Source organism: Azohydromonas australica DSM 1124 (assembly GCF_000430725.1).
In the GTDB taxonomy this organism is placed as follows: domain Bacteria; phylum Pseudomonadota; class Gammaproteobacteria; order Burkholderiales; family Burkholderiaceae_C; genus Azohydromonas; species Azohydromonas australica.
The window spans coordinates 1-57,671 of the sequence record NZ_AUMO01000067.1 but is presented as its reverse complement, the minus strand read 5'-3'; the positions used below and the strand labels follow the sequence as shown (position 1 = coordinate 57,671).

42 protein-coding genes and 2 pseudogenes (1 of these 44 running past the window's edge) are annotated in these 57,671 nt (G+C 60.3%); 30 read left to right on the top strand and 14 right to left on the bottom strand.

Translation table 11 applies throughout. The features are described from left to right. The 7 genes from H537_RS50325 to H537_RS42465 form a co-directional block, all read left to right on the top strand. A protein-coding gene (locus tag H537_RS50325) for a single-stranded DNA-binding protein (RefSeq protein ID WP_064735953.1) crosses the window boundary here: on the top strand, positions 1 to 138 show its 3' end. It extends 318 nt beyond the left edge of the window; only the last 138 of its 456 coding nucleotides appear in the window; its start codon lies beyond the left edge, outside the window; its stop codon occupies positions 136 to 138. After that, positions 135 to 971, top strand: a complete 837-nt coding sequence (locus tag H537_RS50920; protein ID WP_084150605.1) for an ACT domain-containing protein — start codon at positions 135 to 137, stop codon at positions 969 to 971. The genes H537_RS50325 and H537_RS50920 overlap by 4 nt, the downstream gene beginning before the upstream one ends. 110 nt (positions 972 to 1,081) lie before the next feature. Next, positions 1,082 to 2,347: a hypothetical protein gene (locus tag H537_RS52610; protein ID WP_156901624.1), complete on the top strand. Its 1,266-nt coding sequence runs from the start codon at positions 1,082 to 1,084 to the stop codon at positions 2,345 to 2,347. Next, positions 2,304 to 2,858: a hypothetical protein gene (locus tag H537_RS52605; protein ID WP_156901623.1), complete on the top strand. Its 555-nt coding sequence runs from the start codon at positions 2,304 to 2,306 to the stop codon at positions 2,856 to 2,858. Before H537_RS52610 ends, H537_RS52605 begins: the two co-directional genes overlap by 44 nt. Then, a complete protein-coding gene (locus H537_RS50915) occupies positions 2,846 to 4,789 on the top strand; it encodes an AAA family ATPase (RefSeq protein WP_084150604.1) in 1,944 nt (647 codons plus the stop codon). Before H537_RS52605 ends, H537_RS50915 begins: the two co-directional genes overlap by 13 nt. A 663-nt stretch (positions 4,790 to 5,452) precedes the next feature. Next, the gene (locus H537_RS0111730; RefSeq protein ID WP_028998082.1) at positions 5,453 to 5,929 is read left to right on the top strand and encodes a hypothetical protein; all 477 of its coding nucleotides are present in this window, start codon (positions 5,453 to 5,455) and stop codon (positions 5,927 to 5,929) included. 72 nt (positions 5,930 to 6,001) lie between these two features. After that, complete coding sequence (locus tag H537_RS42465; protein ID WP_156901622.1) at positions 6,002 to 6,541, top strand: hypothetical protein; 540 nt, start codon at positions 6,002 to 6,004, stop codon at positions 6,539 to 6,541. A 24-nt stretch (positions 6,542 to 6,565) separates the two neighbouring features. On the opposite strand, the gene H537_RS42460 is transcribed toward H537_RS42465, so the two are convergent. The 3 genes from H537_RS42460 to H537_RS42455 all read right to left on the bottom strand — a co-directional run bounded on the left by H537_RS42460 (position 6,566) and on the right by H537_RS42455 (position 7,404). Further along, positions 6,566 to 6,769, bottom strand: a complete 204-nt coding sequence (locus tag H537_RS42460; RefSeq protein ID WP_043458602.1) for a hypothetical protein — start codon at positions 6,767 to 6,769, stop codon at positions 6,566 to 6,568. A 6-nt stretch (positions 6,770 to 6,775) separates the two neighbouring features. Further along, complete coding sequence (locus H537_RS0111715; protein ID WP_028998081.1) at positions 6,776 to 6,994, bottom strand: hypothetical protein; 219 nt, start codon at positions 6,992 to 6,994, stop codon at positions 6,776 to 6,778. Between the two features lie 143 nt (positions 6,995 to 7,137). Beyond that, positions 7,138 to 7,404, bottom strand: coding sequence for a hypothetical protein (locus H537_RS42455; protein ID WP_156901621.1), 267 nt, complete (start codon positions 7,402 to 7,404; stop codon positions 7,138 to 7,140). A 73-nt stretch (positions 7,405 to 7,477) separates the two neighbouring features. Between H537_RS42455 and H537_RS0111705 the strand changes: the two genes are divergently transcribed. The 16 genes from H537_RS0111705 (at position 7,478) to H537_RS52595 (ending at position 32,189) form a co-directional block, all read left to right on the top strand. Then, positions 7,478 to 7,672 (top strand): helix-turn-helix domain-containing protein, encoded by a 195-nt coding sequence (locus H537_RS0111705; protein WP_211234997.1) that lies wholly within the window; start codon positions 7,478 to 7,480, stop codon positions 7,670 to 7,672. Then, positions 7,669 to 11,856, top strand: coding sequence for a BREX system serine/threonine kinase PglW (gene pglW / locus H537_RS0111700; protein ID WP_028998079.1), 4,188 nt, complete (start codon positions 7,669 to 7,671; stop codon positions 11,854 to 11,856). The genes H537_RS0111705 and pglW overlap by 4 nt, the downstream gene beginning before the upstream one ends. Before the next feature lie 48 nt (positions 11,857 to 11,904). After that, positions 11,905 to 15,675, top strand: coding sequence for a BREX-2 system adenine-specific DNA-methyltransferase PglX (gene pglX, locus H537_RS42450; protein WP_043458601.1), 3,771 nt, complete (start codon positions 11,905 to 11,907; stop codon positions 15,673 to 15,675). Between the two features lie 216 nt (positions 15,676 to 15,891). Next, on the top strand, positions 15,892 to 16,602 hold the full coding sequence (locus H537_RS52600; protein WP_156901620.1) for a hypothetical protein: 711 nt from the start codon (positions 15,892 to 15,894) through the stop codon (positions 16,600 to 16,602). A 49-nt stretch (positions 16,603 to 16,651) separates the two neighbouring features. Next, the gene (locus H537_RS50910; protein ID WP_084150603.1) at positions 16,652 to 17,137 is read left to right on the top strand and encodes a CFI-box-CTERM domain-containing protein; all 486 of its coding nucleotides are present in this window, start codon (positions 16,652 to 16,654) and stop codon (positions 17,135 to 17,137) included. After that, positions 17,134 to 17,862: an HNH endonuclease gene (locus H537_RS55530; RefSeq protein WP_238446667.1), complete on the top strand. Its 729-nt coding sequence runs from the start codon at positions 17,134 to 17,136 to the stop codon at positions 17,860 to 17,862. The genes H537_RS50910 and H537_RS55530 overlap by 4 nt, the downstream gene beginning before the upstream one ends. An 88-nt stretch (positions 17,863 to 17,950) precedes the next feature. After that, the gene (locus H537_RS0111685) at positions 17,951 to 18,967 is read left to right on the top strand and encodes a Fic family protein (protein WP_238446666.1); all 1,017 of its coding nucleotides are present in this window, start codon (positions 17,951 to 17,953) and stop codon (positions 18,965 to 18,967) included. Between the two features lie 230 nt (positions 18,968 to 19,197). Further along, positions 19,198 to 19,560 (top strand): hypothetical protein, encoded by a 363-nt coding sequence (locus H537_RS0111680; protein WP_028998076.1) that lies wholly within the window; start codon positions 19,198 to 19,200, stop codon positions 19,558 to 19,560. A gap of 20 nt (positions 19,561 to 19,580) precedes the next feature. After that, complete coding sequence (locus tag H537_RS49085; protein WP_084150601.1) at positions 19,581 to 20,165, top strand: type II TA system antitoxin MqsA family protein; 585 nt, start codon at positions 19,581 to 19,583, stop codon at positions 20,163 to 20,165. A gap of 41 nt (positions 20,166 to 20,206) precedes the next feature. Continuing rightward, positions 20,207 to 20,710 (top strand): protein-export chaperone SecB, encoded by a 504-nt coding sequence (locus H537_RS0111670; protein ID WP_156901618.1) that lies wholly within the window; start codon positions 20,207 to 20,209, stop codon positions 20,708 to 20,710. A gap of 86 nt (positions 20,711 to 20,796) precedes the next feature. After that, complete coding sequence (locus H537_RS0111665; protein ID WP_028998074.1) at positions 20,797 to 24,492, top strand: DUF6079 family protein; 3,696 nt, start codon at positions 20,797 to 20,799, stop codon at positions 24,490 to 24,492. Continuing rightward, a complete protein-coding gene (pglZ, locus tag H537_RS0111660; protein ID WP_028998073.1) occupies positions 24,489 to 27,212 on the top strand; it encodes a BREX-2 system phosphatase PglZ in 2,724 nt (907 codons plus the stop codon). The genes H537_RS0111665 and pglZ overlap by 4 nt, the downstream gene beginning before the upstream one ends. Further along, positions 27,209 to 28,519, top strand: coding sequence for a BREX system ATP-binding protein BrxD (brxD, locus tag H537_RS0111655; protein ID WP_028998072.1), 1,311 nt, complete (start codon positions 27,209 to 27,211; stop codon positions 28,517 to 28,519). Before pglZ ends, brxD begins: the two co-directional genes overlap by 4 nt. Continuing rightward, the gene (locus tag H537_RS0111650) at positions 28,516 to 30,534 is read left to right on the top strand and encodes a DEAD/DEAH box helicase (protein ID WP_028998071.1); all 2,019 of its coding nucleotides are present in this window, start codon (positions 28,516 to 28,518) and stop codon (positions 30,532 to 30,534) included. Before brxD ends, H537_RS0111650 begins: the two co-directional genes overlap by 4 nt. Before the next feature lie 33 nt (positions 30,535 to 30,567). Beyond that, the gene (locus H537_RS42435) at positions 30,568 to 31,365 is read left to right on the top strand and encodes a hypothetical protein (protein WP_156901617.1); all 798 of its coding nucleotides are present in this window, start codon (positions 30,568 to 30,570) and stop codon (positions 31,363 to 31,365) included. A 257-nt stretch (positions 31,366 to 31,622) separates the two neighbouring features. Next, on the top strand, positions 31,623 to 32,189 hold the full coding sequence (locus H537_RS52595; protein WP_156901616.1) for a hypothetical protein: 567 nt from the start codon (positions 31,623 to 31,625) through the stop codon (positions 32,187 to 32,189). 37 nt (positions 32,190 to 32,226) lie between these two features. Here the strand turns inward: H537_RS52595 and H537_RS52590 are convergent, their stop codons facing one another. The 5 genes from H537_RS52590 to H537_RS0111625 all read right to left on the bottom strand — a co-directional run bounded on the left by H537_RS52590 (position 32,227) and on the right by H537_RS0111625 (position 37,653). Next, positions 32,227 to 33,558 carry a hypothetical protein gene (locus H537_RS52590; protein WP_156901615.1) on the bottom strand — a complete coding sequence of 444 codons (1,332 nt, stop codon included), beginning with the start codon at positions 33,556 to 33,558 and terminating at the stop codon, positions 32,227 to 32,229. Positions 33,559 to 33,613: 55 nt separating this feature from the next. Continuing rightward, the gene (locus H537_RS54365; RefSeq protein WP_169516989.1) at positions 33,614 to 33,766 is read right to left on the bottom strand and encodes a hypothetical protein; all 153 of its coding nucleotides are present in this window, start codon (positions 33,764 to 33,766) and stop codon (positions 33,614 to 33,616) included. A 431-nt stretch (positions 33,767 to 34,197) separates the two neighbouring features. Beyond that, positions 34,198 to 35,880: a ParB/RepB/Spo0J family partition protein gene (locus tag H537_RS42430; RefSeq protein ID WP_156901614.1), complete on the bottom strand. Its 1,683-nt coding sequence runs from the start codon at positions 35,878 to 35,880 to the stop codon at positions 34,198 to 34,200. A gap of 340 nt (positions 35,881 to 36,220) precedes the next feature. Next, on the bottom strand, positions 36,221 to 37,270 hold the full coding sequence (locus H537_RS50900) for an IS110 family RNA-guided transposase (protein WP_084150600.1): 1,050 nt from the start codon (positions 37,268 to 37,270) through the stop codon (positions 36,221 to 36,223). A gap of 125 nt (positions 37,271 to 37,395) precedes the next feature. Then, positions 37,396 to 37,653 (bottom strand): ParB/RepB/Spo0J family partition protein, encoded by a 258-nt coding sequence (locus H537_RS0111625; protein WP_156901613.1) that lies wholly within the window; start codon positions 37,651 to 37,653, stop codon positions 37,396 to 37,398. Positions 37,654 to 37,942: 289 nt separating this feature from the next. Here H537_RS0111625 and H537_RS0111620 point away from each other — a divergent pair, with 289 nt between their 5' ends. The 4 genes from H537_RS0111620 to H537_RS42425 all read left to right on the top strand — a co-directional run bounded on the left by H537_RS0111620 (position 37,943) and on the right by H537_RS42425 (position 42,637). Further along, positions 37,943 to 38,995 (top strand): DUF932 domain-containing protein, encoded by a 1,053-nt coding sequence (locus tag H537_RS0111620; RefSeq protein ID WP_084150599.1) that lies wholly within the window; start codon positions 37,943 to 37,945, stop codon positions 38,993 to 38,995. 77 nt (positions 38,996 to 39,072) lie between these two features. After that, positions 39,073 to 39,390, top strand: a complete 318-nt coding sequence (locus H537_RS0111615; RefSeq protein WP_028998065.1) for a hypothetical protein — start codon at positions 39,073 to 39,075, stop codon at positions 39,388 to 39,390. 257 nt (positions 39,391 to 39,647) lie between these two features. Beyond that, the gene (locus H537_RS0111605; protein WP_156901612.1) at positions 39,648 to 42,296 is read left to right on the top strand and encodes an AcrVA2 family anti-CRISPR protein; all 2,649 of its coding nucleotides are present in this window, start codon (positions 39,648 to 39,650) and stop codon (positions 42,294 to 42,296) included. 23 nt (positions 42,297 to 42,319) lie between these two features. Continuing rightward, positions 42,320 to 42,637 carry a TrfB-related DNA-binding protein gene (locus H537_RS42425; protein ID WP_043458597.1) on the top strand — a complete coding sequence of 106 codons (318 nt, stop codon included), beginning with the start codon at positions 42,320 to 42,322 and terminating at the stop codon, positions 42,635 to 42,637. A 242-nt stretch (positions 42,638 to 42,879) separates the two neighbouring features. Here H537_RS42425 and H537_RS50895 read toward each other — a convergent pair whose 3' ends face one another. Continuing rightward, the gene (locus H537_RS50895) at positions 42,880 to 43,740 is read right to left on the bottom strand and encodes a PEP-CTERM sorting domain-containing protein (protein ID WP_084150598.1); all 861 of its coding nucleotides are present in this window, start codon (positions 43,738 to 43,740) and stop codon (positions 42,880 to 42,882) included. 29 nt (positions 43,741 to 43,769) lie between these two features. Between H537_RS50895 and H537_RS50890 the strand changes: the two are divergent. Next, positions 43,770 to 44,257: pseudogene (locus H537_RS50890) on the top strand (transposase); the annotation flags it as partial. A gap of 348 nt (positions 44,258 to 44,605) precedes the next feature. Here the strand turns inward: H537_RS50890 and H537_RS50875 are convergent. Genes H537_RS50875 through H537_RS52580 form a run of 4 tightly spaced genes read right to left on the bottom strand, consistent with a single transcriptional unit; the run spans position 44,606 to position 55,487 of the window. Next, the gene (locus H537_RS50875; protein ID WP_156901611.1) at positions 44,606 to 51,193 is read right to left on the bottom strand and encodes an SAV_2336 N-terminal domain-related protein; all 6,588 of its coding nucleotides are present in this window, start codon (positions 51,191 to 51,193) and stop codon (positions 44,606 to 44,608) included. 18 nt (positions 51,194 to 51,211) lie between these two features. Continuing rightward, positions 51,212 to 52,237, bottom strand: a complete 1,026-nt coding sequence (locus H537_RS42410; protein WP_043458595.1) for an AAA family ATPase — start codon at positions 52,235 to 52,237, stop codon at positions 51,212 to 51,214. After that, positions 52,234 to 54,285 (bottom strand): VMAP-C domain-containing protein, encoded by a 2,052-nt coding sequence (locus tag H537_RS52585; RefSeq protein ID WP_156901610.1) that lies wholly within the window; start codon positions 54,283 to 54,285, stop codon positions 52,234 to 52,236. Before H537_RS52585 ends, H537_RS42410 begins: the two co-directional genes overlap by 4 nt. Then, positions 54,282 to 55,487: an alpha/beta fold hydrolase domain-containing protein gene (locus tag H537_RS52580; protein WP_043458594.1), complete on the bottom strand. Its 1,206-nt coding sequence runs from the start codon at positions 55,485 to 55,487 to the stop codon at positions 54,282 to 54,284. The genes H537_RS52585 and H537_RS52580 overlap by 4 nt, the downstream gene beginning before the upstream one ends. Positions 55,488 to 55,963: 476 nt before the next feature. On the opposite strand from H537_RS52580, the pseudogene H537_RS50870 reads away from it, so the two are divergent. Further along, positions 55,964 to 56,177, top strand: a pseudogene (locus H537_RS50870) (transposase); the annotation flags it as partial. 178 nt (positions 56,178 to 56,355) lie between these two features. Here the strand turns inward: H537_RS50870 and H537_RS49065 are convergent. Next, a complete protein-coding gene (locus H537_RS49065) occupies positions 56,356 to 56,898 on the bottom strand; it encodes a hypothetical protein (protein WP_156901609.1) in 543 nt (180 codons plus the stop codon). A 345-nt stretch (positions 56,899 to 57,243) separates the two neighbouring features. On the opposite strand from H537_RS49065, the gene H537_RS0111560 reads away from it, so the two are divergent. Continuing rightward, on the top strand, positions 57,244 to 57,671 hold a 428-nt coding region (locus H537_RS0111560), incomplete at its 3' end, for a helix-turn-helix domain-containing protein (protein WP_028998084.1).

Genomic DNA, 57,671 nt, shown 5'->3' with positions numbered 1-57,671 from the left:
CAGGCTAGGGTAGCGACGCAGCAAGAGGACTATCGCTCGCCGGCATCAGCACCGGCAGCGCCGCCTGCAGCCACGGCGGCAACCGATGCCGATGGCTGGCCGGCCTCGGACGCACCCTGGAACGATGAGACGCTATGACCGGCGAACGCGACCTGAGAAAGCTGCTGCGGCACATGACGCCGCAGCTGCAGCCCGGCACCTTCGTGTTCTCCACCTTTCCGGACAACGACTTGCCTGCCGACTTGGCGCCCATCGCCACGTTCCGTGAGGCCGAGGGACTCAGCGCGATCCTTGCGCTGGATGAGGCCCGGCGCGCAGGCGTGCCCTACCAGTTCGAGTCGGGCCTGATCACGCTCACGATTCACTCCTCGCTGGACGCCGCGGAATTCCTAGCGGCCGTCTCGGCGGTACTGGCCGATGCCGGCATCCTATGCAAAGCTGTATCGGCTTGCCACCACGTCCACTTCTTCATGCCGCGGGAAAGGGCGCAACGGCCATTGATCTCTGCTCGCGGTGGCTGCAGTGCTGGCGTAGATTCATGGTCGGGAAAAGGCACTGTCAAACTGAAAGCGCCTCGCGTACATCGGCGGGGCGAACAACAGCACCAGCCAGAGAAGAGGCTCCCCCAGAAATCCGTTCCGTGCCCGTTGCAGGTATTTGACCCGCCATCGCGAATACCCGCTTCGCAGCGAAAGCGGCCGTCCAACCAAGGCTTACAAACGCGGCAGCCGGCCGCCAACGGCTTCTCGCTAAAACAGCGCGACAGAAGATCGGTCAAGAGTGCGAGTGGCCCTTCAATGGATTTGCCCTGGGATCCAGCATCGTGCCCACCGCTCTCCATAGATGAGCCACCCTCGCCGCCGCTTCGTGTCAGAGCGGCCAATAAATGTTCTCTAGCAAAAATCAGTAACGGGCGGAATGCGCCACTTGCAGTTACCCTCAGATCACGGAGTTCAGGCTCGACGAAATAGTATCCAAGCACTCAGACGCGTTTCTAGGTAGCATGATCATGAATACTGAGGTAGAATCAATTCTTATATGAACGCCAAACAGGCGCCAAAAGCGATCGGAAGGCAATTTTGTGGAAGTTGCGAGCAGCAGTGTAGAGCACATTAGTAGAGAGGCGGGAGACACGCAAAAAGGAATACGCTTTCAAAAGCTAAGAGCGGCAATTCGTTTTCTTGAGCGCGTCGAGAAAAACATATCAGGACGCGTATTCTGCGCGGTTGAGTTTCTAGAAGATTCCATGATTATCGATAGTGCAGGTGAAGCTATGCTTGCCGGCGAAGAAAATAAACAGTACACCAAGCCGTTAAGCTTTAATTCTCCTGCAATCAAGAATACCGTTGTCGCTTTTTTGGATCTTGTTGTTGCATTCCAAGAGTCAGATGAATTAAAGCTGGGTGTTTATGCTTCAGCCAGCCTTGCTGGGGAAAGAGTATCAGCAGAAGCAAGAGTTAAGGCTGGACTTTCGGATGAAATTAAGTCCTACCAGATACTAAAAAAATTGTCATCGAAATCTTCGCTCGATAACGAAGAAATTCTTGTTGCGAGACAACTTGTGCTTGACGAGTATCAAAAACAGTATGCCGAGCGTAGCGGCTTAGGTTTTTATGGGGTAGTTTCGCAGTGGGATGCCGAAAAATTCTTCAAATTCTTAGAAAGCATCGAGTGGTCTGTCCATGTTGAAGACAATTTCACCCTGGAACAAAAAGCTCTCGAACTGGTAAAAACATGCAGATTCTTCAATCATCGACACGAAGGATTGGAAAAGTTCATCCTTACTCGACTGCTTGATGAACTAGAGAAAAGATCCCACTCAACCAGTCCTGCGAATCGTCTTGTTTCGACGGCCGACTTGCAACTTATGTTTATGGAAATTCTTACTGAAGAGCGCCTTGTGACAATGGTGGACGATAAGCAACCAGACCCTGCCGCAGATAACTGGGAAGGTATAACAGTTAGTGATTTTCGAAATCTAACAGAGAAAATACTCTCGATCTCACCCAATTATCCTCAAAAATCTCTGCAAAGGTTGGCACGCCGATGCTCCCTCGCAAGAACAGAAGCAGGAGTCTTTGATCGACAATATGTCTCCTTAAGGCGCCGTATCTATGACGTCTGCGAACAATATTTAGAAGATCGCGCGAAACCAGGTCAGACCATGAACGGCGAGGAGGTTGACGCGATCATAAATGATTTGGCGAAAGAATCGCATGAATGCATTCAAACGCTGTCGCAATCTTACAAATATAATATAAAGGATCGCGAAACAATTAAGGGTGCTGTTTTGACACTTTTCGATGAGTGCTTTATTGCATTTGATGATTATGATGCGAAAAAGTAATAATAGGCGTCTCAACTTCATATCTGGCGAAGATTTTTACTTTCTTGCCTACTCAATATTGTTGGCTCTCCATCTTTTGGGCGGCACCGCACGAAGGATAAGGGATCACAGGAAGATATCTTTTCTTGTCCAATTTTTGGCAGACGATCGACTGATTGGTATAATCGAGCGCACAGCAGAGAAAGGGGTTGGCAATCCTGTTGACAGAGAACTGCTATTCTCTAGCTACACCAAAGCGGAACTGCAGAAGAGAGAAGTGTTTAAAATATTATTTGCACTTGAAAAACGGGGCTTCGTAGGTCTTGAACGGACGGACATGGCTGAAGTTGTCGACGTCACCTTGATTCGTGACAATCTGCCGAAGGGTTTTCTGGAGAGCGAGTCGTTCGCCAAGGAAAAGAGCAATGCAGCCAAGCTTAAAAAGCTGTTACCAAGGCTTGCCAGTTCAAGTTTCGAAGCGCTGATTAATCGCTTGTATCGTGAGCGAGGTGTAAAAGCATGGGTTTCCTGAAAATAATGAAGATGGAGTACTTGGGAGACAAGTACTATTTTGAATCCCCATCTTTAAACCAGAATATCTGCATTATTGAGGGCCCTAATGGCTCTGGAAAATCAACGTTTTTCAATTTAATATATTTTTGCTTAGGAGGCAAAGTTGCCGAGTTTGATCCTGAATCCAATGAGGTTCATGATGAGGTGATGAGTGACACCAACAATATGGCGAGACTCATTATCCAAATAGATGGGCGTCTGTACACCTTAACGCGAAAGATTCGCGAGAATTTGATAACAGTTTTCGAGGGACGAACCTCTGCCGATGGGATTGAGACAGAAGTCAGTGCTTTTACTCTGCCTGTTTATCGAAAAGAATCAGGGCAGCGCGCTTTCTCGGATTGGATGCTCGAAGAATTAGGCATTCCAGTTGTAGAGATATTCCAGGGCGGCAGGAGCTTTAAGCTTAACTTCACAGACCTTTCTCGTCTGTTCTATCATAATCAAAGTCCGGATCCGCATGGGATCTATAAACCGGCAGATAACGTAAATTTTATCACCGACTCTCTTGAGATTCGACGTGCCATCTTTCAGATACTGGTAGGTAAGACGCTGCTTGCTCTCTATGACGCAATCAGCCAAATGAAGATTGCTGACAAAGAGCAACAGGCGGCGCGCTCAGTGCACCAAGAATATCAGGATATTGTTTCCGAACTTCTTAAAGCAAGCGGGGTCCAAGGAGTTCAGAATGTAAAATCGCTACGTGCACAAATCGAACTATTAGAGGCACAACTCAGCAAGTTGCTTGATACAAGAAGCGGCTTTACGAAGGGGCGCGTTGGGGAATCCGCGGCCAGAAAAATGCTGGATATACAGCTCCGTGACCTGCACGAATTGGAGATCGCTGGACGGAGTATTGAAAAACAAATTGCGGAAGTCAGCGAGGAAGCCGGCCGCATGATTGATTTGGAGCGCATGCTCAAAGATGACATAGAAAGAATTAATAAGGTCATATATACGCATGGACAATTGGCGCTTTTTTCTAGCGATACATGCCCTTTCTGTCTCAACACCGTCAATCGAGCAAAGTATAAGTGCGTATGTGGACATGACGTGGATGAACATGATTATCAGCGCTTTTTCTATAGTTCTGCGGAATATCTAGATATACTGAGATCCAAGTCCAAGGCGCTGGAAACGCTAGCTTTGGCCGTAATAGATATCAGGGATGAGAAAAAGAGCTTAACTGCTGAACGCGAAAGATTGGAGCAGTTGGTGGCAGATCGGCGCAAGCAATTGGAGGGCAGCATTGGTAACGGCGAAGTGGTTAGTGCAGCAGTGGATCAAGTTGACGAGAAAATACTCGAGTCCAGAACTACAATTAGTCGACTGCAAGAAGCCCTTCGTCTAGAGGAGAAGCTTGCAACTCTACAAGAGAGGCTAGATTCAAAAAAGCGACAATATGAGATTGCGAAAGCAGAAGTTAATCGCTTGGATGCTGCATCAAAAGTTGAACTGCAAGGTCAACTTACTGCCTTCAATGCCGTCTACAATGACATGATGACGTCGGTTCTTGCTGACTGCCGCACTGCGCAAATAGACTCTGAAACGTACCTGCCTGTCATAAATAATGGGGTGTATCGAGAGGCAAGCGCCACCGTTCCAAAGCGGTTTCTTTATTATTTAACGCTCCTGCAGTTATCCTTGCAGAGTGACATACCGTTTCCAAGGCTACTTTTGGTAGATACGCCTGAGACGGCGGGCATAGATCTACCAAATTTAGTGAAAATGCTTCGCTTAGTAGAGGCGCTAGAAAACCCGAAGAATAAAGAATATCAGTTTATTATGTCTACTGGTGTTGGAAAGTTTCCGGCGGAGTTTGAATCCTTCGTTGTATTGAGATTGAGTGACGATGCAAAACTGCTCCACCGGAGAAGCGCGTCATCATAAGATTTGCTCAACTGCGTATTTGTGCGGCTGCCTGCTATAATCTTTCGTCAGATCACTGGTTTACAGTATACTTCTTGGTTCAAGAGAAAGTTGCTTAGAATGTTTCCAGTATCTGCGAGTCTGATAGCGAGCCGCACAAGTGTTTATTGCGCTTTCTGAATACAGGTAATGTGCCGCAGAGTGGTCGTAGACGTAAGCGCGCCAGACGACTGCACTCGGCACGAATGGGCCAGATGGTGCTCAAAATTGAATGTCCGCACTCAGCCTACTGCGGGTATTCGTTCGGTGCGTAATGCCGAATCCCTGAAATCGCGGCTTTTGGTCGCCAGCCGCCCCAACAGCGGCGTGAGGTAGTAAAGCCGCCGGGCGATGAGGTGACGGACTTCTCCCTCGCGCTACCAACACCGCAGACCGCCAGCAGCCGGGAGTACAACAGTTCCCGGCGTTGCTGCTCACGCAGAGACCGTCACACGATGACTTTCACTGTGCCGGTCTCGCCATCCAGCGTCAAAAGGCCGACGCCTTTGGTGAGACTGGTCGCGCGCCCGCGCCATGAACCCGGCATTTGTTCGAATCAGCCTTTCTGTAGCCGTCTCATACAGCGCCGAGCGACCCGTCATCTGTAATGCTGTATGAACATACAGTTAAAAAGCAGAGGAAGCCATGGACACCGATACGCTGGAGACGGTGCACGAGGACCGGCTGTGGATCGACAACGGCTGGCCGGCCAAGGTCATCAAGAACGAGGACGACGACGGTTGGGCGGTGGCGATGACGCGCCACGGCGAGGCGGAGCTGGCGCTGGTGGGCCCGTGGACCATGGGCCGCGACAAGAAGAACCCCAAGCCGCTGGACGTGTCGGCCTTCAACACGCTGGTGAAGACCGCCAGCGAGGTGCGGCGCCGCGCCGAGCAGCACCAGCACGTGATGCTGCACAAGAGCGTCACGGTGAACGCCGGCGGCGAGACCATCACGGTCGAGCTCGATATCGTGCCGGACGAGTACGAGCCCTACGCCGTGCTGTTGGCCAAGGACGTGTTCGGCGAGCAGCTGGCCAGCGTGAAGCTGCACCCCGACTTCAAGCTCAACGCCGTCAGCGCCGGCGCATGGATTGAGGGCGGCTACCGGTCGCCGCGGTGAGCCCACCGATCAACACGCCGGCCGCCACCGATGCTGTTTGAGGTCCGCCGCCAGCGAATTCGAGGTGTCCCCGTGCCCAAGGATGAGCGCAACCGCATCGTGCCGGTGCGGGGCGACTTGCGGGTCCAGGAGGCGGCCGCTGAAGCGATGGGCCGCCGGTTGTGCCGCGTGGCCACGCTGCACGCGCTGGACCGGGCCATCGACGATCACCTGCTGCCGCCGCTCCACGACGTCGCACTCCTCTGGGTCGCGCCGCTGGGCATGGTGCTGGGCGGTATCGAGTTCGACGGCCAAGGAGCGTTCTGGCAGACCTGGCACCTGACGTCCTGGGACCGCTCCGCCCCAGTTGTTGTCGGGCCGCGTCACGTTGCCGCGCACGAGGCGGCCGGCTATTGCCGAGACGCAGGAGGCCCGCCAGCGCTGAACAGCAGCAGCGCGCTGCAGGTGGCGCCGTTGGCTGAGCCAATCTGCCGGCATGAAGACAGTACCGCCCACTTTGCCTCTGCGAGCAATACCGTCGTAGGTGAAAAGCAACTCGACCTGAGGCGCTTGTCCCCGGAAACGGTGGACAACTCTGTAGGCAAGCCGCTTCTTAGGGAATCAAGTGGTTGATTCTTAAAGCAATTTTCCGCCTGCTCAAGAATTAATCAGCGCCGCGGTGGCTGGCTTGATCCGCATCAGGACGTCGCCGCCGGTCTCATGCGTTCTGACTTCCAGGTAGTCCTGCTGCGACACCATGCTGCAGTCCATAGCGACGCCGGCCACCCGCTTCAACTCAGGGGCGGCAGGTCGTGCCGGCGGCGAGCCCATGATCTGGCGGCAGCCAACGCTGCCGGGCATGGCGGCTCAGTGTGCCGAGGGCACCAAGTTGCGCAATGTCTTCAGCAGCGTCTGGAAGGGTCGCTGCTGGCGACGCTGCGCGGCCGTGCGCCGCACGGAGCCTTCCAGCCAGCCGCGCTCCCATGCTGCCGCTTCCTGGGAGCCCGGCGGGTACGGGCACTGGCCGCCGAAATAGCCTCCGGCCTTGAAACCCTCGTGTCGCGCGTCAGATCGGTTGGATGGCATGGCGTGACTCCTTTCCGACCGGGAAATGCAAGCGATATACCTGCGCCGCCTCCGAGCCTCGGATATCCCAGCTCGCTCCCCAGGAAAGGCGCAACGCCGCTGGCGTGGGAGCCACGCCCCGCTGCACCTGGCGTCAGTCGTTTCTACGGCCCATCGCGCCGCACCGCATGGACGACACCAAGCATGCGCCCGTCCTCGCCAAAAAGAATCGCGACGCGGCGCGCGGTAGGGTCAGAAGGTGAGCCGGCAACCGCACCCCACTGCAGCAGCCGCTGGCCGTTGGGGTACCCCTTCTCGGACGTGTGCGGACCGAGCAGCGCGGTGGCGTCCGCCAGCGTGGTGATGCCCGGCGTGAGGCGGTCAACAAGTGCGGCACCGTCGCCAAGCCCGCCGACGTTTACATATTCCAACATAAACCTGCTACGCTGCGCATCACCCCGCTAATCCGATGCGCCTGTGATCCGCTGCCTGCTTCCCGACCTCATGCGTGAACGCGAACTCTCCGTCGCCGCGCTGGCCCGTGCCACGGGCCTCAACCGCAGCACACTGACGGCGCTGGTCCACCAGCGCGCCACGCGTATCGAGCTGCCGGCTATCGAGCGCCTGTGCGAGGTCCTCCAGTGCCAAGTCGGCGACCTGCTGCAGCTTGAGCGACGTGACGCCGGAGCCGGCGCATGACGCTGGGCGCCGCACGCTGGCACGTCATCGCCGAATCGAATTTCCAGTGGGAGCGCGAAGCGCTGGAGTGGCTACGTGCGCAGTTGCCTGACCGCGACCCCTGGCATGTTTGGACCAACTTCGAATTCATTGATGACGAGGGCCGCGTCAACGAGGTGGACGCGCTGGTGCTCTCCCCTGCCGGTCTGTTTCTGGTTGAGATCAAGAGCCGCCCCGGCACGCTCACCGGGGACACACACACCTGGACTTGGCGCACCGATGGCCGTGACCGCACCACGGACAACCCGCTGATTCTGGCCAACCGCAAGTCCAAGCGGCTGGCCAGCGTGCTGCGCCGCCAGTCGGCGGTGGCCAAGGCCAAGATCCGCCTGCCTTTCATCGAGCCAGCCATCTTCCTGTCCTCCACCAGCTTGGCCTGCCGACTGGAGGGCTTGGCGCGCGCCGGCGTCTTCCAGCACGGCCGCCCTGGTGCGATGGACGATGACGGCATCGTCGGCGCCCTGGCGCGTGGCGTCGTGCAGCGGCCCCTTGCGCCGGTGGACGGCCAGCAGGCCCGCGCCGTTGCCCGTGGCCTATCCGAGGCCGGCATCCGTCCTTCCAACAAGCACCGCCAGGTGGGTGACTACCGCCTGGGCCGCCTCATCGAGGAAGGCGAAAGCTTCCAGGATTGGGAAGCCCAACACGTCTCTATTGAAACGGTGCACCGGCGGGTACGGATCTTCACCGTGGCCACGGCCTCCACGCCCGAGGCGAGGTCGGCTCGGGTGCGGCAGGCACGGCGCGAGTTCCAGGTGCTCGAAGGCATCGACCATCCCGGCATCCTCAAGGCACGCGAGTACAAAGAGACCGAGCAAGGGCCCGCTCTGGTTTTCGACCACGACCCCAAGGCCCGGCGGCTGGACCACCTGCTGCGCGAGCACGGCGCGCTGCTCACGTTGTCGCAGCGGCTGCAGCTGGTGCGCGACGTGGCCGAGGTGCTGCGCTACGCCCACGGCAAGCGCCTGTACCACCGGGCGCTGGGGCCGCAGAGCATCGTCGTGCAGGGCATCGAGTCGGGCCAGCTGGCGCTGCGCCTGATGAACTGGCAGACAGCCTCTCGCATAGCCGGCGACACCACGCCCGACACGCCGCACCGCACCACGGGCACGCGCCACGTCGAGGACTACGTCGAAGACCCGGGCCTGGTCTACCTGGCCCCCGAGGCGCTGCGCAGCGAGACGGCGCCAGGGCCGGCGCTGGACGTGTTCTCACTCGGCGCTCTCGCTTACCACGTCTTCAGCGGCCAGCCGCCCGCAGCCTCGCTGCTGGAGCTACAGCAGAAGCTGCGCGCGGGCCCGGGGCTGCGCCTGTCCGACGTGATGGACGGCTGCGGCAGCGAGCTGCAGGCCCTGGTGCAGCGCGCCACCGACCCTGAGGTGCTGGCGCGCTTCGAGTCAGTGCGCGAGTTCCTGGACCAGCTCGACCAGGTGGAGGACGAGCTCACCACGCCAGACCCGGAAGCCACCGTGGACCCGGACGCCGCCCGTGCCGGGGACCGGCTCGAAGGCGGCTTCAGCGTCGTGCGCAGCCTGGGCCGCGGCGCGTCGTCCGTGGTGCTGCTGGTGCGCGAGGACGGCGACGCCGAGGAGTTGGTGCTCAAGGTCGCCCGCGACGCGGCACACGACGACCGCCTGGTGGCCGAGGGCGAGGTGCTGGCGCGGCTGCGTCATCCGCACATCGTCGAGTACCGGCGCACTCTGACGGTGGCTGGACGCAGCGCCCTGTTGTTGCGCAGCGCGGGCGACAAGACGTTGGCGGAACAACTGCGGCCGGGCCGCCTGTCGCTGGACTTGCTGCAGCGCTTCGGCGAAGAGCTCATTGGTGCCGTGACCTATCTGGAGGCCGAGGGCGTCGCACACCGGGACCTCAAGCCCGAGAACGTGGGCATCAGCTCGCGCAACGGCCGTCTGCAGCTCGTCCTGTTCGACTTCTCGCTCACGCGCACGCCTACTGAGAACATCTCCGCCGGTACGCACCCGTACCTCGATCCCTTTCTGCCTGAGCGCAAGCCGCCGCGCTGGGACCTGTACGCCGAGCGCTATGCGTTAGCCGTAACGCTGTACGAGATGGCAGTCGGACAGCCGCCAGCCTGGGGTGACAACGTCACCTCGCCGCTGATGCTCGACGTCGAGGCCACCATCGAGCGCGACGTGTTCGACCCCGTGGTGCGCGAGGCGCTGGCAGCCTTTTTCACTCAAGCGCTGCGCCGGGATTTCAAACAACGCTTCGACAACGCCGAGGAAATGCTGCGTGCCTGGCGCGCTGTCTTTGACACCCGCGCCACGGCCCCCTCGCAGGCCCGGGGCTTCGAGGCCGTCGCGCTGGCGGCCACCGCGGCGACCACCATGGCCGAGCTGGGCTACAGCCTGGAGGCGCAGGAGGTGCTGGAGCGCATGGGCGTGCACAACGCCCGCGAGCTGCTGGCGGTACCGCGCATCGAGTTCCGCTACCTCAAGGGCGTGGGCGACAAGATCCGCAAGGAGATCCGCCTGCGCGCCAAGGATCTGGCGCGTTTGCGCCCCGATCTGGCGCCGGACCGTGGCAGCACCGTGCTGGACGACGACGAGGCGGGCGGCGACCACAGCATCAATGCCCTGGCCGCCAAGCTGATGCCACGGCGCCCCGCCGCTGACGACCGCGCCGACGATGCCGCGCTGGAGCGCTACCTGGGCCTCGACGACGCCGTGCCGGCGCTGGCTTGGCCCGCAGTGGGTGAGGCGGCGCAAGCCGCGGGCGTGGAGCGTGCGGTGCTGGCCGGCGCGCTGGTGAAGGCGCGCGACCGCTGGCTCAAGTGGCCGGCGCTGACCGAGCTGCGCGCGCAACTGGAGACGCTGCTGCCGAACCAGGGGCAGGTCATGAGCGTGCGCGAGGTGGCGCAGGCGCTGTTGGCACTGCGCGGCTGCGCCTCGGCCGACGACGCCGAGCGGCTGCGCCTGGCCGGCGCGGTGCTGCGCGCGGCGCTGGAGGCGGAGGCCCACACTGCGCAGCCCCGCTTCGAAGCTTTCGCACAGGCCACGCCGGCATTGGTGGCCGCCTCGGCCGCGTGGGCGCAATACGCGCGGCAGCTCGGTGCCGCCGCTGACGACTGCGCACAGGCCGACCCGCTGCTGCCGCCCCAGCGCGTGCTGCAGACGCTGGAGGCCGTGTCGCTGCCCGAGGGCGCCACGCCGCTACCACCGGCCCGGCTGCTGCGGTTGGCAGCAAGCGCCTCGCGTCAAGCCGCGCTCTCCAGCCGGCAGGAGCTGTACCCCGTGGGCATGTCGCCGCTGCAGGCGCTGCGCCAGTCGATGGGCGCGCTGATCGGCGTGCCGCACCTGACCGAGCGCGACCTGCAGGAGCGCGTGCGCGGCCGCTACCCCGAGGCGTCTCCCCTGCCCGGCCGGCCGCGCCTGGACGCTCTGCTGGACGAAGCCGGCGCGCCGCTGCAGTGGGACCCGACGGCGGCCGACGGCCGCGGCGCCTGGCGCCCCGTGCTGCTGGGCGCCGGCACCACCGGTGGCACCACCGCCACGCTGTTCTCGCACCAGAGCACGCTGCCCGGCGGACTGCCGGCCACGGATGCCGTCCTGGACGACGCCCGCCGCGTGGAGGAGCGCCTGCAGCGCAGCCTGCGCCAAGGCGGACTGCTGGCGCTGTCGGTGGAGCTGCGCCTGGCGCGGCATGCCGAGGCCGAGCTGCTGCGCCGCTTCGCCGCGGCGGACGCCGGCGCCTTGCGTCGCCTTAGCGTGGACGCGCTGCTGCTGCGCGAGCTGCGGGCGCAGGCCACCGCGGCGCGCGTGGACTGGGGCGTGGTGCTGCGCGCCGATGCCGCTGAAGCCGGCAGCCGCGACCGTGTGAACCTGCTACGCCTGGTGCAGCGCACGCTGCCCGCCCTGCGCAGCGCGCTGCTGGACAGTCCCGCGCCGCTGCTGGTGGTGAACTGCGGGCTGCTCGCGCGCTACGAGCTGATGCCGCTGCTCGCCGAGCTGGAAGGCGCCGCCGGCCGCCCGGGCCGCACGCCGGCCGCCTGGCTGTTGCTGCCTGCCCATGACCCCAGTCGCGCCTGCATCGATGACGTGGCGGTGCCACTCGTCAACGCGCAGGCCGCGCTGTCGCTGCCGCAGGCCTGGATCGAGAACCGTCACCGCGCCGGGGTGGCCGCCTGAGCAGCAGGCCGGTACCCCTCTTCAAAGAACATCTTTTTTCTTCTTCAAATGATCGACGCCAAAGCCCTGCTGGCCGCCCTGACGCGCCAACTGAAACGCCTTGAAGACGACCTGCGGCAGCGCATCGACGAGGTCGTGGACCTGAACGATGCCTTGCGTGCCGAGTGGCAGGCCGCGCACGACGCCGACCGAACCGCCGAAACTTTCGAAAGCTGGGCCGAGCAGGTCATCACGCAGGCCGGCGTGCACTGGCTGCTGTCTTGCGTATTCCTGCGCTTCGTAGAGGACAACGTGCTGGTGGAGCGGCCCTGGCTCGGCGGCCGGCCTGACGATGGGCGGCTGGCGCTGGCGCGCGACCGGCACGAAACCTTTTTCCGTGCCCATCCCGAGTTGAATGACCGCGACTACCTGCTGGCTGCCTTTCGCGAGGCGGGCGAGCTACCGGGGCTGCACACCTTCTTCGACGAGGCACACAACCCGGTCTTCCGACTTGGTATCAGCGGCGACGCCGCCATGGCGCTACTGCAGTTCTGGCAGCAGGTGGACCCTGACACGGGCAAGTTGATCTTCAACTTCGAGGACGTGGAACTAGACACCCGCTTCTTGGGCGACCTGTACCAGGATTTGAGCGAAGCCACCCGCAAGCGCTACGCGCTGCTGCAGACGCCGGAGTTCGTGGAGGAATTCATCCTCGACCGCACGCTCACACCGGCACTGCGCGAATTCGGCCTGCGAGTGGTGCGGCTGATCGACCCGACCTGCGGCTCGGGACACTTCCTCTTGGGGGCGTTTCATCGGTTGGTGGACGAGTGGGCATGCAACGAGCCGGGGTTGAACCGGCGCGAGGTTGCCAAGCGGGCACTAGACGCTGTGGCCGGTGTGGATCTGAACCCCTTCGCAGTTGCCATCGCGCGCTTCCGGTTGCTGGTGGCGGCGCTGAAAGTGTCAGACGTCCAGCGGCTGCGCGATGCGCCGGATTTTAAATTGCACGTCGCCATCGGGGACAGTCTGCTGCATGGCCGGCGCTTTGGCCTCAAGGCTACCGACGACATGTTTACGGGCGCTGAACACTACGCTGGCACTGGCTTGGCACACGCCTATGCCAGCGAGGATTTGAAGGAAGTGCAGGACATCCTTGGTCACCAGTACCACGCGGTAGTAGGCAACCCGCCCTACATCGTCGTGAAGGACGCAGCGCTCAATGCGGCCTACCGTCGTGATTATCCCGAGAGCTGCCACATGAAGTACTCGCTGGGCGCGCCTTTCACGCAGCGCTTCTTCGAGTTAGCGACCACGGGCAAGGTCGGCCAAGGCGCAGGCTTCGTGGGGCTTATCACGGCCAACTCTTTTATGAAGCGCGAGTTCGGCGCAAAACTGATAGAGAAAGTATTACCACAACTGGACTTAACGCACGTCGTAGACACTTCCGGCGCCTATATTCCGGGCCACGGCACGCCCACAGTTATTCTCTTTGGCCGCCATCGTACGCCGGTTGACACCAGCGTGCGAGCGGTGATGGGAATCAAGGGTGAACCATCCACGCCCGAAAATCCAGAAAAGGGGTTGGTATGGAATGCCATACTCAATCAGATCGATAGACCTGATAGCCAGAGCGCTTTTCTAAGCGTAGCGGACACTCCACGGATCACGTTCAGCAAACATCCATGGAGTATCGGTGGCGGCGGCGCCTCAGAATTAAAGGAAGCGATTGAAGCAAGAAGCGCTGAAACGTTCGGTTCAAAAACTACTGCTATGGGATTTTTTGGCATCTCAGCAGCTGATGAAGTCATGCTTGCTGATTTAGCCAGTTTTGCGCGGCGCGGTGTAGAGCAAGACCGAGTACGGCCTCTCATATCCGGCGACGAAGTGCGGGATTGGGCAGCAACCCCTGAGCTGTACGCATTGTTTCCTTACGACAAAGACCGTCTCGTTCCAATCAATTCCTTTTCTGGAATGCACCGTTGGCTTTGGCCTACAAAAGCATATCTTGGAGCACGCGTCACATTTTCAAAGCGCACCTACTTGGAGGAAGGGCGAGCCTGGTGGGAATGGCATCAAATTGCGTTGGACCGAATTAAATCCCCATTGACTATTACCTTTGCTGAGGTTGCGAGCCACAACCACTTTATTCTTGAGCGTGGCGGCAAGGTCTTCAACCGCACGGCACCGATCATCAAATTGCCCACTAACGCGAGCGAGGAAGAGCACCTAGGCCTACTGGGGGTGCTCAATTCTTCTGTAGCGTGCTTTTGGATGAAGCAAGTAAGCCATCAAAAGCAGATGATGGGTGGTGATGGCATTCGCATTTCAGACAAATCCAAGGTTCCCTACCAATTCGCTAGTACTCAGCTCAAAGAGCTTCCTCTCCCAGCCAATTGGCAGAACTCCCCGTTGCGCCAACGTCTTGTGACGTTGGCTCGTCAAGCCGACGAGCTTGGACGGCAGCTTGCATCGCCTTCAGTAGAAGAAATTATTAGACAAGGACTTGCCAGTGGAACATCTATCGTTAAGGCATGGAGCGAGATTGAACAACGCCGAAGCAAATGCCGCTCGCAGCTGATTTTCCTTCAAGAAGAAATTGATTTCACTTGCTACTCTTTCTACGAACTCACAAACGAGCCAAATCTGCATTCAGAACGATGTGATTGGGAGGTTTCAATTGATGCCGGCAGCAGGCCTTTTTGCATTCTTGCTCAAAAAAATGATGAAGGATTTTCAGTTCCTGCGGATGTGCCGTCAGAGTGGCCTGAGGAATTGCAAGCACTGTGGCGCCGGCGAATGGAAGCAATACGCGCCAGTGCTAGTCTGAAAGCGATTGAGGAGTCGCATTACAAACGTCGCTGGGTTGGGCGGCAAGGGTTGTTCAATCACGACAAGCGACGAGATGAGTTTAGGTTGGGGTTGAGAACTTGGTTGCTCACGCATCTTGAGCAGCCGCACTACTGGCCCACCGACCCGCCGCAGCTTGCCTCCACGGCCAAGCTAGCCGACGCCGCACAGCGCGACACTGCCTTCATGCAGGTGGCTGCCCTCTACGCTGGCCATGCCGACTTCGACGTGGGCCAACTGGTGGCTGAGTTGGCGGCGTCCGAAGCTGTGCCTTATTTGCCCGTGCTGCGCTACGCCGACAGCGGCCAACGCAAGCGCGCGCAGTGGGAAGCCACTTGGGCGCTGCAGCGCCAGGAGGACGCCATCGATGCCGAGGTGGAGGCCGAGGCTGAAGGCTGGCGCAAGCAGCTGCAGAGCGAGGCCCGCGAAACCTGGGGCAGCCATGAGCATCCCGACGCAGTGAAATGGCTCGAGAACCGCCTGGCCGAGGAACTGGCGAACCAGAAGGCAGAACGCAAGGCCAACGAGGTCGGCAAGATTCCCGTGCCGCCCAAGTACCAGTCCAAGGACTTTCTCAAGGCCGATTTCTGGCGTCTGCGCGGCGGCCTGGACGTGCCCAAGGAGCGCTGGATCAGCTACCCCGGTGCCGAGCGCGGCGCCGATGGCAGTCTGCCCGTGGCCTGGGCCGGCTGGGACCACCTGCAGCAGGCCACTGCCCTGGCCGGCTACTACCTGGACATGAAAGACAGCGAGGGCTGGCCGGCCGAGCGCCTGCAGCCGCTGCTGGCCGGCCTGCTGGAACTCGTGCCGTGGCTGCAGCAGTGGCACAACGACGTTCACCCCGAGTTCGGCGAGCGCATGGGGGACTACTACGCCAGCTTCGTAGCTGATGAGGCGCGGGGGCTTGGTTGCACCCTCGACGACTTGAGGGCGTGGAAGCCGGCCGTGGTGGCGACGAAGCGGGGGAGGAAGGCCAAGGCCAGCACCTGAGCGAATCGCCGAAGGCTGGGCTCGCCATGAGGCACTGGCCTTCTGGACGTGAAGCAGATGCAGTCGGGCGAATTAAACGCCCGGCAGCCTGCTACTGACCTGCGGTATTACGCACCCAATGGTGCCCGACATTCGGGCCAAGTTAGAGGATAGGCAGGGCGCAACGCCAGACAGCCGGCGAACCTGCACGGCAGTTAACCGAAGGGAGGAGAAAACATGACGGTCAAAAAAACCCAAGAACTAAGGATCGAACGCAGCAATGAGCCGATTCCGACCATCGAGGTGGATGAGGACGACATTCCCGAACAGCTCTGTGGTTGGGAGGACCTCCTTGGCAAGGCACTGGCGCATGCGGCGCGGAAATGGCCTGACAGGGTCACTACGGTCTACAGCCACCAGCGTCCGAGCACGAACTTCGGCATGCAGACCTGTTCCGTGTTTTTCATTGTCAATGACTATGCATTGCTCGACACCGTACGCGATGCTTTCCGCAACGCCGGTGTGAGGCGCGTGCGCGGTAGCGACTCACTGCGGCCGTCCTGGGGTACCCCGCAATATCACCTCGAAGACGGAGTTGCTTGGCGACGCGCGGACGCCATCACCTGGGAGTCGATCGATTTGCCAGAGGATGTAGCGGCAGCCGAAGATGACGCTGAGGACGACGGCTGGGATGACGACGATGTCAGCCTGGACGTCGCGCCCGAAGAAGTCGAAGAAAGCGAAGAAGCTGTTGCAGTTCGCACCGGCAAGCCCGTGCGTTTCAGGGCAGCGCGCGCTGATGCATCAATCGGCACTATTCGCAGAAAGATTGAAGAAATCTTTGGCCTTCCTGAAGGCTCTGTTGCCATTTGTGGCCCGGACCGCAGGGCACTACGAGCAGATGCAACGATCCGTACTCTGAGGCGGCGATGGGAAAACGCTGCGTAAGCGTGCAAGCACGTTTTCACGCCAATAATAAAACTGCCTGAAAGCAAAAATGAGTAATAAGAAAGATTCTTCCAAATCTCCGCGAGACACCAACGGCCCTGTCGTCAAGACAGGCCCAACGGCTGGTCAGAACAGGTCTCGAAATCAAGATGGACAGTGGCGGGCCAAGCGAAGCGATGCAGGGCAGTCCAAGAAAAAGGGAGGCTGTTTCCTGACCACTGCAGCTTGCCACTACAAGGGCTTGCCGGACGACTGCCATGAACTGCAAGTACTGCGCGGCTTTCGGGACGAATACCTGTTGAAGACTGCAGAAGGTACGACGCTTGTAGACCATTACTACAGCGTTGCGCCTTTCATTGCCGAGCGACTGACCGATGCGGCGGATCTGGAGCAGGTCTGGCAAGTCATCGGCCGCTGTGTGGGTGCCATCGAAGCGCGACACCACGCGACGGCATGCGCTCTTTACGAAGACATGGTGCGCACGCTGGAATGCAGATTTTCGCAAGCGGAAGGAAGTACGGAGGGCATGCGTTGAACCCCGAGAAGGAAGCCATCCCGCTCATTGAATCCCTTTCGGAAGAACTCGGCATCGATTGGATCAACACCGATCGGACGAGCGATGACTGGAAGGTCAAGCTGTATGAGCAGCCGAGTACTGGGAAACAGCTTGCGATTTACGACCGCAAAAGCACGCTGTTGCGCCTGGAGCATCCAGCGCCCAGCATTCCCGGCGTTCTCGAAAAGGATCAGTGCCCGAAGAGCGATGCGCTTTCGAAATTTGCTCGCTCGCGATTCAAAGACAGATCGGGCTTCTGCGTCGAGGTTGAAAACAAAGTTGCGCTGCAGGAATTGCTATCTCGATACTTTGGTGCAGTGAACTCGGTCAGTACTGCGGCTTTAGGCAGTGTCTTGGCTGTAGAGGCCACTGCGCCAAAGACGTCCGTTCCTGCCAAGACAGCCCCGGACGATGCCCGCGCCGCCCGCTTGGCGCGGCTGGCCGCAGCGCCGCGTAAGCCACAAAAGATGGTGGTTGAGCGCACAGAGTTCGCGCGCAATCCAGATGTGGTGGCCGAAGTGCTTTACCGGGCTCAAGGTTACTGCGAGTCCTGCCACGCGCCGGCACCTTTCGTCAAAGCGACGAACGGCGAGCCGTACCTGGAAGTCCACCACGTCGTGCCGTTGGCCGAGGACGGCGACGACACAGTGGACAACGCGCAGGCGCTGTGCCCTAACTGCCATCGCGAGGCGCACTTCGGCTGAAAGAGTCGCTCAGGCCCTGCTGCCACCTGCCATGTTCGATCGGACCACTCCCCACAACGCTCTGCCACCCCTGCCGCCCGCTACGGTGGTGGAAACCCCCGCCGTCCTGAAGAAAGCCATTGCCGCCAGCCGCGCGCTGGCCGAGCTCAAGGGCATGGCCGAGCGCATGCCCAACCAGGCCATGCTGATCGACAGCTTGGTGCTGCAGGAAGCACGGGCGTCGTCCGAGATCGAGAACGTGCTGACCACCAACGACGAGCTTTACATAGCGGCGTCGGACGAGGCACAGCCCGCCAGCGCAGAGGCCAAGGAGGTGCTGCGCTACCGGCAGGCGCTCAACCACGGTTTCCGGCAGATCCGCTCGCGTCCGCTGGCAACGGGCCTGTTCGTGGAGATCGTGCAGCTCCTCAAGCAGGCCTCGTTCGACATCCGGCGCACGCCCGGAACCCGCATCGGCAACACGCGCGGCGAGATCATCTACACGCCACCCGAGGGTGAACAGGTCATCCGCGACAAGCTGCGGGAGCTGGAGAACTTCATGCACGCCGAGGACGAGCTCGACGTGCTGGTGAAGATGGCGCTCGTGCACTACCAGTTCGAGACCATCCACCCGTTTCCCGACGGCAACGGCCGCGCCGGGCGCATCGTCAACATCCTGTTTCTGGTGGACCGAGGCCTGTTGAACCTGCCGGTGCTGTACCTGTCGCGCTACATCATCGAGCACAAGAACGCGTACTACGACGGCTTGCGCCGCGTCACCGAGGACGGCGCCTGGGAGGACTGGCTGCTCTACATGCTCGACGCCGTGGAGCAGACCTCCATCCGCACGCAGCGGCAGATCACCGACATCCTGGCCTTGATGGAGGAAGTGCGCGAGCGTGTCCAGCGCGAGGCCCCCAGCATCTACAGCAAGGACCTCATCGAGCTGGTCTTCCGGCAGCCCTACTCCAAGATCCCATTCCTGGAGCGCGCCGGCATGGGCACCCGCCAGACCTGTGCCAAGTACCTGCGCGAGCTGGAGCGGCTGGGCGTGCTGGCCGGCCAGAAGATGGGCCGCGAGGTCTATTTCATCAACCAGCGCCTCTTCCAGTTGCTGACGCGCTGACAACGACGGCACGCCAACATGTTAAAAAACAGTCGTGTTTTTTAACTTATCTTGGCGATACGTTCGTTGAAGTGACATGTCGGCCAAGCGGCTCTCGGCGAAACGAAGCCGGGAACAGCGCTGGCATACGACGACGCAGCCAACCTGCATTTATCATGGTGATAAACTAGATGTCCAGCTTGTGGCTCAGAACGCCCAGCTCGCTTACGCCTCCTCAAGGGCGACAACGCGTGATCCGAGGTGGCCGGCTGCTCGATCTGGGCGCTTTGCAGGCCTTGCTGCGCAGCGGCAGCTTCGACCTGGACCAGCTGTGGCTGGCCACTGACAAATGCGTCAACGACCTGCAAAAGGAACGATGGAGCACGTCCGATGTGTTGCAGATGCTGGTCAGCTTGGACAGCACTCAGGACTACCGAAAGTCCGAGTGGTGTCAGGTATCGGGCGGCCACATGGTGCCCTGCGACGTCTACGCTATGCCGTACGACACCCTGGGGCAACGGCGCCATCCACGCGGCCTGGAGGTGTACCTCAAGTTCTCGATTGACGAGACAGGGCTGCTGACCATCGCACTGGTGTCCTGCCACGCCTCCTGACTCAACCCTACCTATCCATCATGAATCAACACACATTGCCGCTTTGCCCGGCCTGCCGGCGTGGCCGGCTGCATGCCATCGAGCGCACGGAGGTGTTCCGTCCGCATGGGTTGGAGGTACGGGTTGCGCTGCTGGCTTCGCGCTGCGATGACTGCGGCGTGGAAACGACCCGTGCGGCGCAGCACGATGAAAACCTGCGCCGCTTGGCCGAGCGCAAGGCGCACTACGGCGATCTGCTGATGGGCGAGGAAATCCTGGCCCTGCGCAAGCGCTACGGCCTGACGCAGCAACAGGCGTCCAAGGTCTTCGGCAAGGGAAAGATTGCCTTCTCTCGGTACGAGACCGAGGCAAGCTACCCGGATGAAAGTACGACGCTGCTGCTGCAAGTGGCCATTGAGCGGCCGGAAGTCATGAAGACGCTGGCGGACAAGGCTGGTGTCGAGTTGCCGCTTTGGCAGCAGCGATGCGAGGACGAACAACGCAGCAAAGTGCGGCTACTGGCCTTGCCCACACCGCGGGTGTCGGAGATCAAGCTGCAACACCAGTCGTACCGGGGCGGCACACGCCAGAGGCGTGCGGATGAACGTTTTGCCCTTGCCGCATGAAGCCCAGTCCCGTACAGCTGTTGCGCTCCGCCTTCAAGCGCGTGTCCATCGAGGTAGACGATGCGCATGTGCCGGCCGATCCGCCCAACCCGTTGACCACGGTCTACATGTTCGATGGAGTCAACATTGCCACCGATGTCGGCATCCAGGAACTGGACATGCACCATGAGCGGGGCCAGATATACGGCGCCGTGATGCGCGTGATCGTTGACAACACACTCCTGCTCGATGCCGAGGACCAGCAGTTCTCGCCGTACCTGATCGACGTCGAAATCAGCGGCGTGATCCTGATCCCCAAAGGAGCTGAGCAGCTTGCCCCGCCCAAGGATCTAGCCACCGTCAACGGCGCGGCGCTGCTGTGGTCGTCAGTGCGCGAGCAGGTGCTGTCGGTGACGGCGCGCATGCCTGCAGGGCCAGTAATGCTGCCCACCGTCCATTTCCAGGACCTACGCCAAGCGCCGGCCGAGAACGCGGCTTCGGCTGATGCCGCTGTGCCGCCGCCCCCTGCACGCAAGAAAGGCGCTCCGAAGCGGACGTCCCAGTGACTCCTGTTGCGCGACATGCAACGCGTCCTCCCATACCTCCGGCGGTTGCCGGTTGACTCCTCGAATACCTACACAGGCCGGCTTCCATGCCTTTGATCAAGGACCTCATCTCAATCCCTGAGCGTGTGCACCAGGGCGACTTCGTCCTGCAGCTCTCCCAGGGCGTCAGCCATGCCGAGCAGACGCTGCGCGACTACGTGGTCACGCCGCAGCTGGTGGACGCCTTCAATAACGCGTTGGGGTTCATTCAGCAGGCGGTGCAGTCCGGCTCCAGCAAGGCAGCCTACCTGCACGGCAGCTTCGGCTCGGGCAAGAGCCACTTCATGGCCGTGCTCAACCTGCTGCTGGCCGGCAACACGCAGGCGCGCGCGACGCCCGAGCTGGCCGACGTGGTAGCGCGCCACGGCTGGACTAACGGCCGCAAGTTCTTGCTAGTGCCGTATCACATGATCGGCTCGCGGGACATGGAGTCCGCGATCCTGGGCGGCTACGCGGAGTTCGTGAGGCGTACTCACCCGCAGGCCCCAATCCCGGGCTTCTACCTTGCCGACGACCTGTTCCGAGATGCCCGTGAGCTGCGCGCGCGCATGGGCGATGAGGCCTTCTTCGGCAAGCTCAACGAGGGCGCCAGCAGCGGCAGCAGCGGCGCGGACGACGGCGGCTGGGGCGCGTTCGACGCCGGCTGGGACGCCGCCAGCTTCGACGCCGCCCTGCTGGAGCCGCCCAACGGCGAGGAGCGCGCACGGCTGGTCGGCGACCTCATCACGCACTATTTCTCGGCCTACCGGACGCTGGCCGGCGGCGGCGAGTCGTTCGTGTCGCTGGACGACGGCCTGAGCATCCTCAGCCGCCACGCCCGCGCCCTGGGCTACGACGCGGTGATCCTGTTCCTCGACGAGCTGGTGCTGTGGCTGGCCAGCCGCGCCGGCGACGTGAGCTTCGTCAGCCGCGAGGGCACCAAGCTCGTGAAGCTGGTGGAGGCCACCAATGCCGACCGGCCAGTGCCGCTCATCAGCTTCGTGGCCCGCCAGCGTGACCTGCGCGACCTCGTGGGCGAAAACCTCGCCGGCGCGGTGCAACTGCAGTTCAGCGACGTGCTGCGCCATTGGGAGGCGCGCTTCCACCGCATCACGCTGGAAGACCGCAACCTGCCCGCCATCGCCGAGAAGCGCGTGCTGCGCCCGGTGAGCGAGGCTGCGCGCGCCACGCTGCAGGCGACGTTCGATGACGTGCTGCGCATGCGCGCCGACGCACTCAACACCCTGCTCACCAGCACTGGCGAGCGGGAGATGTTCCGCAAGGTCTACCCCTTCTCGCCAGCGCTGGTACAGACGCTCATCGCAGTGTCAGCGGCGCTGCAGCGCGAGCGCACGGCTTTGAAGCTGATGCTGCAGCTGCTGGTGGACCGGCGCAGCGACCTGGAGCTGGGCCAGATCATCCCGGTGGGCGACCTGTGGGACGTGATCGCCGAGGGCGATGAGCCTTTCTCCGAAGGCATGCGGCTGCACTTCGAAAACGCCAAGCAGCTTTACAACCGGCGCCTGCTGCCGATGCTGGAGCGGCAGCACAACGTGACCTGGGAGGCCATCCGCCTGGGGCAAGCCGAAGCCGGGCCGGCGCGCAACCTGCGCAACGACGCGCGCTTGATCAAGACGCTGCTGCTGGGCGCGCTGGTGCCGGAGGTGGAGGCGCTCAAGGGCCTGACCGCTCAGCGCCTGGCCGCGCTCAATCACGGCACCTTCCGCTCGCCCATCCCGGGCCGCGAGGTGCAGGACATGTGGCGCAAGTGCCGCGACTGGGCCTCAGAAGTCGGCGAGATCAAGCTCACGCCCGAGGACCAGAACTCCGTCATCTCGATCCAGGTCACGGGCGTGGACATCGAGCCCATCCTGCGTGCGGCCGAGGGCGTGGTGGACAACGCCGGCAACCGCCGCAAAAAGATCCGCGAGACGTTGTTCGAGCAGTTGGGCATCACCGACGGGGCCAGCCTGTTCACGAGCTATGCATTCACCTGGCGCGGCACGCCGCGCGAGGTGGCGCTGGTGTTCGAGAACGTGCGCGAGATGAGCCAGGACCGGCTGCGCGGCCGCGACGGGGAATGGACCGTGGTGCTGGACTTCCCCTTCGACGAAGGCACCTTCGGGCCGCTTGACGACCTGGCGAAGCTGGACGAGTACCGCGGCGGCGACACGCAGACCCTGGTGTGGTTGTCTTCGTTCCTGAGTCCCAAGGCACTGTCCGACCTGGGCCGCCTGGTGGTGCTGGAGCACATCCTCCAAGGCGAACGCTTCGACGATTTCGCCAACCACCTCTCCTTCGTGGACCGCGTGCAGGCCAAGGCGCTGGCGAAAAACCAGCGCGACCAACTGCGCGGCAAGCTGCGCAGCCAGCTCGATGCGGCCTACGGCATCAGCAGCGAGCTGAGCGATGCACTGATCAACCCGCTCACGCCCGACCAGCAGTTCCGCTCGCTGGACACCACCTTCTCGCCCAGGCCGCCAGTGGGAGCGGACTTCAAAGCAGCGTTCGAGTCGTTGCTGGGACAACTTCTGCGCCACCAGTACCCTGCCCATCCGGAGTTCGAGCAGGAGATCAAGCCGCAACTGGTACGGAAGGTTTGGCCCGAGGTGCTCAAGGCCATTGAGGCACCGGACAGGCGCAGCTACATCGCCGACAACGCTGTGCGTCGGCAAGTGCGTGCGGTCGTGGACCTGCTGCAGCTAGGGCGCACGACGGAGACGCATCTACTGGTCGAGCCGCACTGGGTCACGCGCTTCGCTCAGGCTCACGCCCGTGAAGGCAACGGCAAGCTTACGGTGGCCAAGCTGCGACAGTGGCTCGACCAGCCGCAGCCCATGGGCCTGCCGGTGGAGCTGCAGAACCTCGTCATCCTGAGCTTCGCGGCACTCACCAACCGGCGCTTCCTGCTCAATGGCGGGCCGGTGGAGCCGTCGCTCGACAACCTGGGCGACACGCTGGAGCTCGTCGAGCAGGCGCTGCCCGACACAAGCCACTGGCACGTGGCGGTGCAACGTGCCGCGTCGCTGTTCGGTCTGACCCTGCCGCAGACGCTCAACGCGGCCAACGTCGCCCGCCTGATCGATGACGTACGCCGCGAGGCCACGGGCAAGCGTGACGGTGTTACGCGACTGGTGAGCGCGGCGAAAGACCGTTGCGCGCGCTACGCCAGTGGCCAGCCCAGCGCACGTCAACGCTCGGCGGAGTCCGCCTTGGCGTTGCTGGCGGCGGTCGCGCAGTCGGAGAACCTGGCGCTCATCGATGCGCTGGCCACCGCCACGCTGGAAAGCTCCGAAGCTGCCGTGGCGCGCGCCCTGGGACACGCCCAAGCCGTGGCAACAGCGCTGGACGGGGCCAACTGGGCCATCTTCGACGCGCTGGGCCAACTGGGCGACACGGACCCGCGGCGCGCCAAGGCCGACGCCGTGCTGAGCCGATTGGCTGAAGGACTGTTGGCCGACGAGCATGTGGTGCCGCTCAAGGCCCGGTTGGATGAGCTGGAACGCGATGCGGTACGGCTGTTGACGGTGGCACCGCCGCCGCCGGTTTCCCCGCCGCCACCGCCGCCGTCCGGCCCGCAGCCGCCCGAGCCCGAGCTGCCACCCGCACCCGAGGCCACGACTGTGGTCGAGGAGCGGCAGTTGCAAGTGCGAGGTGTTGAGGCTGCGCGAGTCCTGGAAGACCTGAAGATCCGCTTGCAGGACGACGCCGCGCTCGAACTGTCACTGAGCTGGCGGCTGCAACGGCGGGGACCGAGCCGATGAACGTGTCCACCGCCCAGATCGCGGCGCAACTGGAAGCTGAACTACAACGCGATGCCAAGGCCCAGGCCCTGGCTATCCGCTGCGCGGCACGCCAGCCCTGGCCGGCGCAGCTGCAAGCCCAGGGGCGGCGCTTCGAGCTGCGCTGGTGCGAGTCCATGCTGGCGCTGCGCGAGGCGCTGGCCGGCCTGGAGGACGCAGGCCCGGAATCCGGCGCGGTGCTGCTCACGCCTCTGGGGACGCACGAGATCGCCGACGACATCGCCGCGAGGTTGTCGAGTCGCCGCGTGTTCCAGCCTCAGGGCTGGGACATGGTGCGTCAGCTTTTCGGCGCCCGGGATACTGACGCGCGCCTGGGACGCCACAGCTGGATGCCGCAGATGCTCATCGACGGCGCCGCGCAAGGCCCGTATGCGCCAGTGGCCAGCGGATTCCTGGATCTGGAAACGGCCTGGGGAGCCGTGCTGCAGCGCTTCCTGCAGCTGCCCGATGCACGCCCTGACGCGGTGACGCTGCTGCGCTGGACATTGCGGCCCGATGCGGACGCCTCGATGAACCTGCTGCCGGGCGCGGCGCGCAGCGAAGCTCAGCGCTGGCTGGCAGCCGCCAGCGGCATGGCCGGCGCCATGGCCGTGGCCTGCGTCGAAGCCGGCCGCACGGCCGACGCCCTGCCGCTGGGCTTGGTGTGCGACGTGCTGTTTTCGCCGCAGGGCGAAGGCCAGGCGACGCTGGGCCATGCCGCCATTCGGCTGGAGCGCTACGTCGGCGACATCCACGTCGGCGTGGCTGAGGGCCGTGCCTGGGCCGCCGCAGCGCGCGAGCTGGTGCGCCACGACGGGCCGGAACGTTGCCGAGCGGCACTGGACCGTGCGGACCGGCTGCTGGCGGAGTTGCGCGCGGGCGAGTTCGCTCATCTGAGCACTCTGCTGCCGTCGGCATTCGATCAGCGCCTGCGGGCCTTCGGCGCGGCCGTGCTGCGGCATGCACAGGCTCCGGCCACCACGGCGCTGCTCCAGGTGGAGGCATCGGCCGACCAAGTGCTGAGTCACGGCCTGGCCGCGGTGCAGTCGCAACGCGCCGAGCGGGTGGTCATGGCGCGGCGCCTGTGCCGCTGGCTGACCTCGCCGGCGACCACGGCGTCCTCACTCGTGGAGGCCGCCGCTTGGCAAGCCGATGAGGGCGCATTCGTCGATTGGGCACGTTTTCGCCTGCTGGGCGGTGACGAATTGCCCGAGGTGTCGGAGGCCCTGCTGCAGCTGCGCGGCGCCGTGGCGGCGCGCCGAAATGCCTCGGCACGGGCCTTCGCAGATGCACTCCAGGCGTGGAACAGGCAGCCCGCCGCGGCAAGTGGCCGCTTGGTGCCTGTGGAGCAGATTCTCGACCGCGTGGTGGCGCCGCTGGCGTCCAAGCCGCCGCAGCGCGTGTTGCTGCTGGTGGTGGACGGGCTCAGCGTGAGCATCTTCCGCGAGCTGTTCGCGCAGCCGGATCGCCTGGGCTGGGCGGAATGGGTACCTGCGGGCACGCGAGCCCCTTTGTTCGGCGCCGCGGCGCTGCCGACGGTGACGGAAGTCAGCCGCGCCAGCCTGCTGTGCGGCCGCCTCACGACCGGCGCCGCAGCGCAGGAGAAGCCCGGCTTCGCCAGCCATGCCGCGTTGCAGGCCGCCAGCCGCGCCGATGCCCCGCCCTGGCTGTTCCACAAGGGCGATCTCAGCGACGCGGGTAACTTGGCGTCCGAGGTGCGCGCGGCCATCGCCGACTCGCAACAGCGTGTGGTGGGGGTGGTCTACAACGCGGTGGACGACCACCTCAGCGGCCCGGACCAGTTGCACCAGCGCTGGAGCCTGGACGACCTGCGCCTGCTGCTGCCGCTGCTGCGCGAGGCACGGGAGGCGCAGCGGGTGGTGGTGGTTACCGCCGACCATGGCCACCTGCTGGAGGACGGTACCCGGCTGCTGCCAGGTGGCCAGAGCGACCGCTGGCGCGTAGGCAACCAGGTGCAGACAGCCGACGAGATCGTGATGGAAGGCAGCCGTGTGCTGACAAGCGACGGCGAGCGAGCGGTCGTTGCGCTGTGGAGCGAAACGGCTCGCTATACCGGGCGCAAGAACGGCTACCACGGTGGCGTGTCGCCGCAAGAGGTCATCGTGCCGCTGAGCGTGTTCGCACCCTTCGGCATTAGCCTTCCCGATTGGGAGCCCGCCGTGCCGGTACAGCCGGAATGGTGGGACCTGCCGCTGCTGTCGCAGCCCGCCGTTCAGTCCACGGTTCCCCTGTCCTCGCCTGCACCTGCGCCCGCGCCTGCATCGCGCCGCGCACGGCAGGTGCACGAGGCGCAGCAGGCGCTGTTCGATGCGCCTATACCGGCGCCGGCGCAATCTCAGCCGGCGGTTGCGCCGCCCGACTGGATCGGCGCCCTGCTGGGCTGCGTTACCTACGCCTCGCAACGCCAGCTGGCGGCCCGGGTAGCACCGACGGACGAGGCGATGCGCCACGCCCTGTCGGCATTGCAGGAACGCGGCGGCAAGCTCTCGCGCACGGCGCTGGCGCAGCGCCTGGGGCTGCCCGAGTTCCGCATCGGCGGTTGGCTCAGCGGTGCGCGTCGCGTGCTCAACGTGGACCAGGTGGCGGTGTTGAGTGTCGATGAGGCCAGCGGCACGGTGGAGATCAACCTCGGCCTGCTGGGTCAGCAGTTCGGCATCACGGTTCCGGGAGGCGCGCGATGATCAGTGCCGCCCGACGCGACGAGATCGTGGGCGCCCTGCGCCGCGGCACCGTGCCGCAAAGCGGACTGGACGTCCTGGCGGTGGGCATCGATGCCTTCGCGCCCACGCTGGACGAGGAGCTGGCCGCGGTGGCGGCCGGGCGCGGCGGCTTCAAGGCCGTGCGCGGCGAGTACGGCACCGGCAAGACCTTCTTTGGCCGCTGGCTGCAGGAACGGGCCCGCGTCCGGGGCTTTGCCGCCAGCGAGGTGCAGATCAACGAGACCGAGACGCCACTGCACAAGCTGGAGACGGTCTATCGCCGCCTGGTCGAGCGCCTGGGAACGGCCGACACGCCCATGGGCGCTTTCCGCAGCGTGATCGACGGCTGGTTCTATGCGCTGGAGCAGGACGTGCTGGCACAGGGCACCGTGGACGAGAACGACGAGGAGGCGCTGCTGGCGCAGACCGATGCGCTCATGGAGCAGCGCCTGGCGGCCATCGCACAGGCCGCACCGGCGTTCTCCGCGGTGCTGCGGGCCTACCGCAAGGCCCTGGCAGTGGGCGACACGGCGCTGGCGGACGGCCTGATCAGCTGGCTCTCCGGCCAGCCCAACGTGGCCGCGAGCATTAAGCGCGCGGCCGGCATCAAGGGCGACCTGGACCACTTCGGCGCGGCCAACTTCCTGGTCGGGCTGCTGACCATCCTGCGCGACAGCGGCTTCTCGGGGCTGCTGCTGGTCCTTGACGAAGTGGAGACGCTGCAGCGCATGCGCGCCGACACGCGCGAGCGGGGCCTGAACGCGCTGCGGCAGTGGATCGACGAGATTGACGCCGGGCGCTTTCCGGGCCTGTACCTGGTAGTCACCGGCACGCCGGCCTTCTTCGACGGCCCGCAGGGTGTGCAGCGGTTGCCGCCCCTGGCGCAGCGCCTGCATGTGGACTTCGCCACTGATCGCCGCTTCGACAACCCGCGCGCGGTGCAGATCCGGCTGGCCGCCTTCGATGGCGGCTCGCTCATGGCGGTGGGCCGGCGGGTGCGCGACATCTACGCGCAGGGGCGGCCGCAGGAGGCGCGACTGCGTGCCGTGGTGGACGACGCCTACCTCGACACGCTCTCCCGCGCAGTGGCTGGCGGGCTGGGCGGCAAGGTCGGCGTGGCGCCGCGGCTGTTCCTCAAAAAATTGGTGGCCGACGTGCTGGACCGGGTCGAGCTGCATGCGGACTTCGACCCGTGCCGCCACTACCAGCTCACTCTCTCGGAGAGTGAGATGACCGCCACGGAGCGCGCCGCGGCTGCTGCGGCGTCGGTGGACGACATCGAGCTGTGACCCACGCACCGGACCCGTTCGAGCGCCTGCACCCGGCGCTGCAGTACCACGTCGTCAACTCGCTGGGCTGGAGCTCGATGCGGCCGACGCAGCTGCAGGCCATCAAGCCGATCCATGCGGGCCTGCATGCGCTGCTGCTGGCCCCCACGGCCGGCGGCAAGACCGAGGCGGCCATCATCCCGATCCTATCGCGCATGCTGGGCGAGAACTGGCCTGGTACCAGCGTGCTGTACGTGTGTCCGATCAAGGCGCTGCTCAACAACCTAGAGCAGCGCCTAAGCCACTACGCTGGGCTTGTGGGTCGCCGGGTGGAAGTGTGGCACGGCGACGTGTCGCAGTCGCGCAAGACCAAGGCGCTGCACGAGCCGCCCGACATCCTGCTGACCACGCCCGAATCCATCGAAGGGATGCTGGTGTCCACGCGCGTGAACCGGCAGCGTTGGTTCGGCAACGTGCGCGCGGTGATCGTGGACGAGCTGCACGCCTTTGCGGGCGACGACCGCGGCTGGCACCTGCGTGCCCTGCTGCAGCGCATCGGGCGCTACACGGACGGACCGCCGCAGCGCATCGGACTGTCTGCCACGGTGAGCAACCCGCAGGCGCTGCTGGCGTGGTTTGCGCCGACGGGCGAGCGCGGCATCGTCGGCAGCGCCGGAGTGAGCACCGATGCGGACGTCACCATCGATCATGTCGGCTCGCTGGACAACGCGGCCACCGTGGTGTCGCGGCTGGACCGCGGCATGAAGCGGCTGGTGTTCTGCGACTCGCGCAGCCAGGCCGAGCGCCTGGCCAGCGAGCTGCGTGCCCTGGGCGTACGCACGTTCCTGAGCCACGGCTCGCTCAGCGCCTCGGAGCGAAAGCAGGCGGAAGCCGCTTTCGCCGAGGAGCGCGACTGTGTGATCGTGGCGACCTCCACGCTGGAGCTGGGCATCGACGTGGGCGATCTAGACCGCGTGATCCAGATCGACGCGCCGGCCACGGTGTCGTCCTTCCTGCAGCGCATGGGCCGCACCGGGCGGCGCAGCGGCAGCCGGCGCAACTGCTTGTTCCTCACGACCACCGACGAGGCTTTCCTGCAGGCGCTGGGCGTGACGAAACAGTGGTCGCGCGCGTGGGTGGAGGCTGTCGTGCCGCCGCCCGAGCCCTGGCCGGTGGTCGCGCAGCAGGTTATGGTTTCGCTGCTGGAGCAAGGCGTGGTGGTTCGGATGGAGCTGCTGGAGAGCCTCGGACAAGGCTTTACGGAGCTGCCGGCGGCACGAATCGAGACGCTGGTCGAGCACATGCTCGGTGCCGGCTTCGCAGTCGAGTCAGGTGGCGTGCTGCAGTTGGGCCAAGCCACGGAAGCCGAGTTCGGCCGCAGCCACTACCGCGATCTCCTGGCGTCGTTCTCCGGCGCGCCCCTGCTGCTGGGGCGGCATGGAGCAACTGAGATCGGCTACATCGACCCGTCGGTACTCATCGGCCACGACGCAGCGACAAGGCTCCTGCTGGGCGGGCGCAGCTGGCTGGTAACGAGCGTGGAATGGAGCCGCAAGACCGCCTGGCTTGAACCCGTCAAGGAGGGCGGCAAGGCCCGCTGGACCGGCGCGGCCCGGACAGTGGGTCCCGAGGTGTGCCAAGCGATCCGAGATGTGCTCGCCGAAGGCACGCTGCCGGGCGTGCAGCTCTCTCGACGGGCACGGGCGCACTTGGACTTGCTGCGCGATGAGATTCCTTGCGGCTTGATGTCGCGTCAACCGGGGCCCGGCTCGACCCATCGCTGGTGGACGTTCGCAGGAACCGTTGCGAACCGGACACTGGCGCGACGCATTGGCAGCCTCAACTCACGCGCATTCGATGCGCTGTCCGTGCTGACCACTACATCAACGGACGTCTCAGCGGGAGCGGCTGACACCGCGCCCGTCATGCTCACCGACGAGGAAGTTGCCGACCTTGCCAGCGGGATAAAGTTTGGCAACTGCTTGCCTGTCGGGTTATTGCGCAGAACCGTGATGGCGAGAAATTTCAATGGATAGATCAAAGTCGCCCGATCAAGGAGAGTGATAAGCATGGAAACTTATAATAACTCTGGGGGAGACGTGGTTTGTGTCGGAGATCAAAGGAACTTAGCGCCATTCGACTGCGCCACAATACAGTCCGAGTTGAACCGGTTATACGCCGATGCCATCCAAGAGATCAAGGCGTTAGAGCATTTCTCCGGTCGTGAACAACAGCAGCTTTCTGCCCCGTTCTTCCTGAAAATTTCTCCCCGCTACTTCGAGGCGCCTTTCCGTGTTCTCTTTGTTGGCCAAGAGACGAGGAAATGGTGGGGGAAACTTGGCAAAGCCTTGCAGACCGAAGATGCCGTGGAGCGGCTTCTGACGCACTACGAAAGTCGGTTGAATTGCAAGCTCGGACGTAGCCCGTTTCATCAGATGCGCCGGCGTGCGGAAAAAGAGTTGGCCGGCGGCATGCGCGATGCCATTGTGTGGTGCAACTTGCTCAAGATGGACGTTGACAAGGGGGCAAGTCGAAGCCGCAACGCCAGGGCGTATTCCCAGGCCTTGGAGGAATTCTCTGCAAAACTTGTTCGCCAGGAAGTTGAGTTGCTACAGCCGCATGCAGTGATCTTTGCCTGTGGGCCGCACTACGATTACCTGATAAAGAAGTATTTTCCATACTCAGACAGCGATGTGATTGAGCCCCGTGCGTTGTGGCACTTCAAAATCAACGACATCCACTGCTATCGGACGTGGCATCCACGCTCGCAAAACAATGGGAGCGAGCACAACGTAGGTCATTACTACAAAACGATCTTCGATAGGCTCAAACTGGAAATGCGGCATACCGATGCTGAGTTGAGCTGACAAGTATTTTGACTGCTGAAGTTTAACCAAAAGCACGACGTTTTATGGAAATTCCTGCTCCAGATCCGATAGTTTTAGTCTTTAGTGTGCTGCCAGAGCTGGGCTTCCGGCCAATAGTAGATCCACTTTCTATTGGTGGGATCTCCTGGGTTCTGAAGGGTACTTGTTTTGATGTAAAGGCGTCTCGCTTAACCAGCATGTATCTAAGGGAGGAGGTGCAGTGTTCAGGTATCTTTAGGACCGCTCGAAGCCTTGGCATGATTGAATTTTCGATGCCAGTTGCCGTGGAGAGCAAAGAACAAGTTATGGCGTGGCTGGCTTACGGGATAAAAGCAGATGCCATTTCGCATGATCCTCTAATACCGTGGGCCCAAAAAGCTCTGGATTTGAAACACCTCCTTCCTTGGGAGAGGTACTATACTAAAATAAGAGACGAAGCGGCGCAACGCAGAAAGCTTTGGCTTGCGCGGCCTCATTGCATAGTAGAGCGTAAGTGGATCAAAGCTGTTCTCGGTTTCTTACAAGAGCAAGCGTCCAAAAACCCAGAAGGTGAATTCTCTGTCTTGTTTGACGGTGAAATGCTATCTGTTCGAGCAGGCAGAGTTCCATTGGGAGTCCCGGCCGAGGGACCGTCAAGTTGGAATGAGAGATACAGTCAACCTTTGAGTCAGCTTGCTTCCATCCCGGTGCGCATAATGTCCGATCCTGTGGAAATGGGAATTTGGCAAGGCAACTTGCGGCTTGACCATGGCGGGCAGAGATGGGTTTCTCGTCGTCGTAGCGCCGACCAATCACTGGAAGAGCAGGGGACGGTGCACAGCTAGTTCGCCACCAGCGTGACCGCATAGAGAATACTGCCGCTTATAGTTTCTGGATAGAGGTGTGTGCCTCCCAATGTTGCCTCCAGTATGAGAAGCGCGCCTCACACCAGTCCTCTGGATTGGTGGCGCCAAGGATGATTTTCCAAAGTTCGTGCTGTCCTATCGCCTCGGATCGACAGTATATTTGACGTGCGATTTCTAATGACTTATGGAATTGTCGAGCGGCCCAGGCTTCTGTGCCGCACTTCCAAAGCATTGCTTCTTGGTCGCACTTGAGGTTTGCGTTCTTTAATGCCGCGGTGCTGAACTCCCAGTATTTCTGCTCCGACGGGAATTCGTTGCCACGACTCCAGCGCTTCAAGCTGGAGTCATCCGTCATTGATGTTTTTGCTCCCTGTGCAAGGCTTAAAAGTTTTTTCTGACTGCTAACTTCCACATGTTTCATCAGGCGCGAAATTAGCTGTGATCCAGGATTGAGTTGATGATTTTTGTTTCGTTTGAGCAGCTTGTCTAATTCATCGATGCCCGCACGGCCCCCTCTGATCCGCCATGTCATCACATCCATGCGTGCTGTTTGTGAAAGCATGAACTCCAGCAGGCCCGCTGTGCGGGATACCATGGTTGATAGTTCCGAAGTGGCGTTATAAAAGTGCTCTAGTGCTGCCTCAGTCATGTAAGGACGTAGATAGGGATGCGCCGCAAAAACATTGGCTGCTTCTTGGTAATTGCCGCAGCGAATGCTTCTTAGGCATGTGGCACTAGCCTGCTCTACGTCCACACAATGGTCAAGGGGGATCATGTGGGTCGGGGTCGATCCAGGGATTAAAGACTGACCGATTCTGTAGAGCTCCCAAGCCCCCATGTTGTTTAGAATTTCCTGGGCCGTTTCGCTACCTGCCAATGCATCGTCAAACAGTTTTATCAGTGGTTCGTTCGGTGTATTTTTGGCGGCGGCTGCTAACAATCGCCGGCAGTTGGCAACCGTTACGGAAGAAACGGTTTTCTGCTTGCCACCCTCGATTCGATCGAGCGTTTTGACCAAGCCGCCATAACCTGCTTCACGTAATAGTTCCTTGTATGACGGTGTGCCAGTGAGTTTTGCATCATCTTCAGGGAGCAGCAAAATAACGCTACTAAGCCTCAGCGGCTTTGGACGTCCTAACGTTGGTCGTCGTAGAAGGGAAGTCATTCGGTTTTTGTTGTCGGCATGGAGCCAAGGCTGTGGCTGGTGGGACTGCAACTGTTGTTGTGGAAATTTGTGTTGTTCTACTGATATTTCGGTGGTTACTGGATAAGTAATTTCAAACGAGATAGTGACTTTTTGAGACACTGAAGGCGGTGAGGGGTTGGGTGCACGGCCTTCAGTTGTCAATCATTGTCTTGATTTCGCCTCTCGTGCTGCTTTGTACAGGCTGTTTTAGGTGCGCTCAATCCCCGTCGTCGTTTTCTTCTTGCTGTTCGCCTTGGTAAAGATCGTTGTTGGGGTTGAGTTGGTTTGACCGGTTGTCTTGACTTGCCTGATACGCGTCATTGTTCGGATTCAGGCTATCACTCCGGTCATCATTCTGGGTGCGGGGCATGGTGCTTCTGAAGAATCGAAGTGGATCACAGCAGGCCAGTGTAAGGCTGCGTGGTTTTTGGTCGATTGTTGCCCCGCTTCTTCCCGGACGGCATCCCATGATGCGTACTTGGTCCGTTAAGGGGGCGAGATGCCTTGTGGCTACTGCGAGCGCTGCTTGGCGTGGTCCCGTTCTTACTCTTGGTCATACGAAATCCTTTGATGTCATGCGCAGGATCAGCCCTGCGAGGCAGGATGGTCGCGGACCAGTAGCTCAAAGTCAGGGGCAGAGTTTTCCCACTTTCAGCGGCGTGTCGACAGCCACAGCGTTATCCCTGCAACCGACCCGTCTGCACTTACGCCGGCGGCACCAGCCAGCCCACTAGCTGCAGTGCCCTGGCGGCCCGGCCCCTGCCTTTCGGCGACAGGAGCCAGTGTGAGGCGGTTGTTCCTTCAGTTCTTGGCCCGCAGCACAGGTGGCAACCACCGCGTGCCCTGCAGTCGTTGCTGGGCCAGGGCAACCGCCTCAGGCTTCTTCAGCCCTTCCAGGTCCGCCGCCGCTTCAGCGCCTGCGCCTTCGCGCACCGCGTCGATGACCTTGGCCTTGGGCACCGAGAGCAAATAGCTCTCGGCAGTCGGCTCCCACCAATCGGCCATGTCTAGATCGACGGCGGCGGCGATGGCGGCCGCGATGGGCTGCGGAGCTTCGCGGCCCTGCACCGTGTTGAGCGTGCTCGCGGTGCAGACGGCCAGCAGGTCGAGTATTTGGGAGTCGTCGGCTTTCAGCACCCAGGCCAGCAGGGACTGCTGATCGCCGGGCAGTAGGTTGCCCCACCGCTCGCAATGCGCTTCCATTGCCTGCTGCGCCTTGCACTCGGCCAGATCAGCGCCTTCCTTGCGCACATCGGCGGTGTCGGCCCGAATTTCAACGGGCCGGTCACCGGAGCCGCAGCGCGACGACAAGCCGGTCTGCACGGCAAGCTGGTAGGCCAGCACACGCAGTGCGACAGCCGGGCTATCTGCCACCGTGGCGCGCAGCGCGGCTGTCCGGTGCGCGGTCAACTGCCGCAGCAGCTTTTCCGAGTAGTCGGCCTTGGGCACCTTAGCCGGGGCCGGGGCCGTGCCAGTGGTGCCCGGTGCCGCCGCCGCACCGCGCTGCGCGGCCTGCGCCTTGCGGTCCTCCGCATGCACCAGCCCACGCAGCACGGCCAGTTCGCCGCGCTGGTCCACGTACACCACTGCACCGGCCAGCGGCAGATCGCGGGGGTCGATCTGCTGCAGGGTCTGCTCAATCGCTTCGCGCTCGGCTTCTGCCTGCTGCTGCTGGGCTTCCAGCGCGTCGATGGCCGCGCTGTCGGCTTCGGGGTCGAGGTCGTCGATCTGGCCTTCCAGCTCGGACACCAGCGCCTCGATGGCGTCGAGCCGCTGCTGCTGTTCCTCGCTCGGGTCCACGTCGAGCGTGCGGCAGTGGTCGAACGCCTGCCGGTCGGTGTAGCTCAGGCTGGTGCGGACCTCAACCCACCGCCAGCCCTCGGCGCGCACGGCTTCGGCCTCGCGCTCCAGGCGATCCAGCGCCAACTTCTCCAGCAGCGCCGGCTCGGTCATGTACCCCGGTGAATTCTCATCATCGGAAAACAGATCGCGCCTGATATTGCCGCCCGCCGCCTCGTAGGCCGCAAAGCCCACGAATTGCGCCAGCGGGTTATTCGGCGGAACATCGCGCTCGGTCAGTTTGCGGCGCAGATTGTGGGCTGGCCGCTCCCAGGGTGACGAGTTTTCCCATGCCGATTCCTGAAGCTGGTGGTCCTCGGTGAGGGTCAACGCCATCAACTGTTCCAGTTCGATTTTCTCGTCCCAGTACAGCGCCATGAGCTTCGGGCTGACCTTGGCGAGTTTCAGCCGGCGCTCCACGGTGAGCGGGCTGATGCCCCAAGCATCGGCAATCTGGGAAACCGTCTTGCCTTGCTCAAACATGGCTTGGAAACTGTCGAACAAATCACTCCCGTGGAGCGGTTCACGCCCGCAGTTTTCGGCCAGGGATACCGACACCGCATCCTCTTGCGACACCTCCAGGCAGCGCACCGGAAAATCCGCGTCGATCTTGCCCTGAGTAAAAAGCAGATTCAGGGCTTCCAAGCGGCGGCCACCGGCGACGACGCCATAGCGCCCTACATGGAAGCCTCCCTGGTGGCAAGGGAGTTTCTGAAGTTTTGACTCGGCGGAATTGACTGCGGTCTTACATTCGGCCTACTGGTGCAGATCGGAGTAAGTCCGCTGCTGGCCTTGATGGTCATTTGCGGGGCCGGTGCTTATCTGATGCTCGGACTTCGCAATGTTGCTTGTCCGGGGCGTTATGCAGCTTTACCCGGCCCGCGGTCAGACCGCGTCGCCATCACTTCATCGACTCGACTTGCGCACTTCGAGATATTGGCTCCTTACTTGAGCGGTAGTGCTTGTAAATAACTACTGTTGCGGCTCAGGCAGTGCAATGTATTTCTGCGCCACCTGTGGGCAGGTTATTCCTCCAGCCAGACTGATATTCCCGTCCGTAGGCCACCAGTGCCCAAGCTGTGCGAGCCATCTTGTTGGCCAATGCCACGGCGGCGACATTAAGCGGCCGTCTCACCAGCAGGTCTTCAAGCCACTTGGGCTTGTTCTTGGCATGTGCAATAACAGCCCGGGCTCCATGAATCAGTAGCGTGCGCAGATAGGGGTCGCCGCGCTTGGATATGCCTCCCATGTGCGTTTTGCCGCCGGTGCCGCTGTGCGCAGGTACCAGTCCCAGACTCGCAGCGAAGTCGCGTCCGCTACGCCAGCCTTGTCCATTGCCGAGCTTAGCGGCCAGCGCCGTGGCGCCCAATACGCCTATGCCGGGCACCTTTCGCAGGACAGCGGCGTTGTCCAGTTGCTGCTCCTGCGCGGCGATCTCATATTCCAGCGCGTCGATGTGTTGTTGAACCTGCGCCAGCATTTCCAACTGGCCGTTTACCAGGCAACTCATGGTTGTCGGCAACTGCTCATCAATTTGCGCGCGCTGTTGAGCCAGCGCTCTGAGCCCTGCCTTACGACCTCCGATTAGCGTCACGCCGAATTCGTAGAGCAAACTGCGTAGAACGTTGATGGTGGCGGTGCGAACACTTACCCAATGCGACCGCGTACGGTGCAGCGCCTGCACTGTCTGTTGCTCGCAAGTCTTGATGGGCACGCGTCGTATATCCGCTTGATTCGCCGCAAGCCAGACTGCCCGCGCATCAGCCGCATCGTCCTTGTTGCTACGGACGAAGGGTTTGACCTGCTTGGTTGGCAGGAGCTCCACCTGGTGGCCCAAACTGCCGAGCACGCGAGCCCAGTGGTGTGCGCCGGCACAAGCCTCCATCGCGATGCGCGCTGGCTGGCGTTGCGCAAAGAACTCCGCCAGCTTCGTTCGAGGCAACTTCTTGCGACCGATCTCCCCAGTCTGGGTCTCTACCCAGTGCAGTTGCATCGCATTCTTGGCCAAGTCTAGGCCGTAAGTCGTACGATCCATTTGGGGCCTCCGTTCTCAGGAGTTTGGTAACGCGACTCCACTTTGGCACTTCGATGCCGTTCAACGCGAGGCCCCCTCGTCATTTCCAGGTCACTGGTGTTTGCTGCTGCCGGCCTGTGCTGCCGTCAGTTCAGCGGGGGGAGGCTTCCATACCATCTGGTGGGCTTGAGCGACTTCTTGCCCGACAGCTCAGGCCGGACGATGAGGTTTTGCAGCAGGCTCTGCGAGTAGATCAGCGCCGCCAACTCTTCGACACTGCGCGCCGGGGTTTTGCGGCGGACGTTGAGCGGGTCGCGGAACAAATACTTCAGCGGTACGGTTATTTCCCGGCCTTGCACCCGCTTGATTGCTTCGGAAATCCGAGTTTGTTCAGAGAGGTCCATGTGCTGCTCCAAAAAGGCCGGGGCTCAAGCCCGGTAATGAAGGTGCGGATGGCCGGGAGAGCGCCCGGCGCGCCGGCTTTTGATTTATCGCTGGTCGATGCTTAAATATACCGCGTTTGCGGAAAACCCGAGTAAATAGCAGTGAACTCTTACAGTTCAAACTGTTCGGCATTATTAAAATTTGGGGAGGGCGCCTATATTTCAGTCCATGGGAGCAGCGAAATATTCACACGAAGCTGTGAAGCGCCACTGATTCCTGTCTGCAACCTTCCCGCTTAGAGATTTCCAGATGCCACACCTCATTGACACCACCACTGGCCGCGCCGCAATGGCTTTCGTCGGTGAGGCTCCCTGGCACAAGCTGGGGCAGCGCCTGACGGCCGGCGCCGATCTCGAAACCTGGCGCCGCGAAGCCGGACTGGCCTACAGCGTGGAGCGCACGCCGGTGCTGTTCCAGCGCGCCCATGCCGGCGCCGCCGACCGCATTGAGGCCATGGAAGACCGCGACGTGCTCTACCGCTCGGACACCGGCGCGGCATTGAGCGTCGTAAGCCGCGGCGGCTATCACGTCGTGCAGCCCGGCGAAGTGCTGGAGTTCTTCGGCCGGCTGGCCGAGGCCGGCGGCTTCGTGCTGGAGACCGCTGGGGCGCTGTCGGACGGCAAGCGGGTCTGGGGACTGGCGAAGGTCAACGACGGCGCGCCTGTCGTCGGCCAGGACACGGTGCGCCCGTACCTGCTGCTGGCGACCTCCTACGACGGCACGATGGCCACCACCGCCAAGTTCACCGCCATCCGGGTCGTGTGCCACAACACGCTGACCATGGCCGCGGGTTCCGACACTGGCGCGCAATCCGAGCAGGACGCAACCATTGGGCCTGTGGTGCAGTGCGTGCGCGTGCCGCACATGAAGAAGTTTGACGCGGGCGCCGTGCGCCAGCAGCTGGGCATCGTGCTTACCGCCTGGGATCGCTGGCTGGTGCAGGCGCGGCTGCTGGCGCAGGTGGACGTGACGCAGGCGCAGGCCGACAAGTGCGTGGCGGACCTGCTGCTGTCGGTCCAGGCCGCGCCGAAGGGCAAGCCGCAGCCCGACGTGCGCGCGAGCCGCGGCTACAAGCGGCTGATGGACCTCTTTGGCGGCGCGCAGATCGGCGCCGACCTGTGCGGCACCAAGAGCGCGTGGGCGCTGCTCAACGCCGTCACCGACTACGTGGACCACGAACGCGGGCGTAGCGACGACACCCGCATGACCAGCGCATGGTTCGGTGCCGGCGAGGGGCTGAAGCTGGCGGCATGGCAGGGCGTGCGCGTCCTGGCCGAGCGAGCCGGGGCTGTCGCGGCCTGACGCCTGCCGGGCCGGCGCCACGCCGGCCCCTGCGGCACAACCCACTTTCCTGCACCGCTTATCACAGGAGCAGCAGCATGCGGACCAAGACGAAGCCGAGCGCGGTGCTGGTGCGCTTCCTAGCACTGGAGCACCTGCGGGCGATCCTGGGCAGTGCCGCCATGTTCGCCAGGAGTCCGGCACTGCGGCGCGCGGGGTGGCTTCCGGCGGCCATCACCAGCAGCGCGCCGCGCCGCACGGGCGGCACGGTGGGGCGTTGGGATGACAGCACCGAGGCCCGCCGGCTGAGCGACGAGGCGCACCCCTTCCTGGCCGTGGGCGACCGCCTCGCCGCTGCCGACAGTCTGGTGAAGCTGAGCGACATCCAGCGCGGCGCAGCGAGTCCCCAGGCGTGAGCATGCCCAGCTCCCCATGAGCCACCGCGAGCTCACCCGCTGCCTGCGGCTGGCCGCTGCCAGCCTGCCGAGCCGCTGGCGCCGGCGGCTGCAATGCCTGGCCAGCCCGCCGTCCTCGGTCCCGGCGGTTCGAGGCGACACGATGTGCACGTCTGCTGCGCAGGAGCAGCGGCAGCCGGCCGCGTTCGAGTGGCTGCGCGCGGTACCGCTGGGCCAGGAGTTCGGCAGCGTCGCATGCCCGGCATCAGGTGCTGCTGTTGGCGCTGCAGGGCCTGCTGACAGCGATGGGGGGCGCGACGCCACCTGCATCGCACGTGAAGTGCCTGTCAACGAATTTCCAGAATCACCGTGGCCGGTCGGCACAAGCTTACCCAGGCGCGCGTGGGCGCTATCGTCGGGCGGGCGCTTGCCGCCGTGCGTGGCACCCCGGAAGGCTGGGCGCGCGTGGAGCTGTGGCTACTGCCCGAGCTGGCGCGGCAGGCTCAGGCCCTGGAAACGCAAGCCAGCACCCAGGCAAGCCGGCTCTGACGCTGCTGTGGCGCGCCGGAGCAATTTCCCTGACGTTGCCGCAGGCGCGGCAAAGCCCCGTGGAGGCACAGCCGATGAAGTTCGAGAGAGCCCGCAAGACCCGGGATTTTTTGAAGGCTCACGCAGACGAACCCGTCGCGGTCGTCATTGAAAAGGCCTTTGCTCGTGCCGGACGCTCCTTGCAGGGCGTGGTCGACATCGAGAACGCCATCGCACTGCTGACCGACGTGGAGCTTCGCGAGCGCTACGCCGGCGCTGCCTGGCGCTACTACGACGTGCTGCGCAGCTACTCGGACGACTCGCTCGTGCCTGTGGGTGGCGTCACCTGGGTGGTGGCTGTTCCCTTCACCGTCGAGGCGCCGGAGATGCTGCTGGGCCGGTCGGCCAACTGGCGTGGCCGTCTTATCAGCGAGGCGCTGATGGAGAATTTCATCAAGCTCATCGACCCCGCGTGCCCGATGCTGCCGCCACTGCTCTACGTGACGCCTATGTCGCGCGCGACGCTGGTCAACATGGCTGCCTACGGCGACATGCTGGCCAATCCGAAAACAAACCATCCGATGATGGAGTTCCACCGCGTGGCCTGGCTGGAAGCGAGCGAGGCCTACCAGACCACGCCCGGCTTCGTGCCGGCGTTCTGCTTCCTGTTTTCTACAACGGAGCTCAACGTCGGGCTCGACGGGCAGAGAGACGCCGGCCACTCCCTGCCCAGGTCTGCACGGCTGGACCAGCAGATGGACCTGCTGCGCTCGCACCTCGCTGTCCTGGAACTGGAGATGCCTGGTTTGGGAGCGCGGCTGGGACAGCCCATGCGGCTGTCCGCTGCGGTGTTCGAGGCTACCCGGCTGCGCCTGGTGCGGCAGTGCCAAGTCATCATCGGGCAGGAGTTTCTGGATGAGGAAGACACTCCCGTGAGCAAGCCGCTGCACCGCGTGGTGCTGGGCACCGACGTTTGGCCTGACCTGGACGGCGCCATTCAGTACGCACAGATCTGCGTCTACGCGGAGCGTGGCCCGATGACGGTGAAGGCCTCGGCGAGGCTTCCGCTGGGTTGCCCGACGGCCTTGCTGACCCAGGCATGGCGTGAAGCGGATGTGGAACATCACACGCAGGAAATCGTGGAGCTGCCCAGCGTGTCACGGGAGACAGTCCTGCGCGGCTCCGATGGGCGCGACCTGACGCGCAACGGCGTCGGAAACTGGGTGGAGCGCAAGCTGCTGGCGCTTGGGACCGATGCGGAGGTGCTGCTCACGCCGGACTGGGAGTCGGTGCTCCAGGCGATACCGACGCAGCTTCCGGCTCAGGAGCGCGATACGCTGGGCAGGTTGCCCGTGCCCGAGCTGCTCAGTCAGAAACTGAGGTTTCCCGACCTGGTGCGCCAGCGCTATCGCGCCGATGTGGCCGCCTTTCTCGAAGGCCTGGTCGCGCAACCCAGCGTGGCCTACGGTACAGCGGTGGCCAGGCTGTTCCAGGCGTTTCCGCAGTTCAGCGGTCTGCCGCCTGCTGCCGTCCACGAGGCGGTTCCGCGGCCGGGCATGTGGTCCGCGTGGCATTTCACGGCCGTGCAGGGGCGCCTGTTTCGCGTCAGGGACACGTTGCTGCAGCGCCTGGCCCTGACGGACGTGGAGCACGGGCTTCCGGCGTCCTTCGTCCACAGTCCCTACCCGGACTGCTACTTCACGCTGCAAACGCCGTTGTCCACCGAAGACGGCGAGTACAAGGTGCTGGGCTTCTACGTCAGCGAGCGGCACCTGACGCCGCAGGAATGCGAGCAGCTGGACCAGGCTGCAGGCACGCGTGTCGTGGCGATCACGCTCGTCCACGAGGAGCAGGACGCCTTCGTCAGCATCGAGGCCATGACCACCCAGTGGGCCTTCCAGCCTGACGACACATCGGACTTCAGCGAGACGCTGGAGGAGGTTTTCCAGGCAGCACGTACCGGCAAGGGCGTGCGCCAAGGGGTGCCGGAGGCCGAGTTGAAGCTGCAGAAAGACGCCCTGCTGCTCGCATGCAAGGTGCTGCTGTACGTGGGACTCAAGAACGCCCGCCTGGTGGACCAGCCTCTGAAGGCTGCGCTCATGAGTCGGGTGCGCGAGGCCAAGGGCAAGGAGAAGGACCGGTTGTGGGCCAGGGCACAGGCCACGTGCGACTACATCGACGTCGGCCCGGAGGAGGCGCTGCCCGAAATGCCGCCCAGCGTCAGCGGGCACACCGACAGGACCGTGCGGCCGCATTGGCGCCGCGGCTACTACCGGCCGCAGGCATTCGGGCCGGGGCGGTCGGAGCGCCGAACGGTCTGGATTGAGCCGGTGCTGGTGCGGGCCGACCGGCTCACCGGCGGTGACGAACCGCCCAGGCCCGACTACATCGTGCATTGAGCTGTCGGCCAGAAAGGAAAGCGATGCCAAAGGATTCGATGACGGCCAAGGAGTTCGACAGCCTGGGCGAGCGGCTGGGGCGCATGACGCCCGAGAGCGTGGCCATCGCGCGGGAAGTGCTGGTGGACGGGGTTCCCAAGTTCGTTGTCGCCCAACGGCACAACATCACCAAGCCGCGCGTGGGAGCCATTGTCGAGCGGGTGCTTGCCGCCGCTCAGGACGTGCCGAGGGATTGGGTACGGGTGGAGGTCTGGCTGCCGCCCGAGTTGGCACAGCAGGTGCGGGAGATGGAGGTGCAGGCCCGAGAGCAGGCCAAAGTTGGGTCGAACTTGGATTTGTAGGGTTCACAGGGCAGCGGTGGGCAACTGCACGAGGCGCTGGATCCACCACGCAAGGCTTGGAGCGGACTACTGCGCTCGGCCCGAGGTCGCCCGGTCCTCAGCAGATTTCTGGGACTGGCTCAAGCCGCCGCCGGTCTAGGCACACAGGGATCCCGCCCATTGCATGCGGCAGTCGACCCAAATTAATCATGGAAGGAAATATTGGTCACGATGACGCTCGCTTTAAAACGCGCAGCATCAAGTTATGACTTCGGTGTAGTTTTGCGACTAAGTAGCAGTAGACCAAAAAAACCGATACCCGCTAGACCTAAGGACGTAGGCTCAGGCACCCCATTAGCAATGAAACCACTAATAGTGGGGGTGGACGCCCCAAATATAAGCCTTTCATTCTCGGCGCCAAAATCTACGTAAACACTAGCCCAGTCGCCATCCCGGATCTCGCGGCGCAGCAGCAAATCAAACCTATTAGAATGTCCCACAAAAGATGAGTAACTGCCTGCGTAGTGGTCAATAATTGCATACCCTCCAAACGAAGATGAGTATCCTGACGCCGACATCGAAATCCCATCCCAACCATTATTCTGGTTTCCGCTTGCGGCGTTGTCGATCCTGGCGCTTGCCTCCTCGTCAGTTGCAATATTTGTGGTAAGGCTCACCCCGTCAATAACAATGATAGTGCTAACCGTCGCAGGCGCTGCCCAGCAATTAGAAAAAGTATCGTTATCGCATACGTCCCCCATGCCATCTACTGGCAAACCAAGAGAAGTTGTGAGCGAGAATGATTTTCCAGCCAGATCGGCTCCTTTGGCCCCAAAGTATCCTGAGCCGTCGAACCCCCAGCCAACTTTTCCAAAAGTGGTAAAGGTAAGGGTGGTGAAGGGGGCGGCGGAAACGGACGTAATGACGCCAGCAACCATCACGTTTGCAATGAAGAATTTGCTGATAAATTTCAAAGCAAGCTTCCCGTAAGTTCTTTGTGAGAGTGCATATAGTAACATCTCGAGGCGGTATGTCATTCTCACGTTGACATCAGCTACATAGGCATGGCCGTTAGCAGGCTGTTGAAGTATCTCAGCTGCGGCGAGTAGCGACTGAGCGACCATTGGCGCTGGGAACGACGAGAAGAATGACGATGCGGGGAGCCGACAGCAACAGCGAGAGCCTGTTCACGACGGTGCAGTTAGAGGAGCTCGTACCGGCGTCGCACCCACTGCGTCCTACCTGCGCCTGGGTCAATGAAGCGCTGACCAAGATGGACGAGCGCTTTTCGGCGATGTACGAGGCCGACATCAAGGGCGGGCGACCGACCATCGCGCCGGAGAAGCTCATGCTCATGCGCGGCGAAGCTGCTGCAAGTGCGCTACAGCATCCACAGCGAATGTCAGCTCATGGAGCAGGTGAGCTACAACCTCTTGTTCCGCTGGTTCGTAGGCCTGTCGATCGACTTGCTCGGTCTGGCATCACTCGGTGATTAGCAAGAACCGAGACCGCCTCATCGAGCACGAGGCCGTGACGGCTCTGTTCAACGCCACGGTGAAAATGGCCAAGGCTGGCAGGCTGCTGTCGGGCAAGCACTTCAGCGTGGTTGGCACGCTCATCCAGGTCTGGGCTGGGTACAAGAGATCGAGGTGTCCGGCAGCCCTGGGTGGTTCCTATAAGCCGAGAACGAAGTGGTGCCTATACGGCAGAAAGTGGCTATGCGGTTTTCGCCATAACGCGCCCCCGGTCAGCGGCCCGCAGCGTGCATGCGATCTCAGACCTAGGATGATCGGCGTTTTGTTGGAGAAGACCCAGCGCGCGTGGCTGGAGTAGTCACCGGCAGATGACGGTACCGAGCCTTCAGCATCGTCTCTGCCCTGGGTACGAAGGTGTGCCGGGAGCAGGCCAAGCTCTTTGTCGTCGTCCATTCACAGCCGGCTGCCCTGGAACGCGTGGCGATTGCTCCAACGGCGCAGCGGTCGATATGGGTTACCCAACGCTGTTGCCTGATCCGCTGATTTGCACTGTCGCGTTCCGGTTGCCTGTTACGGTGACGACTTGGCTGACGTCCACCACCGGGGCAAATTCCTTTGCCCAATCTGTTAGAAACGCTGCCAGTTCAGGGTCTCGTTCCATCGACTTACGCAGTTGCAAGCGCAGTGAACTCTGCGCATCGCTATCATCAGGCTGCTTGGCTAAGTCATCCAGCGCCTCCTTGGCGCCGGCGTGTATTAGCCGCATTTTAAGCTTGTCGAAAAACGATGTCGGAGAAGCATGGTCAACTTCCTCGCCGCCTTGCCAAATCGCCTTGCGTAGCAGCAGTGTAAGGACAAGCACGATGGAGGCGGCAATAGCAGAAATGCGTGAAGGATCAAGCGGAGAATATCCTTCTATATTAAGTCGAGAGAGTAAGGGGCCAAACTGTTGAATATCGGGTTTTTCTCCTAAGGATTTGCATATATCAAGATATTCGTGCAGAGCAGCGCGCATTAACTCGGCGTGGGCGCCGGGATGGCGTAGGAAGTTGGATTCTAATACCGAAATTGCTTCCCGCGCGATTGCTGGAGCAATTTTAGAATCGGCGCTATTAAAAGTACAGCGCGCCAGCACAATAAGCGATCTTGCCAATCCAGGTTGGAATGCGTCTGGCCTCTGGGCGGCGAGCTCACGATAGATAGCAGTCGAATCTTGGGCGGCTTGGAAGGCTGCGTTTTGCTGACCAAGTTCTCTCAAGTTAATTGCTAAGTTGCACAAAGAAAGAGCTAAATCTGACCGGAAAGCACCAGGCTGTTGCAAGCTCAGTTCTTGATATAGAGCAGTCGCCTCCTGTGCGGCATGTAAGGCAGATTCTCGACGATTCAGATCTCCAAGCATGTTAGCTAAATTGTTGAGCGACAACGCAAGATCTGGCTTGGAAGCATCTGGCCGTTGAGAAGCAAGTTGACGTTGGATATCAACCGCCTGCAGTGCGGCATGCAAGGCCGCCTCACGCCGGCCCAAATTGCTGAGTTCGTTGGCCAAGTTGCTAAGCGACCTAGCCAGATTAGGCAGAAACGCGTCGGGCTGCTGGAAAGCCAAGTCCTGATAGAGGTCAGTCGCCTCTTGCACCGCCTGTAATGCTCGTTCATGTAGACCGAGGTAACTGCTGGTCGTCGCTAAGTTATTGAGTGATATGGCTAAATAAGTTCGAAACGCCTCGGGCCGCTGGGCTGCAAGTTGACGATATAGATCAACTGCTTCCTGCGCCTCTTGTAAGGCGTTTTCCCGTTGCCCGAGATGGCTGCGAATGGTGGCTAAATTGTTGAGCGATGCAGCGAGATCAGATTGGAATACCTTAGGCTGTTGGGCGGCAAGCTCCCGACGAATCTCAGTCGCCTCCTGTACGGCCTGCAGAGCAGCTTCATGGAAGCCAAGGCTGCTCATCATGTTTGCCAAATTATTAAGCGAGAGACCTAGATCGGGACGGAAGGCGTCAGGTCGTTGAGCCGTCAATTGACGGTACAAATCTGTTGCCTCTCGTGCGGTTTGCAATGCCTTCTCTCTCTGACCAAGTTCACCGAACTTGCTCGCTAAGTTGGTAAGCGAAAGGGCAAGTACAGGTTCGAATACATCGGGCCGTTGAGTAACTAGTCTACGACATAGATCGACAGCTTCTTGCGAAGCTTCAAAAGCGCGCTCCCGTTGCCCAAGGAACTCAAGCACGTTAGATAAGTTATTGAGACTATTTGCAAGATCAGAGCGAAATGTACCATGCCGCTGAATATCTAGTGCTCGGTACAGGTCAACCGCCTCTTGGGCTGCTTTTAAAGCTTTCTCATACTGACCCGTCGTACTTAACCATGTGGCCAGATTATTAAGCGACAGTGCAACATCAGCTTGATGCGCATCAGGATTTTGATTGGCAATTTCTCGATAAAAAGCAAGCGCTTCCTGCTCAGTTTTAACTGCTGCATTTGCTTGCCCTGCCTTTGCTTGGGCCATTGCTAAGCGATGCAGTGCCGATGCGCGAGCATGCATTGGGGTATCTTCCCGGGCCGCACGTAAAGCGTCTAGACGATGCGCCACCTTAAGGTTCACATCTCTAAGCACTACACTTTCCATAGGCAGGCTTTCATCCAACGCAGCCAGACCCGATTCGTCGTTCCGTACTGTGTCCGCAATGGCTTCAAGCCATCGAAGTGGCGCGCGCGACTTTTCTTCATGCGCGAAGTCCTGCGCACAGCGGATCACGGACTGCAGTACCGGGCCACCAAACGCTGTATGGCAACGCAGCACGGCTGATGTACCGCTTTCCCAACGCAAAGTGCGCAGCACCAGAGCTTCGCCAATAATGTCCGGCAGTACCGGCGCAATGCCATCGCTATCAGGGCGCGGCAATGCCTCCTGCAGCACGTCAGCTAGTTGCCTAGCGTCGCCACCGCTGGATCGACGCACTGTCACCTTCTCAACATTTGCAAACTCCTCAAACTTTGCACGGTCCAAGCCCTGCGCTAGCGTGACACAGGCTGCCAAGTGCTGCACCAGCAGAGGGTCGCACGACCGGCCTTTAGCAAGCTCTTGCAGCCGGCCACCTTCACGCTCGGCAAGGTCATGGGCCAACTCAATGTGGCTCAGCGACAGCGCATTCGCATGCCCTACACGGTGCATCTCTAAGGCTGCCATCATGACGAATAGCGGGTCGCCGCCCCAGGCTGTCCGCATCAGCTGTTGAGCAACTCCGTCATCTTCAAACGCCACGCCGGGTGCAGGGCCGCCATTAATTTGTCCGAGCATCTGTTTGAGCAGCGTCAGTCGATCCTCTGACCGCCCCAGAGGCTGCAACGTCATAGGCTCCAGAGGATCCAGCAGCGCGCGTTTGCTCGACGCTCCATAGCCACCTGAGGCAAACACCGTGGTCCACCAGCCGGTCTCGACGCTGGCATGGCGTTCCAGCAGTAGCAACCGCAACGGCACCTGCGGACGGTCCACGCGGTCAGCCAAGTCGTCCAGCCACTGGCCCAGCAGCTGCGCATGCTCGGCAGCATAGTCAATTACGATCAGTGTCGGACGATTCCATGTCCAATTACTAAAATGCTGCTGTGCGAAGAATCGACGCAATTCCGTACGGCCGACAAATCCTGCATTCCACCCTTTATCGCTGACACTATCGCACAATTCCAATGCGAGGCGCGTCTTACCACTGCCTGCGCCACCGATCAGTACGCGAACCAATATTGAACGGGGGTTTTCAAGAAAAGCCTGCAAACTTGACAGTTCCGACGAACGCCCTACCAACGGCGTGGAGCGTGTATAGGGAGACAGACGATCAAGGTCGCGGTGGATTTGTTGCCGACCTAAGTACCTAGTGAGTGAGATATAAGGGTCACCAGAAACAATACTGTTTCCATCGCCCACTATTTGAACAACGACATTCCCGGTGCTGCTTGTAACTGCCACCCCGCTGTTTGCGGCTCTAATTTTTTCGGAGCCCACTGCGGACAACAGTGCGCGCGGATTTACTCGGACAAATTGAAGTTGATGGCCATGGGCAACTGCGAGCTCCTCAAATTCTTCGTCTAGAGGCAAAGAGGAGAATGCTACCTGCGTCGTTTTTTCCATAAAAGCGTCTGGCATTCGCCATTCTGCTTTTTTTAACAACTCAACACCCTTCGCTTCCAATAGCGATGTATAGCCACCTCGAAGGCCGCAAGCTAGCCAAACATTATCGCGAGACCAAGAAATCGATTCAATTAAAGTATCAAGTATAAAATATCTTGATTTTGAGCCTTTTTCGACATCAAGTATGGCCACTTCTCTGCCAGAATTTCCCAAAACCAGTGCCAACTTGGTACCCGAGTAATCCCACCTAATAATCGGCGCTCTATCGTGAATAAATTCAAATTTAAGCACATTCACTGGCAAACCGTTACTTCCATAGACATAGAAGCGTCCATCCGACCAAGCAATTGCGAATTGATCACCAGCGGGACTCCATGCAAGCGATGGCAACCCTTTTCCATCTATCTTGTGAGTGCTGGAATCATTAATTGAAGAGTTCAGTAGATGCACAGAAGATTCGCAAAGGCAAGCAAAAATACTCTGCGTCGGGTGAGCCTCGATGGCAAACGGACTGAAACTTCCATTGGCATCCACCGGTAATGGTTGGGCCAACATATCCAAATCTTCCGCGACTAATTGGCCGCGCACCGTATCCATAGTCACAAGCAAATGCTCGTGGTCGGGAGCTATGAACAACGAGTTTTTTTCATTTAACACCCATGCAAGACCTTTTGTGCGAATGCCGAAAACTGCTTCGGGAAGCCAATTGCCGCCATACTCGCGCAATTTTGATGCCATCATTGCACCGGCAGCGTGGGCCGTACCGTGCATGGTTGCCACAGTGCGTGACCATGCAAGTTGCAACTCCCATAGCGGTTGTGCATCCCCTACTCCGTCGTCATGGCATATCGCTTGAATTAAGGGTGAACTAATTTCGAAGGCGTCAGAAGCATGAAGCAGTAAAGCCTTTATGCTTTCGGACAGTGGAGATTTAAAGAAATCAGCGCCTCCAATCAAGCAGACGATGGATTGCGTTTTAATCGCCAATCTTGCCAGTGCGGCTGCCTGCAAGGATGTCTCTTCACTTTTTCCGCTATAAACAAAGCTGCTATAGCGCGTCTCCCATTCGGATTGAAATAGAATGCCTAATTGTCCCTTTGCAGCAGTTATGAAGTCATCATGAAAAGTATTTGCAAGCCCCCACCCCTTAACAAATAAAATGTTTTGCTTTTGGCGCAATAGCATCGGTTCACGTAGTGGTGCCCCTACTGGACAAGTCGCTACGTGCAGTGAGAACACATCGATTCCGTGACTGTGTCGCACTGCAAGTCGGCGTCCGTTCGGTGAATAGGAAACCTGTGATGGTTCTGATAGGCCACGAATCGTTGCGCGAATCGTGATGCCATTTGCTAGCTGTGCTTCTTCGACTTGCTTCTTCCCTGGGGGCTTGCCATGCTGAGATTCGTCAAATAATTTCTTCAACTGCTGTGTGACTGTTGCGAACGGTTCTGCCCACCGGGGCAACACCATATCTCCTTTCGGATCCTCAAGTAATGCAGAAAAGCTCAGCGGCATACCGGACCGTGCAGCGATGTACTGGGAAACTGCATGTCGTACGCGTTGAGCGTCGTGTTTCAATAGCGAACGTTGAAGTAACTCGCGCACCCCATCCGCGAAGTAAAATACAATTTGATCATCCCTCCTTGCCTGCGCATCGAAGCGATTGGGCACTCCATGCTTTTGCACTAGTAGTCCACTCAATAGCAATAGAGGAAGATCTTCTGCAAATGCATTTGGTTGCATAACACGTTGCACCAAGCGAATAACCGCTAAGGTCAGCGGTGCAGCCGCTGATAAGTAAACTGCTGCTTGAAGTACGCGCGGACTTGCTACGGAACGCAAAAGTGCCACTAGGCGTTCTGGCGTGCACTCCTCTATATCTTCTGATTCAGTTGCTTCTCTAACGTTATCACCAAAAGGACCCATGAACACTACGCTGGCAGGCGAATACTTATCGGCTCGGGCCATGAGCATCTGCGCCCACTGGGACATTGAACGGGGTTGCAACGCAACTACGGGCAACACGAGATGCCTCACTTCCGCATCCATCCAATCTGGATGCTCGCATTGAAGTTCAGCATTGCATGCACCAGTGCGAGGCGCTGTTACGCGGCACTCTGTACTTCCAAGCGCTGTATTCGGCCACAGGCGCTCTGGCAGCAACTGAATCACTGCTAATGACGCCCGGGAACCGAGCTCCGTGAGACTTTTCGCCATGCGTCCGTCGGACCAGAGCGAAGATGTCCCGTCGCTGACAATTAGCACCAGTGGCGAACGCCCTCCCAACACGTGCAAAGGATTGCTGATATTTCCTGAACGGCTCCGCACTTGCACACTGCCACTATCATCAAACATGACAAACTGCCGGAAGGAGCGGAACCCTACTTGCCTGGCGAACATTGCTTCAATCTCATCTGTGACGCTGTACCATAACGGCATTGTTGGGCTATCCTCCACTAAAAGCAAAGCGTCAAAGAAGCGTTCACGTTCAGGACGGAAATAAGGAATCAACACCCCAGCTTGAGCAAAACGATCTACCGTCGTTTCTTCATCAAGCTGCGTATTCCATTGCGACAGGCGACGCTTGCCCAATGGACGAAGTGCGCGCGCCATTAAGTGAGCGTCACGCAGCGCTGGCACCCCGGCAACCTGAACCACTCGCGCTTTTCGTTCTACCAAATCTAATGAATCGTTCCCGCCAGATGCATAAAAACCGCGCTGAGTTTGAGAAGCGTTTGAAGGCAACTCAACCGTAATTTTTGGCTCGGGCAAACGAGCTGCAGCGTTGGACGAGGAGCCAACAGAAGGCGACCAAGTGGAGCGTTCGGCATCAGGAAGGAAATGCTGTAGCTTCGACACCCTATGCTCGTGTTGCGTCGGAAAATACTGCGCCAGCCATAATGCATCTAGTAATTGCACAACGTCCTCGACAAGCGGAACAGCTTGTAGCGCTTGGATAAGAGATCGCACCTCTGCCATGATTGCCTGCTTTGCCACTTACTTTAATGCGCGGGTGACTGCCCTTACCAACGCGTTTTGCTCCTCCTCTAGAACTCCATGCTTGCCGATTACTAAAAATATTGCATTAAGTAGTTGATCGGTGGCCAACGTTTCCTTTGCCGCTCGTTCGATAAACTCATCAATGCGCTGCTTCACAGAAGCCTGAAAGGCCGGTTCGGTAAAATATTGACTCAGATGGGCTTGCACAATAGCGGTTAAGCGATCGACGTCGGCGCAAGGGTCAGGCATATCAAGCCGCAGGCAACGGCGCAGAAAAGCGGGTGGAAAATCACGTTCGCCGTTGCTGGTAAATACAACAAATGGGAACTGCTTCATTCTTACCGTGCCATCAGGGACCGGGTAAGTTTCACCATCAGTGCCGCGGTGTATACGAACCTCGACAATTTTTGTTTTATCTCTTAGCCGGGCCAGTTCTGGAATTTCAAACTCTCCCTCCTCCAAAATATTAAGCAAATCGTTGGGCAGGTCGAGATCGGCCTTGTCAATTTCATCAATAAGCAATGCGCGCGGGCGATCTGTTGGCAAAAGCGCAGTCCCAAGAGGACCTAAACGTAAAAATTCTGCAATTGGTAGACCGTCGGCAATGTTATGGTCTAGTGTTTTTTCCCGTTGCTGCTCCTGAAGTCGGCCGACTGCGTCATAAACATAGAGTGCCTCCTTCAACGTGCTCCGCGATGTAACAGCCCACCGCAGTGGCTCACCAAGCTTCAGCTCATAGGCTACTGCGTCAATTAACGAAGACTTTCCGCTGCCAGGTTTTCCAGTGACCAGTATCGGTCTCCTTAAGTAAAGAGCAGCATTGACAATATCCAAAGCCTGCGGAGGACACTGGAATGTGCTCCCACGCTGTTGTACTGTGGGTGAGAGTTTGTCCGGCGCGGGGATAACCCTTTCACGAGCGACATCATCGACTCGGAAAGGCCTCCAAGGAGGTGGCGGGTCTAGTTGCATGATGCCATCATGAGGCGCACGGTTACCTAGGAAAATTTTCCAATCTTTCATATTGATGTTCCCCGGGGTCTCAGTTGCTCGATGTAGGGATTGCGGGCAGGATCGTCCCAAAGGATGGCAAGCTTGGTGGAGGGATGACCGGAAAAGCCAGCTTCTCTTTTCAAATCAAAAATTTTCAGCAGCGCCGCATAATCGGGACAATTTCTCATGTCGCCTTCGAACAGTTTTGTATCTTCTTCGGTCCAGACCTCATGCGACCAACAGGCAAAAGGCAAAGCGCCACTTTGCAGGCTTTTCCTCGCGAGTTGACTAAGACAACGGTCGGCGGCTGCTGTCCTCAACCCAATGCAGGAACCAAGGGGGTGCTTTGCAAGTTCACGATCAATCATGTCATCCATGACGTCGTCCGGACTCATCCATACTACTTGAAGACCATGCTGCTCAAATCGTTGCCGTAGTTTTTCCGCCGCCTTGATCCAGCGGAATAACAGCGGCAGGGCGAGTTTCCCGGTCTTCGTGCGCGCCATACTTGCTTGTCTTAGGCGATCCGACAAGCGGCGGACAACAGGATAACGGCGCCCAATTCGGCCACCCCCTGCGCCGTCAGTTATTCGCTGCTTTTCAACGTCGTCATCAATTCGCTCTAGAGGCAAGGCAAACTCGACCACCATTGCAGGCATGGTGATCCCTTGGTGTAGGGCCTCAGCAAATGCACTGCCGAGCAACGTTCCTAAAGCCTCTGCGCGACTCATGTCATCATCAACTGTTAATGGACTCTCGTCGTCTGTTAGCAGAATCGGCAGAGGGTCCTTGCGGATGAACAACCAAGCTTGCAAGTCAACTGCATCTGAGCGGATTGCGTTTGGATGTTCATCTATCAACAGAAAACAGCACGCGTTGGCAGATGATGTTTCGGAAGGATTAAACAAACTGCGATAGCGATGTAGTTCTATTTCGTTTACACCACGCTTTAGCCATGTGAGCACCTCAGCGCTAGGCAGTTCCCCCGCATGAAAAACAACTTGTGCCGCAAATCGCTGCATAGCGTTCATGCCTTCACTCGGTTGCGCAGCATCATTTAACAATTCAATCATTGCGAACAATCCGTCACGCATTGCTTGTCGATGGGACTCTGCCAGTGGCGCTGGCTTCAATGCCGCAATGAAGCATTTCTCTAAAACTAGGCTTTCCACTTTTGCTTCCAAAACAGCACGCGCCAACCGCGTCGTATTGCTGGTGCCTAACACGACCAAGCCATCGTCTGATAATGTGTCATCGCCCGTTCCATGTGCCCAACTGACCGGTAGTTGATCTTCGTCGCGAAAGCTTGTTTGCGTACGAGTAAAAGCAGCATGAAAATCCGGCCACTGCTGAGCTTTATCGGCGTCCAGTTCGCGAAACAAGCGGTTGGTAAACTTCGAAGCTCCAGCGGTCGCGTCACCCATAATAGTTTCTGCCGAGGCTTCAGTTTGGGCTAATTGACCCGGCGAAGCACCTAGCATTACCCATTGGTTGATTCCACTAGCAGGGGTACTTGCTCCAAGATTGGTGGAATTTCCAACACCATTGCCTCCGAACAGTCGCCCTGAAAAGGTCGCGCATGCATCCACCATGATTATTTGCTGTGTGAAGCCTGCGTACCGTTGACCTTTTAACGTCGTCAGCAGCGACAGCACTTCAAGATTCAGGGGGCGTAGTGGCGTTGCGTCGGAAAAGAATAATCTACGTGTACGTGCAGCGCTACGCTGGTCGATGAGTCCGTGCCCGCTCCACATTAGAAGCAGCAGTGCGTCTTCACCAGCCTTTGCCTGCGTTGGCAGTTCCTGCGCAATAAATTGGCCTATTAACTGTTCAGTTGCTTCTTCCGTTCGGCAGCCAGGGTATTTAGTTTGCCATCCTTTCAATAGTAATTCGCTTTTTTCCTTGGCAGATATAAACATTCGAATTCTCGAGATTTGCACTTTTTGCTGCACAGCCCATTCAAAGCACCGAATAGCATCAGCTGTTGGTCCGATTAGTGGGTCCAGATCAAAAAGCCGACTGGCTTCGACGCCAACAATGACGACAAAAGCACGGCTGGGATCACAAATTGGTTTCATGGAATAAATGCGCGTATTTCTCGCCACAGCGTGGCATCAGTCCAGTACGCGCTGTGACTTTGAGGAAAAGGTTGCCCTGTTTTAAGCTCAATATCTATAACGCGTTTAGTGAAAATGCCGGCCCCGATATAGCTAAGAAAATCATTTATATAATAAAAGTTTAACCATTTTGGAAAGTGATCAGGCAAGGGGCTGCCGTGTCGGATCGTCGCAAGCGCATCAAGCTCGTATAGGAAAGGGGCTTGTGAGCCAGCAGTGATTAAACCTTCTGCCAACGTGTCGGGCCCTTGCGCCAAGAGTTCAAATGCCGCAATGCCGCCCAAGCTGTGGGCCAGAATGTAAACGGGAGGTTTGCATTGCTTAAGACGGGCAGCGATAAAGTCCCTTATCAAATGCCCTCGTGCTTGGTAGGCAAGGATGTCAGCCGCCATTGGGAACGTTGCGTCTGTCAGAGCACTGCGCTGGCGCCGCGCGATATACGTGCCAATGTGTGCACTTAGTCCCACAAAAGCATCCGACAGTAAATCTTTTATACCTTTTGGCGCGCCTCCAAGTTCCAGCACCAAATCCGCATACATATGATCGCGCAATACGCCCGAGAGAACTGGTAGGTTGGCGGTGTGCGCGACGCTCATCCAAGCTGCCACGAAGGCGCGCGCTACATTCATTCGACGCGTAACGGTGTCCGCAAGGGCTGGCGAGTCCAATACTTCTGGAAAAATATGGCTTTCAGTCAAAAGCTTTAGCGCCCCTGCTCGTAATATCGTAATATCATGGCATGCACGGAATAGCTCTTCAGTCACTTGCGGCGAAAATTCAAATTCTTTAAGCCGGCGGATCATGTCTGCTGACGGTTTTTTAGTAAATGGTGATATCGCAAAGTCATCATTGTTATCGCCTGTATTAAGTGCAGCAAGCGTGCGCATTTCGTACAGAGGGTCTTTGTATAGAATTTTCCATCTGACCTCCTCTCGGTTCAAAACTTCTCGCTTGCCGAGGTGCCGCTCAGGAGAATTTGAATCGTAGGAAGGGATTGAGGCGCCATTACTGAGAAGCTTGGCGCCAATGCTGTCTCCCCACAAGCATGCTTCCAGAGCAACGTCAGGTAGAAAGTTTTTGACCTGCTTCTGCATAGCAGCGAAACAAATATCGTAGTCGCTTCCTCGAACTCCGGTTCCATGAACAAAAAGTAGAGTGACCATGGTGCCTCCAATTGTTTGGAAAAATTAGTCAAACTTTCATTACAGATCTATTTCATGTCAATGCCGCGACACAAAGTTGCCTAAGTTGACTGGTGACGTTTAGAAGGAAGGAGTTGTCTATTGCTGTCTAGACGCGGTGTTGGCTAGCCTGATGGGTTGCGATATGATGCAAGGGCAACAGAGTTGATCATTGTGGTGTAGACGATCTGTCCTACTGGACAACGTTGTGAGACAGATGTCCATGGTTTTTTTACCTATGGCGGTTTGAGGCTAGACAAGAGAGGCATGTCTAGTGCAGAGGTTGCACGTAGAGATGCGGTTAGAGGCTCATGGTGCAGCTAACCACCCACCGTTTTAAGATTGACCACAAGCCTGTGCGAGCCAGATTAGTGCTGACGATCGGGAAAGCACATCTATTAGGGCCAGTCATCAACTAACGGATCATTGCGCCTGTATTGAATGGTTGAAGAAGAACGATGACACGGCGCGACGCGCTCAGGGACGACCAATGGGAACGCATCAAGGACTTTCCTGCCCTGGCGCTAGGGCCATGTAGGCGTGACGGCCCGCGATAACTTCCTGTGCGTCGACGCGGTGCTCTACCGCTACCCCCGCGCCGGCTTCTTCTGGCGCGACTTGCCCAAGCGCTCCGGAGATTTCCGCATCGTGCTCACCCGCCATTCGCGCTGGAGCAGGCTGTCTAGGTGCAGCGGTCTGCGCAGGGGTGGCAAGGACAGCCGGACGAGTTAGCGGAGCGCGTCACCGATCTGCTGCAGCAGCTTGGCACCGTGAACGACAGGCTCGTGGCCATGGACGTTGTCGGGTCCACACCGGCGAAGGCGTGAGTGCAAAGGCCCCGGCTGCACCATCAACACGTTGCGCTAGTGCGCGCGCGATACCTACAACGGATTGGACTCCGGTTCAGTAAGCGTCCTGCTGCACCACGTTGACGCGGTGTCCGAGGTGCGGCAGGCTTTTCAGCGCGCGGCTGCAGGCTGCCAGCGGTGGGCTGGCCCTTGGGCGAGGCGAAGATCCACTGCAGCGCGCCGACGGCTCCCCCGCCCCAGCGTCCGACCTTCAGTGGTGCGTGGCGGGTGTAGCCCTTGACACGCAGGAACGGCAGCGCGCCTCGCCAGCCCAGCACGGTGCCGTCCTCGGCCTGCCTCAGGCAGCGCTCGACGATGAGGCGGTACACGTTGCGCCGCTTCAACCCAGTGGCCTGCTGCAGCGTCTGGTCGCTGGCCCCGTCCAGGTACAGCTCGATGGCGCGCTTGCGCATCAGGAACTGCTCGCGCCGCTGTGGCGACAGCGCCGCCTCGTCCACCGGTGCCCAACTGGAGAGGCCCACGGCTTGTGGCACACCTGCTGCGCCGACGACGCCGCGGGCTCCGATCCTCTGGCGCTTGGTCATGTAGACCCCCTGCGACCGCACATCGAGGATCAAACTTAGTTGAAACCGCCAGCAAGGGCCAGATTTGATATGGCTTGATTCTGATATGGCTTGATTCTGTCAAGAGGCCACACCGGTCCCTCCGCCATGCCGACGGATGGTTGATGGGGTAACGGCCGGAACGGGAATACGGCGGAGCCTGGTGCTGCAAAGCGACGGTTGATCATGCTGATATGCGTGGATTGGGTACCGACAGTTCACGTGTTCGTCGCGGGGCTGCCTGCTGTCTAGTGCTCCGCCGCCGTAGCAATGAAACGTTTGCTGCGGAGAAGGGTCTGACCCGGGTCAGGCAAGCGGGAGACAGTCATGTCGGCCAAGCAGCATCCGGTGGAACTCAGTGCCGAGGACCGCTCGGCGGTGGAGCGCGTGGCTCGCTCGTACCGGCGCTCGACTCGGGAGCGACTGCACGCTCGCATCCTGCTGCGCTCGGCCGATGGGGCCACGGATGCGGCCATTGCCGAGCAGTTACGCAGTTGCGTGGCGACGGTTCGCCGAGTTCGCCGGCACTGCGCTGAAGAAGGCTGGCAGGCCGCGGTGTTCCGCCGGCCCCAGGCGCATCGCAAGGCCCGCACGCTCGATGGCGCAGGCGAGGCGCAACTCATTGCGCTGGCTTGCAGCGAGCCGCCCCAGGGGCAGGAGCGCTGGAGCCTGCTGCTGCTCAAGCAGCGCCTCATCGAGTTGCACGTCGTGGACGCCATCTCCCGGGAAACCGTGCGCCGCACACTCAAAAAAAC

Bases quoted from the DNA above. Each gene is read 5' to 3' on its own strand.
- H537_RS50920 (WP_084150605.1), top strand. From the start codon at position 135: ATGACCGGCGAACGCGACCTGAGAAAGCTGCTGCGGCACATGACGCCG.
- H537_RS52605 (WP_156901623.1), top strand. From the start codon at position 2,304: ATGAGTGCTTTATTGCATTTGATGATTATGATGCGAAAAAGTAATAAT.
- H537_RS50915 (WP_084150604.1), top strand. From the start codon at position 2,846: ATGGGTTTCCTGAAAATAATGAAGATGGAGTACTTGGGAGACAAGTAC.
- H537_RS0111730 (WP_028998082.1), top strand. From the start codon at position 5,453: ATGGACACCGATACGCTGGAGACGGTGCACGAGGACCGGCTGTGGATC.
- H537_RS42460 (WP_043458602.1), bottom strand. From the start codon at position 6,769: ATGCCCGGCAGCGTTGGCTGCCGCCAGATCATGGGCTCGCCGCCGGCA.
- H537_RS0111715 (WP_028998081.1), bottom strand. From the start codon at position 6,994: ATGCCATCCAACCGATCTGACGCGCGACACGAGGGTTTCAAGGCCGGA.
- H537_RS0111705 (WP_211234997.1), top strand. From the start codon at position 7,478: ATGCGTGAACGCGAACTCTCCGTCGCCGCGCTGGCCCGTGCCACGGGC.
- pglW (WP_028998079.1), top strand. From the start codon at position 7,669: ATGACGCTGGGCGCCGCACGCTGGCACGTCATCGCCGAATCGAATTTC.
- pglX (WP_043458601.1), top strand. From the start codon at position 11,905: ATGATCGACGCCAAAGCCCTGCTGGCCGCCCTGACGCGCCAACTGAAA.
- H537_RS52600 (WP_156901620.1), top strand. From the start codon at position 15,892: ATGACGGTCAAAAAAACCCAAGAACTAAGGATCGAACGCAGCAATGAG.
- H537_RS50910 (WP_084150603.1), top strand. From the start codon at position 16,652: ATGAGTAATAAGAAAGATTCTTCCAAATCTCCGCGAGACACCAACGGC.
- H537_RS49085 (WP_084150601.1), top strand. From the start codon at position 19,581: ATGAATCAACACACATTGCCGCTTTGCCCGGCCTGCCGGCGTGGCCGG.
- H537_RS0111665 (WP_028998074.1), top strand. From the start codon at position 20,797: ATGCCTTTGATCAAGGACCTCATCTCAATCCCTGAGCGTGTGCACCAG.
- pglZ (WP_028998073.1), top strand. From the start codon at position 24,489: ATGAACGTGTCCACCGCCCAGATCGCGGCGCAACTGGAAGCTGAACTA.
- brxD (WP_028998072.1), top strand. From the start codon at position 27,209: ATGATCAGTGCCGCCCGACGCGACGAGATCGTGGGCGCCCTGCGCCGC.
- H537_RS42435 (WP_156901617.1), top strand. From the start codon at position 30,568: ATGGAAACTTATAATAACTCTGGGGGAGACGTGGTTTGTGTCGGAGAT.
- H537_RS52595 (WP_156901616.1), top strand. From the start codon at position 31,623: ATGATTGAATTTTCGATGCCAGTTGCCGTGGAGAGCAAAGAACAAGTT.
- H537_RS54365 (WP_169516989.1), bottom strand. From the start codon at position 33,766: ATGCCCCGCACCCAGAATGATGACCGGAGTGATAGCCTGAATCCGAAC.
- H537_RS50900 (WP_084150600.1), bottom strand. From the start codon at position 37,270: ATGGATCGTACGACTTACGGCCTAGACTTGGCCAAGAATGCGATGCAA.
- H537_RS0111625 (WP_156901613.1), bottom strand. From the start codon at position 37,653: ATGGACCTCTCTGAACAAACTCGGATTTCCGAAGCAATCAAGCGGGTG.
- H537_RS0111620 (WP_084150599.1), top strand. From the start codon at position 37,943: ATGCCACACCTCATTGACACCACCACTGGCCGCGCCGCAATGGCTTTC.
- H537_RS0111615 (WP_028998065.1), top strand. From the start codon at position 39,073: ATGCGGACCAAGACGAAGCCGAGCGCGGTGCTGGTGCGCTTCCTAGCA.
- H537_RS42425 (WP_043458597.1), top strand. From the start codon at position 42,320: ATGCCAAAGGATTCGATGACGGCCAAGGAGTTCGACAGCCTGGGCGAG.
- H537_RS50895 (WP_084150598.1), bottom strand. From the start codon at position 43,740: ATGGTCGCTCAGTCGCTACTCGCCGCAGCTGAGATACTTCAACAGCCT.
- H537_RS50875 (WP_156901611.1), bottom strand. From the start codon at position 51,193: ATGGCAGAGGTGCGATCTCTTATCCAAGCGCTACAAGCTGTTCCGCTT.
- H537_RS42410 (WP_043458595.1), bottom strand. From the start codon at position 52,237: ATGAAAGATTGGAAAATTTTCCTAGGTAACCGTGCGCCTCATGATGGC.
- H537_RS52585 (WP_156901610.1), bottom strand. From the start codon at position 54,285: ATGAAACCAATTTGTGATCCCAGCCGTGCTTTTGTCGTCATTGTTGGC.
- H537_RS52580 (WP_043458594.1), bottom strand. From the start codon at position 55,487: ATGGTCACTCTACTTTTTGTTCATGGAACCGGAGTTCGAGGAAGCGAC.
- H537_RS49065 (WP_156901609.1), bottom strand. From the start codon at position 56,898: ATGACCAAGCGCCAGAGGATCGGAGCCCGCGGCGTCGTCGGCGCAGCA.